The organism is Aliinostoc maniaoense (assembly GCF_058172895.1).
Map to the genome: position 1 here is coordinate 6,572,519 of NZ_CP187952.1, position 57,671 is coordinate 6,630,189.

Consider the following 57,671-nt stretch of genomic DNA (forward strand, 5'->3'; position numbering starts at 1 on the left):
AAGTTTCCAAAATTGGATAAACTTTCTCATTTAAGAAAGCTTGATATTCTTCTTTAGATTGTTCCTTGGGTTTGCGGAATTGCCACTGTCCAGCAATCAAAGCTTGTAAATCTAAATGCCAGAATATTTCCTCAATGGGAATATCACTAGGTTGTAAGAGTTTCGTTCCCCAGAATGGCGGTGTAGGACGTTTTATATCTACTGCTACTGCTTCCGAACGGCGGGTGTCTATGGGGGCTGGGGACTGGGGACTGGGGACTGGGGACTGGGAAGCGAGAGATTTTTCTTTAGTAGTCTCTGGTTCTTGAGTATCTACTTCATCCAAGAATCCTTGTAAGTCATCCCAGTTATGAGATGCTTTGGCTGGCATTAATTTATCCATGAAATGCAAGTCAGAGAAAGCATCTTTGCCATATACTACCTTCCCTTTGTAGGTATTTTGGCAATCTTGATTCACGAATTTGGGAGTTAACGCCGCACCACCTAAAATTACAGGTACGGTAATTCCTTTTTCGTTGAATACCTCCAAGTTTTCTTTCATGAAAGCGGTTGACTTCACCAACAAGCCACTCATGGCTATACAATCAGGTTTGTGTTGGTTGTAAGCTTCGATAATGTTTTCTACGGGTTGTTTAATTCCCAGATTAATCACCTTGTAACCGTTGTTAGACAAAATAATGTCTACTAAGTTTTTACCAATGTCGTGAACGTCACCTTTTACCGTGGCAATAATTACTGTTCCTTTGGCATTATTTCCCGCCTCGGATTTTTCCATGAAGGGTTCAAGATACGCTACAGCTGCTTTCATAGTTTCGGCCGACTGTAACACAAAGGGTAATTGCATTTGCCCTGAACCGAACAACTCACCCACAACTTTCATGCCATCTAGCAGGAAGGTGTTAATAATTTCTAGGGGGGGATATTGTTCTAAAGCTTTATTTAACTGTGCTTCTAAGCCGATGCGTTCACCGTCAATGATGTGGCGTTTGAGGCGTTCTTCTAGGGGTAGATTTTCATCAACACCTGTATTGCGTTTAGCTTTGACACCCTCAAATAATTTCGTTAATTCTCCTAGGGGATCGTAAACGCAAACATCACCTTCAAATTGACGCTCATCATAGATTAACTTGCGACAAACTTCTTGATGATGGGCTTCTATCTTCGACAGTGGTAAAATCTTGCTAGCACTAACGATCGCAGCATCCATCCCAACTGCCATTGCTTCATGCAGGAACATTGAGTTCAAAACAATTCGCGCGGCTGGACTTAAACCGAAAGATATATTAGACACACCCAAAATCACATGACATCCCGGCAATTCTTGGCGAATACGGCGAATTGATTCAATAGTTGCCTTGCCATTTTCTCGGTCTTCCTCAATCCCCGTAGAAATAGGTAGAGCCAGAGTATCAAAAAAGATTTCATGGGCAGCAATACCATATTCCACAGCTTGACGGTAAGCACGCTGGGCAATTTGAAACTTCTTCTCTGCTGTCCGCGCCATGCCGTCTTCGTCAATTGTGCCGATAACTACACCTGAACCATATTTCTTAGCTAATTCCAGCACCTTTAAAAAGCGCGGTTCACCATCTTCATAGTTGGTGGAGTTCAGTAAACACTTACCCCCAGCTACCTTTAAACCCGCCTCCATCTTTTCCCATTCGGTGGAGTCCAACATTAAAGGCAGTGTGACATTATTAACAATACGAGACACCAACTCGTGCATATCATGCACACCGTCGCGTCCCACATAATCAACGTTCACATCTAGGATATGCGCGCCTTCTTTCACTTGCGCCCTAGCCATTGACACTAGTCCGTCCCAGTCTTCCGCGTTTAATAAATCACGGCACTTTTTAGAACCACTGGCGTTGAGACGTTCACCGACAATCAAGAAAGAATTATCTTGCTCGTAGGGTTGAGTAGAATAAATTGATGCAGCCGCAGGTTCGAGACTTGGCTGTCTGACTTTTGGTTTTAGTTCTTTGGCAATTTCAGCCAATTGTTGAATGTGTTCTGGACGTGTCCCACAGCAACCCCCAATCACTTGGACACCCAAATCTTCAACAAAGTGCATCAACGCCATACGTAATTCTATCGGTGTTAAGCGGTAATGTGCTTGACCACCAACGTTTTCTGGTAAACCAGCATTAGGAACGCAAGAAACCACAAATGGCGAATGTTCCGATAAATATTTGATGTGTGGTTTCATCAAGTCTGGCCCGGTGGCACAGTTAAGACCGAGAATATCAATTGGGTAGGGTTCTAAAATCGTCAACACTGCGCTGATTTCTGAACCGACTAGCATTGTCCCCATGCTTTCCATTGTTACGGAAACCATTAGGGGTATCCGTTCCCCTTTTTTGGCAAAGACTTCTTCAATACCGTTCAACGCTGCTTTAATTTGCAGCACATCTTGGCAAGTTTCGACGATAAATAAATCAACTCCGCCATCAAATAATGCTTCAGCTTGTTCGGCAAACGAAGTTTTTAAGGTGTCAAAGTCAATATGTCCCAAGGTGGGTAGTTTGGTGGTGGGGCCGATAGAACCCGCTACAAATCGGGGTTTCTCTGGGGTGGAAAATTCCGCCGCCACACTTTTGGCTAGTTCGGCGGCGGTTTTGTTGAGGTAGTATGTTTGGTCAGCTAGGTCATATTCTGCCAATACAATTGATGTACCGCCGAAAGTATCGGTTTCGATGACATCTGCACCCACAGCGAGGAAGTCACGGTGAACTTTGGCAACGGCTTCGGGTTTGGTGTGGACTAGATATTCATTACAACCTTCGTATTGCGCGCCGCCAAAGTCTGCTGCTGTCAGGTTTTGGGTTTGTAGGTTAGTCCCCATTGCACCATCAAAGACGATAACTGGTCTATCTGGACTACGCAAGTGTTTGAGGAAAGGATGGGTCATATTTTCACAAGACGAAATGAGTAGACGAGGTGAGTGTTTTAATACTCAACTTGATCTATTATTTTCCACATTTGCCAGAGTTGCGTGAAAGTTTGGGTAAAGTGGGTATGGGAATATTATCGAAGCGATCGCAGATCATCACTATAGCGATTCTCAGTTAAGTGAGGTACAGATAATATTTTGAAACGCAGAGGAGCGCAGAGTAAAGCGCAGAGAGAAGTATGAGCGGCGGCTTCCGCCGATCATAACTTCGGTGGGTACGCAGAGATTTTTGCCTCAGCAGACTAGGAAACGCTATACGGCTTTGCTTATTCCTTTTTACCTATGTCTAACGCCAGATTATAAAACATAAATGTCTGCATTTAAATAAGTACATGGCAAGAAAAACTGATGATTTTTAGTCAGAGTTTGATTAAAATTAAGATATTGAAATATTTATTAACTATTTAGTAATCATAAAAAAAATGCAGTTTAGAGACTGGGCAACTAGGGTAATATTAATTTCTCTGGTATTTGTGGCTTTAAGTGTGACTTTATTAATAGGGGAAGTCAGAAAACTCAAAACCGAGACACCAACATCACAACCGGATGCGATCGCCTGGAGTCAATACCCCCCAGCACAGTTACAATCTAATAACATTACACTCCCACCATCACAAAATATCCTCAAATCTACCCCCAATCCACCCCAGATTTTAAATAGGTATCAAACAACACAAGCTTTTGCTCAATACAAACCCCGGTATTTAGTGGCGGCGGTAGACCCCAGCAACTACGGCGTAAGATTTACCAAAGATGTGAATGGTGTGCCTGTCAATCATCAACCAATTGTTGTGATTCACGAAACTAGTAATAGTGCATCGAGCGCAGTAAATTTCTTTCAAAGACCCCATACAGATGAAAATGTACAGGCGAGTTACCATGCCATTATCGCTTTAGATGGGACTGTGATTTATCTTGTCCCTCCTGCGTATCGCGCTTTTGGTGCAGGTAACTCTGTGTTTGTCGGTGCAAATGGGGAAGAAACTGTCCAGACTAACGCTAATTTCCCGCCATCAGTGAATAATTTTGCTTATCATGTTTCTTTAGAAACACCCCCAGACGGACGGGGAAATAATTTTTTAAAGTCTCATAGTGGTTACACTGAAGCACAATATCATTCTTTAGCTTGGTTAATTGCCCAAAGTCAAGTTCCAGGCGATCGCATCACCACCCACAAAGCCGTAGACCGTTCAGGACAACGAGTAGACCCCTTAAGTTTTGATTTTGATAAATTTATGGGTTTACTAGAAACCTATCGGCAGGTAATTCGTAATTCGTAATTCGTAATTTGTAATTCGTAATTCCTATAGGAATCGTACTTGATTATTGAACAGATACATAGTAGCGTGGCAAGCTACGTAATTCGTAATTCCTATGGTATAGCGTCAAAGGGTAATTCTAGTTGGGTGGAAGTTGAATATCTGGTGCAGCCAGGGTAGTTTCTGACCGAAATTAATGGGATACAAGCCCCGTCCTTCTAGGACGGCTTTGTTTGTGTTAGAATAAATGCCGTAGAAGTTTTCCACGTCAAATGATAGTTTTAGAGTTTAAGGCTAAAGGGAAAACAACTCAATATGCAGCTATAAATGAAGCAATAAAGACCGCTCAATTTGTCCGCAACAAGTGTATCCGTTTTTGGATGGATAACCGAGGTGTAGGGCAAAAAGAGCTATATCGCTACAACACTGCATTAAGGGCTGAATACTCCTTTGTAAAAGACTTAAACTCTCATGCAACTCAGGTAGCAGTAGAAAGAGCATATAGCTCTATAGCTAGGTTCTACGACAATTGTAAGAAGCGCAAAGGGGGAGATGTGGTTTCCTCCGATCCAAACTTTGTAAGAGAACAAATCCCTGGTCAAAAAGGATATCCCAAGTTTAAGAAAAATAACCGTTCGGTGGAATATAAAACCTCTGGGTGGAAACTATCACAAACGAGAAAACAGATAACCTTCACCGACAAAAAGGGAATTGGCAAACTTAATCTCAAAGGAACGTGGGATTTAAACTTCTACCCATTAGAACAGATAAAACGAGTTAGGTTAGTACGTCGTGCTGATGGTTACTATGTTCAGTTTTTAGTCAGTGTAGACAATAAAGTAGAAACACAACCAACAGGTAAAACCATTGGCTTAGATGTTGGCTTGAAGGAGTTTTACACAGACAGTAATGGACACAGTGAACCTAACCCAAGATTTTATCGCACAGGAGAAAAACGTCTCAAGTTTCGACAAAGACGTGTTCAAAGCAAAAAGAAAGGCTCTATCAACCGCAAGAAAGCCATTAATAAATTAGGGCGAGTACACCTCAAAATAAGTAGGCAACGTGAAGAACACGCTAAGAGAATAGCGCGTTGCGTCATCCAATCTCACGATTTGGTAGCCTATGAAAACTTGAGGATTAAGAATTTAGTGAAAAATCACTGTCTTGCCAAATCTATTAATGATGCTGGTTGGTATCAATTCAGAAAATGGTTAGAGTATTTCGGGGTGAAGTTTGGCAGGATAACTGTAGCAGTCAATCCTGCCTATACATCCCAAGAATGCTCTAACTGTGGAGCAGTAGTCAAAAAATCTCTATCCACAAGAACTCATGTTTGTGAATGTGGATTTGTGCTGGATAGAGATTGGAATGCTGCTATTAATATTCTGAAATTAGCCTTGAGTACGGTAGGGCATACCGGAACTTGGGTCATAGACCCGAACGCTTTAGGAGATTCGACCTCTACTCATGCTGGAGAAATCTTGTATGAGCAAGTTGGGTCTATGAATAAAGAATCTTCGCCCTTATAGGGCGGAGAGTGTCAAATAGCTTTTCACCTAGTAAAGTGTTGAAGATAGCGGTTATTTATTATGTTAATTAAAAGGCAAATCAGTAAAAAGAAAAGAGTTTTTACCTTTTGCCTTTTACCGTTTGATTACTCGCCAATTGTCTTAGTAAAACTATAAATTTTTTGTGTCTCCAAGCGATCGCCCATTGTAGACGGTAATTCTCCATTTGGTATTGTCTGCCGATCTAGCTGGACTTGCAAGTTAGTCAGAGGATCGCTGCCAGCAGAAATCAGAAATTCTAGTTTCTGGATGTAAGGTATGGCGGCTAAGTTATCTAGAATTTGCAAAATGGCTTGCAGGTAGGGATGACCAGCTTGTTGATACCAATCACTGGCGGCTACTGTTGGTTGGTCAAAACCTAAGTGTACAGTCAATGACGGCTCATCAAATAATGCGATCGCTAATGGACGGGCTTCTTCCTGCAACAATAGATCATAACCTCTGGCTAAGTGTCGCAGTTTCTCTAGGCGTTCATAGCGTTTTGTGACTAACTGGGGATCATCTTGCCAGTGAATTGCTACTGTCACCAAGTAGGTTTGTAACAGCATATGACCCAGCTTTTTCGCTTTAGTCGCCAAGTAATAAGAATTGTAATCGTTGCTTTCAATTAACAATGGCACACGATCAACTACTTCCAAGCCGTAACCTTTCACGCCAGCAATCTTCCGGGGATTATTGGTAATCAGGCGAATCTTTTTCACCCCCAAATCCATGAGAATTTGCGCCCCCATTCCATAGTCACGCAAATCGGCAGGGAATCCCAAACGCTCGTTTGCTTCGACTGTATCTAATCCCATATCCTGTAGGGAATAGGCTTTGAGCTTATTAATCAAGCCAATTCCGCGTCCTTCTTGACGCAGGTAAACCACTACACCTTGACCAGCTGTTTCAATCATGTTCAGTGCGGCTTGTAACTGCATCCGACAATCACAGCGCAAAGAACCCAACGCATCACCTGTGAGACATTCCGAGTGCATCCGCACCATCACCGGCTCATCTTGAAAGTTAGTGGGGTCGCCTTTGACAATGGCAACGTGTTCTGTGTTATCTAGGGTGTGACGATAGGCGTAAATGTCAAACTGACCGAATTGACTAGGTAGCTTAGTTACTACTTCTCGGTAGACTAAGCGATCGTGTTTCAGGCGATAACTAATTAAGTCAGCAATGCTAATAATTTTCAGATTATGGTGTTTGGCGTAGTCTATCAACTGCTGTAAACGCGCCATTGAACCATCGGGATTTTGAATTTCACAAATCACCCCAGCCGGGTATAGTCCTGCTAATCGTGCTAAATCCACAGATGCTTCCGTGTGTCCGGCGCGTTTGAGGACACCACCAGCCCTAGCCCGTAGGGGGAAAATATGCCCAGGACGACGTAAATCTGAAGGTTTGGTGGCGGGGTTAAGACTCACCTGGATAGTACGGGCGCGGTCTTCGGCGGAAATTCCCGTAGATACACCTAAATGGGGACTGGCATCAATACTAACTGTAAAAGCTGTTTGGTTAGGATCTGTAATGTTTGTCACCATCAATGGTAAATCAAGTTCATCGAGGCGATCGCCTGTCATTGCCAAACAGATCAAACCTCTGGCTTCTACTGCCATAAAATTGATCATGTCAGGCGTAGCAAATTGCGCCGCACAAATCAAATCGCCTTCATTTTCTCGATTTTCGTCATCTACCACGACAATGGCACGACCAGCCTTGAGGTCTGTCAAGGCAGCATCAATAGAATCAAACATAAAAAGTGAGTAGGGAGTAGCGAGTGGATGCAGTTGTTAGACTTTGCCTAGAAAACCATCGTTTTAGGGTGTAGGAGTTGATCTTGCTTCCTGTCAGGTTATGGTAGGAAAGAAATTAAGGGTGAGGGTTGAGATTAAGTTGTACACGTCATTAATGAGTAATCGTAAATTTTTTTTAATAATTTCTTATTGTAGATTGTAGCTCCTTTGTGCAGCAGAGATATAAACTAGCAATGTTTCGTTGACATAGTAGTGGGGGTGTAGGGGTTTAGGGGTTTAGGGGTGTAGGGGTTTAGGGGTTTAGGGGTGTAGGGGTTTAGGGGTTTAGGGGTTTAGGGGTTTAGGGGTGTAACTATTTAATTTTCAATGTTGAATTGCTTATGTGCTTGTGTTCTGTGGTATTTTGTCAGATTCGCCTCTGGTAGCTAGTAGTTCATAGATAACAACAGATCAACCAAAAGCGAATGAGGATTTGAGATCATGGGTAATTTTAGACGCGTACCCGTTGGGATTGTTGGCGCGTCAGGCTATGGTGGAGTGCAACTAGTACGGTTACTAATGGAGCATCCAGAAGTCGAACTAGTTTATTTAGGTGATGAAAACAGTATAGGTAAGCCTTTTACATCTGTTTACCCACATCTGATGAATATGGTGAAATTGCCTATTGAGGCAATAGATCCAGAAGTCATTGCCCGACGCTGTGAAGTTATATTTCTTTCTATGCCTAATGGTCTAGCTTGCCAATTTACACCAGCATTAATTGAAACAGGGTGTAAGGTACTAGATTTAAGTGCAGATTATCGATTTAGGAATTTGGCAACCTATACCAGTTGGTATGGTAATGAGCGCAGTGACCAGACTACAGCAGCTAATGCAGTGTATGGATTACCAGAACTTTACCGCGATCGCATTGCCGATGCTCAGTTAGTTGCTTGTCCCGGTGCTTATCCTACAGCCAGTCTTTTAGCACTTTTACCATTATTCAAACAAGGCTTAATCGTTCCTGAAACAGCCATTATTGATGCTAAATCCGGTGCATCCAGTGGTGGTAGGCAAGCTAAAACCCCCTTATTGTTAGCAGAGGCCGATAATTCCCTAACTGCTTATAGCGTAGCCCGTCACCGCCATACCCCAGAAATTGAGCAAATTTGTAGCGAACTCGCAGGGCATGAAGTCACAGTCCAGTTTACTCCCCACCTTGTGCCAATGGTGCGAGGCATCTTAGCAACCGCATACGCCACACTCCGCGATCCCGGCCTTGTTAGTGACGATCTGACAACAATTTATACAGCATTTTACCGTAATTCACCCTGGGTAAAAATTTGTGAAACCGGGATTTATCCGCAAACTAAATGGGCAAGTGGTAGCAACGTTTGTTACATAGGTGTAGAAGTTGACCCGCGAACTGGCCGAGTGATTGTGATGTCAGTCATCGACAACTTAATCAAAGGCCAGGCGGGTCAAGCCATTCAGTGTCTCAACATTATGATGGGTTGGGATGAGACATTGGGTTTGCCCAAATTAGGGTTTTATCCGTGATGGGGCATAACAATTCAAAATTCAAAATTAAAAATTCAAAATTAAAGAGCATGGGGCATTGAGCATGGGGCATGGGGCATGGGGCATGGGGCATTGGGCATTGGGCATTGGGATAAATATATTTCTCCCTTGTCTCCCTTGTCCCCCTGCTCCCTGCCCCCTGCTCCCTGCTCCCCTGCCCAGTCGCTACTTCGGCCCTAAACCTACAGCCCCAGCATACACGGCGCGATCGCCTAATTCATCTTCAATGCGGAGTAAGCGATTATATTTCGCTACCCGTTCACTGCGACATAGAGAACCGGTTTTGATTTGACCTGCACGGGTGGCAACGGCTAAATCAGCAATTGTTGTGTCTTCGGTTTCACCAGAACGATGGCTAATTACTGAGCGGAAACTGTTGCGAGTCGCCAAGTCTATTGTTTCCAAAGTCTCAGTCAGAGAACCGATTTGATTGAGTTTAATCAAAATCGCATTCCCGGCTTTGTCTTGGATGCCTTTTTGTAAGCGAGTAGCATTAGTTACAAACAAGTCATCCCCTACTAACTGCACCTTTGAACCAATTTTCTGGGTGAGTAATTGCCAATTCTGCCAATCTTCTTCGTGTAAACCATCCTCAATAGAGACAATGGGGTATTGGTCAACCAACTGCCCTAAATAATCAATAAACTCAGTGGGAGCATGAGGTTTACCATCATAGACATACTGCCCATCTTTGTAAAACTCACTAGCGGCTACGTCCAAAGCCAAAGCCACTTGTTCACCTGGCTTATAACCAGCTTTTTCAATTGCAGCCACCAACAATTCCAAAGCGATTTGATTTGATTCTAGGTTAGGTGCAAAACCACCCTCATCACCAACGCCAGTCAGCAAACCCTTATCATGCAAAACTTCGCTCAGGGTAGCAAACACTTCAGCACCCCAGCGCAAAGCTTCCCGGAATGATGATGCACCAATGGGGACAATCATAAACTCTTGAAAGTCCACATTATTAGCAGCGTGCGCCCCACCATTAATCACATTCATCAAAGGTACAGGTAGCAAATTCGCCAAAGGGCCACCCAAATAACGATACAGGGGAATACCTAAAGACTCAGCCCCAGCTTTAGCAGTAGCGAGAGACACCGCTAAAATGGCATTTGCCCCCAAATTAGACTTATTCGCCGAACCATCCAGCGCAATCATTGTACGATCTATCAGTTCTTGGTCGAGAGCATCTAAATCTAATAATTTGGGCGCAAATACTTCATTGACGTTTTGTACTGCCTTCAGAACCCCTTTACCACCGTAACGGCTCTTGTCTTTATCTCTGAGTTCATGGGCTTCAAAAGTACCTGTAGAAGCACCACTAGGAACTTGTGCCAGTCCCACAGCACCACTCAACAAATGCACTTCAGCCTCAACAGTTGGTCTACCGCGCGAGTCCAGAATTTCACGGGCTACAATTGCCTCAATGGCAGTATCTAAAATATTACTCATTAGTTTTGCTCCTTCTTACCGTTGATTGCACACAGTCTATTAGCTCAACCCCATCGCTAGCATATGCTGTCATACGAACTATAGGCTGAGATTAAATGAAGATTTCCATAACTTGGCTAAATCGATGTCGAATAGACGGACTTTGGATTTTGAATTATTTATTAGTCAATAGTCAAGTCGCTTTGCTCCAATTCAAAATTCAAAATTCAAAATTAAATACCCCTGCCCCCTGCTCCCCTGCCCCATGCCCCAATCACTCTGTACAATGTTGGCAGGTAAACACACTCACACCAAAAGGTTTATATGCGCTTACTACATACAATGCTACGGGTGGGAAACCTGGAAGAGTCTTTGAAATTTTACTGTGATGTCTTAGGGATGAAGTTACTACGCCAAAAAGATTATCCCAGTGGCGAATTTACCCTAGCTTTTATAGGTTACGGCGACGAAAGCGATAACACAGTTATAGAACTAACCTACAATTGGGGTGTAGACAAGTATGAATTAGGCAACGCTTACGGTCATATTGCTCTTGGTGTAGATGATATCTATGGAACTTGTGCGGAAATTAAAAATCGTGGCGGTAAAGTAGTCAGAGAACCAGGCCCTATGAAGCACGGTTCTACGGTGATTGCTTTTGTGGAAGATCCAGACGGATACAAAATAGAACTAATTCAACTAGGAACTCAAGGTGCAGCCCAAAAACAAGAATCCTCAGAACAACTAGTAACTCAGTAATTTTGGGCATTGGGCATTGGGGTAAAAATTTCTCCCTTGTCTCCCTTGTCTCCCCCTGCTCCCTGCCCCCTGCCCCCTCCTCCCTGCCCAGTCCCCAGTCCCCAGTCCCCAGTCCCCATCAAATTAACCAATTCTTACAGAAAAACTACAAACGCTGAAAGTTTCACATTCAAAATTGTAAAGATGCAGCCTACAGATCCTAATAAATTTACTGATAAAGTCTGGGAAGCAATTGTTAAATCTCAGGATATAGTCCGTGCATATCAACAACAGCAACTAGATGTTGAACATTTAATTCTCGCGTTATTAGAAGATCCCACAAGTTTAGCAATGCGGATTTTAGCTCGTGCAGAAATCGACCCCATCCGCTTACAGCAGCAATTAGAGGCTTTTACCCAACGTCAACCGAAGGTAGGTAAAAGTGATCAGCTTTACCTCGGTCGCAGTTTAGATACGATGTTTGACCGTGCTGAAGAAATTCGGGCGCGGATGAAAGATGGCTACATTTCTGTAGAACATATTTTGTTAGCCCTCACCGATGATGAGCGTGTGGGTAGGCGGGTGCTTAAAGGTTTTAATGTAGACAGTAGCAAAATAGAAACTAGTATTAAAGCTGTGCGCGGTAGCCAAAAGGTGACAGACCAAAATCCAGAATCCCGCTATGAAGCTTTGCAAAAATTCGGTCGGGATTTAACAGAACAGGCTAAATCTGGGAAATTAGACCCGGTAATTGGGCGGGATGATGAAATTCGTCGCGTGATTCAGGTGTTGTCTCGCCGGAGTAAGAATAACCCCGTGTTAATTGGTGAACCGGGTGTAGGAAAAACTGCGATCGCGGAAGCTCTAGCACAGCGCATAATTAATGGTGATGTCCCGGAATCTCTGAAAAATCGTCAACTCATCTCGTTAGATATCGGTAGTTTGATTGCGGGTGCAAAATACCGAGGTGAGTTTGAAGACCGCCTCAAAGCTGTTCTCAGAGAAGTTACGGAATCAAACGGTCAAATTGTTTTATTCATTGATGAACTGCATACCGTTGTCGGTACAGGCTCAAATCAACAAGGGGCAATGGATGCGGGTAATTTACTTAAACCCATGCTGGCGCGGGGTGAATTGCGGTGTATTGGGGCGACTACCCTAGATGAATACCGCAAGTTCATTGAGAAAGATGCAGCCCTAGAACGCCGGTTTCAGCAGGTATTTGTAGACCAGCCCAGTGTAGAAAATACCATATCAATTTTGCGGGGTCTAAAGGAACGCTACGAAGTTCACCACAATGTAAAAATCTCGGACTCAGCTTTAGTGGCGGCGGCGACTTTATCAGCACGTTACATTTCTGACCGCTTCCTACCAGATAAAGCCATCGACTTAGTAGATGAAGCCGCAGCCCAGTTAAAAATGGAGATTACCTCCAAACCAGCAGAATTAGAAACCATTGACCGCCGCTTGATGCAGCTAGAAATGGAGAAGCTGTCCTTAGCAGGGGAAGAGAAAGTCCCAGCGCAAACGCGAGAACGTTTGGAGCGAATTGAGCAGGAAATTGACAATTTAAAGCTCAAACAGCAGGAATTTAACGAGCAATGGCAAGGTGAAAAGCAGTTATTAGAAGCTATCAGTGCTTTAAAGAAAGAAGAAGAAGCCTTACGCGTGCAAATTGATCAGGCGGAACGCGCCTATGATTTGAATAAAGCGGCTCAGTTAAAGTATGGCAAATTAGAGGGAGTACAGCGCGATCGTGAGTCTAAAGAAACGAAGTTGTTAGAATTACAAAGCCAAGGCTCTACCCTGCTACGCGAACAAGTTACTGAGTCTGACATTGCGGAAATCGTCGCTAAGTGGACAGGTATCCCCGTAAATCGCCTCCTAGAGTCAGAACGCCAAAAATTACTGCAATTAGAAAGCCATTTACATCAACGTGTCATCGGTCAACAGGAAGCAGTAGAAGCCGTTTCCGCCGCCATTCGTCGCGCCCGTGCAGGGATGAAAGACCCCAACCGCCCCATCGGTTCATTTTTATTCATGGGGCCGACTGGGGTAGGTAAAACCGAACTCGCCCGCGCCTTAGCCCAGTTTCTCTTTGACTCTGATGATGCTTTGGTACGCTTAGATATGTCTGAGTACATGGAAAAACACTCAGTCTCAAGGTTAGTGGGTGCGCCTCCAGGTTATGTAGGCTACGAAGAAGGCGGTCAATTATCGGAAGCTATTCGCCGTCATCCTTATTCTGTAGTGCTTTTAGATGAAGTAGAGAAAGCCCATCCCGATGTGTTTAATATTTTATTACAGGTGTTAGATGATGGGAGAATTACTGATTCCCAGGGCAGAACTGTAGATTTCCGCAACACAGTAATTGTCATGACCAGTAACATCGGTAGTGAACATATATTAGACGTATCTGGCGATGATTCCCAGTATGAGACAATGCGAAATCGGGTAATGGATGCTTTGCGATCGCACTTCCGCCCCGAATTTCTCAACCGTGTTGATGATACAATTCTCTTCCACACCCTTAGCCGTTCTGAAATGCAGCATATCATCCGCATTCAACTTAAGCGCGTGGAAAATCTGCTGCGAGAACAAAAAATTTCCTTTGAAATCTCCCAAGCTGCTTGTGAGTTCTTAGTAGAGCGGGGTTATGATCCAGTTTACGGCGCACGTCCCCTGAAAAGATCCATTCAGCGAGAAATTGAAAACCCCATTGCTACCAAGTTATTAGAAAATACCTTTATTGCTGGTGACACCATTTACATTGATAAGGGTGAAAATAGTTTAACATTCAGTAACAAAGCACCTGTGAAAGTGTCAAAAGTTTCTAATAGCCTTCAGTTGATAGAGTCATCATCTGAAACTTGAATAATCCAGGTAGGGAAATCCGCATCTCGGTTTGGGGGCAAACAATCCTGTAGAGTGGGAGCGATCGCCTAAACTATGCCTTTAAAATCCTAATTGGTATAATTCCCTCTCGTATTCTCCAGTTTGACCCCTGAATACAGAGGGTTGGTATTTATTTACCGAAAACATAAATTCAGATACTTAAAATCGAAAATTGCCAATCATGCTAGAACAAGGAACTATCAGTATTCATACTGAGAATATTTTCCCTATCATCAAGAAATCTCTGTACTCAGATCATCAGATTTTCTTACGGGAACTGGTATCTAACGCTGTAGACGCAATTCAAAAGCTAAACATGGTATCCCGTGCTGGCGAATATGGGGGAGTTGTGGACGAGCCGGAAATTCAAATCACCATTGATAAAGACAAAAAAACCGTCTCCATTAGCGATAATGGTATCGGTATGACCGCCGAGGAAGTCAAGAAATATATCAACCAGGTAGCTTTCTCTAGTGCGGAAGAATTTATTCACAAATATCAAGGTAAAGCAGACCAACCAATTATCGGTCATTTTGGTTTAGGCTTTTACTCCTCCTTCATGGTGGCGCAGAAAGTAGAAATTGATACCCTTTCTTATAAAGAAGGCGCGCAAGCGGTTCACTGGACTTGTGATGGTTCACCACAATTCACCCTCGATGAGTCAACCCGCACAACTCGTGGTACTACTATTACTCTGACTCTATTACCTGACGAAGAAGAATATCTAGAAGCAGCACGAATTAAGAATCTTGTCAAGACTTACTGCGACTTCATGCCAGTTCCCATCAAATTGGATGGTGAAGTATTAAATCAACAAAAAGCACCTTGGCGGGAGTCTCCCAGTAATCTGACAAAAGAAGATTACCTAGAATTTTACCGTTATTTATATCCTTTCCAAGAAGAACCCTTACTGTGGGTACATTTAAATACTGACTATCCCTTCATTATCAACGGGATTTTGTACTTCCCCAAAATGCGTCCTGATGTTGATGTCGCTAAAGGACAGATCAAATTATTCTGTAACCAAGTTTTTGTCAGCGATAACTGCGAAGAAATTATTCCCCAATTTCTCGTACCCATGCGGGGTGTAATTGATAGCAGCGATATTCCATTAAATGTATCTCGTAGTGCCTTACAAGGCGATCGCACTGTCCGCAAAATCGGCGATTATATAGCTAAGAAAGTCGGCGACAGACTCAAGGAACTTTACCGCGAAGACCGGGAACAATACATCAGTGCATGGAAAGACTTAGGTACTTTCGTCAAGTTTGGCGTTCTCAACGACGAGAAATTTAAAAAACAAGTCGAAGACATTATTATTTTCCGCAGCACAGCCAAATTTGAAACATCAACTGCTGCAACTCCCGCAGTGGAAGTACAGACAGAAGAAGGCGACGTTTGGCAAGATGTCAAACCAGCTACCTCTGGTAGTCCTTACACTACCTTGAAAGAATATTTAGAACGCAACAAAGAACGCCACGAAAACCGCGTATTCTACAGCACCGATGAAGCAACCCAAGCAACATATATAGAACTGCACAAAAACCAAGGCTTAGAAGTCCTATTTATGGACTCCTTCATCGACACCCACTTTATCAACTTCCTAGAACGGGAATACAACGATGTCAAATTCACAAGGGTAGACTCAGATTTAGATAACACCCTACTAGATAAAGACAAATCAGGCGAAATCGTTGACCCCACCACCAATAAAACCAAGAGTGAAGTTATCAAAGAACTATTTGAAAAAGCACTCAACAAACCCAAAGTCAACATCCGCACCGAAGCTTTAAAATCTGATGATCCCCAAGGGACACCACCAGCAATGGTGTTATTACCAGAAATTCTCCGCCGCCTGCGGGAAATGAACGCCATGATGCAGCAACAGAACGCAGAGTTTCCCGAAGATCACATCTTACTAGTAAACACTTCCCATCCCCTGATTCAAAACCTAACTAATCTCAATCAAGGTAGTATCATTCAAGGTGATGGACAGTCCACAACCAATCCCTTAGTGAACCTCATCTGTCAACACGTTTATGATTTAGCACTCATGTCTCAAAAAGGATTTGACGCTGACGGCATGAAATCCTTTGTTGAAAGATCAAATGAAGTGCTGACTAAACTAACCGAACAAGCCAGCAAATAAAAGTTAGTAGTAAGGACTTTAGTCCTTAACATTCACAGGACTAAAGTCATTACTACAAACAAAGTAGTCTATTTTTTTGCAAGAATACAAAATATTCCAGCAACTTGAACCCCAATATTCGCCCCAGAGCTTCTAAAATAGAAAGGTTGTACTGAAATTCTCAATTTGGAGATACATCACTATGTCCCGTCGTTGTGAACTGACTGGTAAAAAGGCAAATAACGCCTTTGCGATTTCTCACTCTCACCGCCGCACCAAACGCCTTCAGCACGCTAATCTACAAAGCAAGCGTGTTTGGTGGCCAGGTGGAAACCGTTGGGTAAAACTCAAGCTATCTACTAAAGCCATCAAAACCCTAGAGAAGAAGGGAATAGAAGCAATGGCAAAAGAAGCTGGTCTTAACCTCAATCATTATTAATACCAGTTTGACCAAAGTTGTGAGGAACACTAAACCTCACAAACTCCTAATTTTATTAATAACTTGGTAGTTAAATACTTGAAAAAGCACTATTGCCAATAAAACTGGTATTAACTGCCAACATTAATCCTGGTCATTTACTTAGAAAAAGCACAATCACTTTGCAACCTCTCCATTATGGGGAGGTTTTCAATTTTAAAGGTACTTTATATAAGTTGGTATCGAAGTGATATGTTTTCTTGAGCAGATGGGTAATATAAGTTCAATCTATTCACAATATCTTTACAAACTCATCAGCTTATGAGACAAACTTCTGCCCAGTTGATTTAAATTTATGGTGTTGTTCTACTGAAATTGCTACCTAATCTACAAATTCAATAAAATCAGTATTTTCCGAATCAAGTAGTTAAATTATTCAATGATATAACTTGAACACATCATATTTTATGTTGCTACTAAGTTTAGTGTTGCTCACACAGAGTGACTATTTATAGAAGTTTTTCTGTTTATCATGCCCCAGTAATTAGTTAACAGGCATGATTAACCAATAGCAAAAGCATTGATCAATTCTTTGTAAAACACTTCACAGGAAAGTAGCTATGTCGCCAAAACGCCAGCTATTCAAAACAAAAAAACAGTATTTTAAAATAATAAAACGTCTGATAAAGCAGTATTTATTTGCTATTAAAAAGCGAATAATTTGGATATTACGGACTTTATTTCTGACTAAGAAACGGCGAAGTTCTACAAATGCTGGTTTTGTTTTGCCGACAGTAGCAATGGTAGCCATAGTAGTAGTGTTACTTACCACAGCCATTTTATTTCGGTCTTTTGAGCGAGCTAAAAATGCAAGTAATGTTCGTGTTAATGAAGTTGCTCTTAATGCTGCGACTCCTGCACTTGACCGCGCCAGGGCGAAAATAAACAAACTATTTCAAGACCCCAGACTACCACGCGCTACGCCAACAGATGACGCGCTGTATAGTACATTGACAACAAACATTGATGAGTATACTTTGGGCGATGAAACCCAATTAAAGCTAACTCAGGGTTCTAACGAACTTAAAACAGCATGGATGTATCCGATAGATACCGATAACAACGGTAAATTTGATAGTTATACCCTTTATGGAATTTACTTTAAAAATCCACCAGTTAGTGACGGAAAATATACTCGTGCCAGAAACCCTCTAGAGGCGAGAACTCCGCCGATGACTATTGGGACTGTCAGTAGCAGTTGTGGAGATGGTCAAGATACAAGTGCAGCCTTGGTAGGTAACACAGGCTGGTTTAGAAATGGTACTAAGTTAAAAAAAGCCTTTTTTGCTTACACTGCCAGTGTTCCTATTACTACAGAACCCACAGACACAGTTAATTATGAGAAGAAGAAAAGTAGTCAAGGCTTCTCGGCTTTAGAGCTTCAACAAGACCGAGTACAACTGCCTTTAGTTAATAACGCTGTTGTTTATGAAGATGACTTGGGAATAGCTCCTGGTCCTGCATTCAGACTGAATGGACGTATTTTTACTAATAGTAACCTGCTGGCTGGTTTACCTACAGGTGGTAATGGCATCAGACTATATCAGGTTAGTGGAAACGCATCCTGTTTTTACGATCCAGAAAACGCCAAGATAGTTGTTGGAGGCAATATTGGATCTGGAATAATTACAGAAGACAGTGATACCAATGGAGTATCAATTGACCTATATAAAGGCAAAACACCTGCTGCTGCCAATACTGCGCTGAGAAATTCATCAGTTAATAATAAATCAGTTTCTCATTCCCCAAGACAAATCGCTTACAATAGCCTAGCTTACACCCAACGTGTTAACCGTTTAGTTACTGCCCAAACAGCTAACGCTGAAAGCACTGACCCATCAGAAGTTACTCAAGGGATGCAAGATGTATTAACCAAGCAAGGTAGAAGCTTAACCGACTTAACGACTGCTGAAAGAGCTAGTTTACGCTTCAAGCAACTAGAGCTTTATTTTAGAAGACGTACCCGCAGAGTTCCTTATGCTGAAGTGGCTTTTGATGGTGATGCTTTAGGAGCTTACAAAGTTGGTGGTGCTAAGGAAAGTGAAGTATTACAAGGTGCTGATAATACTTTACGTCCCCCCGATCCTTGGATTTATCCTGTCGATCCTGCCGATGGCTTGACTGCAACTGGTTATACTGGGTTGAGTTTAAATGCAAATGGGACTGACAAACTCAGACCTTCTGCAACTGAGCCGAGTAAACTTTCAAGACAATTACAAGGTGTAGAAGGATACTTTGGCGATCGCGCTGTCGTTGGTAACAACCTACCTCAACTTTGGTGGGATCAAACTAAAGGAGCATTTGTAGGGCCAAATGCCGATGATACCCAAACTATCAGTAACTATAAATGGGATGATGGCGATGGCGATCGCACTCGTCGTAGTCGTGTAGAAACACTGAAAGATTTAGGTAGTACAGACAGGGATGGAGATTGGGAATTAGCAGCAGCCCAAGTACCAAATAGTCCAGAAGAACCCGTAGGTGGCTTGCGAGTAGTAACTGGTGCGGGAATTTATTTGCCTGATACTGTCACTGCTGCAAATTTGTCGTCAACTGCCTTTACTGGACTTAACAAGCAAATTTGGCCTGATCTTTCACCAGTTAAAACCAGTTCAGTACCTAGCCCAATCAAACCGTATAAAGATTATGGATTAGACGTTACTTATGAAGTAGGTCAACCAACAAATCAACCATATCTGCGGATGCGGGCGACAGCCGTCTATCACTACAAATCTGCTAGTTACAGTCAGACTAGTCCCACACCTATTGCTTGTGTTAGCAGCTATTATGACCCTACTAATAGCACTACTGCTCAAAATCCCCCATCAACTCCATCAACTTTTAATAATGGTGCTGGTGGTCTATCCAACAATGGCATAGTTTACGATTTTCCTACAACTAAGACTGAAAGCTCTTACAGCAGCGTCCTGAGTTATTTAGCAGATTTAACCTATCCCAATGGACGTTCAATTGATGATGGATTACTGAGAAGAGCTTTAAACAAAACAGATGCGACTAAACGCACTCTCTCAGAAAAATCTGCTGTGGATGCAGCAATTTGTGGTTTAGCAATTTTTGATGCTACTTTGAATACTCCTACAGATACAGTCATTGATCATGGCTCTATTTATGAAGTTGCCTTTCTAGACCCCAGACAAATTCAAGCAACTGATATTACGACTGGGAGTAGAGATTATGACCGATGGAGAAGAAACAGAAAACCTTTAGAAATTCGTGCCACTGTCTTAGATATTGATAAGCTGCGTAGAAAAACAATTGGTGCTACCACACCAGCACAGGAATATTTATTACCCAATAGCGGTATTATCTACGCTACTCGTGATGATGCACTACTAGATTTAAGTGCGGCAGCAGATCCAAATTCTCCCACTGAAAGTGAAAGGCTAGAAAGTGCTGTAGATTACAAACTTGATCCTAATCGTCGTCCTAATGCCATTATGCTCATTAACGGCCAAAAAATTGCCCGTAATGACAGCAACACCTATCGAGACGCAGAAAAGGGACTGATTTTAGCTAGTAATTTGCCTGCCTATATTAAGGGTGACTTTAATCTTCACACTCAACAGGAATTTAACACAGCACTGGCTGATGATTGGGACAATTTCTACAGCCGCACTAGCTTAAATACTAACTTTGCTTGTCGTCCAGGCGATCCTAGATTACCGCAGTGTACAACTGGCGATCAATGGCGTTCTGCTGCGGTATTAGCAGATTCTCTGACTGTAATTTCTAATAACTTTAGATTTGGCTTCCGCAACGAAGCAGACTATGATTGGCAGCTTATCCAAAGTACAGTTCCTACTAGTCCGATTAACTATGCAACTACCGGTATTTTCTCCACAGAAAACTCCTTCGCACCAATTGCTGATTGGTTTAATCGTGATGCTGACGGTAATGGTAATTTTCCCGCCTTTCCCAAAGATTTAGATACAACAACAACAGGATTCCAAGGAAGTTCCTATCTCAACAACTTTGTCACACCAATTGTGCGAAAAATCCGGGCTAAACAGCTATTACTGGAAGTTTGTTACGCTAGTACTTGCAATGATCCTAGAAACTGGACAATTAAAAATGCCTGCCCAACAACAGCTATAGGACAGAGTACATGGCGAGACAAAGATAGCAATGGTGTAGCAGATATTATTGGTAAACCAGCAACATCAATTAAAACAGGAGTCATTGGTGGTTCACCAATAGACTGTAATACTACTGATATTAACCCAAATAAACCGTCTAGAATCGCCTTTGTACGTAATCTGGATACTGGTGCAATAACAACTCCACTAAAAGTTTATGGTGTTGCTAGTGATGGCAAAATAGCAGAGTTTGACTGGCCTTTAACAGGGACAACACTACCAAAAGATGGGGTAGATACAAGCGGACAGCCATATTTCATACCTTGGCTTGAAGGAACTGCCTCTGGTAACAACGTTCGTTATGATTTTGTGTTCCAACACAACAAACCATTTGGTACTCCTGAAGTTCCAGATAGCGATATCGTCAAAGCTGGAAAGCATGGTAATTGGTTACAAGAAGCCACAGCAACGACTGTCAACGTAATTGCCGCAGTTGGAGACACCCCAGCCGCAGTTTCTAAAACAACTAGCCCAACTCGTCGGGCGGAAGATAATGGCGGTTTACATAACTTTGTACGCTTGATTGAAAATTGGAATACTGCTGCTACCGAAACGGCACTTAAAATCAACGGGGCTTTTTATCAAGTCAAACGTAGCACTTATGCTACTGCACCATTTATGCCTGTATTCTCAGGTAACGTTTATCAAATAGATAACTATGGCGCGGGCGTTAGGGGTACAGTTCCATACTACCTCGCTCCTCTAAGGCAATGGGGTTATGATGTGGCGTTACTATCTCAATCGCCTGACTTATTAGCCCAGAAATTAGTCACAATACCCGATGATTTGCCTGATGAGTTCTTTCGAGAAATTGGTAGAGACGATCCTTGGGTGAAAATTTTGTTATGTGCCAAGAAAGCGGCTGACAATACAAATGCTATAGATGCAGATCAACGTGGTTCTTGTTCGTAAGAATCAAATATTAAAAGTTGGTGATGGGCAATGATGAAACTTATAAAACAGCAACGAAAAACCTCTTGTGGTGATTCCGGTTTTACTATCATTGAGTCTTTGGTAGCACTGATTGTAGTGGCAATTTTATTAACAGCGATCGCACCCGTACTCGTGCTATCAACAGCTACCCGTGTTCAGGCAAGACGGGTAGAACTAGCAACACAAGCCGCTAGAACTTTCATTGATGGTGTGAGAACGGGAGCGATTACCGCACCAAGTCAAACCATTGAAGTTGCTGCTTCAACTGCAACTAATGCTAGAAGAATTGCCAACGTTACAGTTCCAACGACTGTAACAGGCAGACCAGGGGATTATTTAGTAAAAAGCACTACTGATGATAATGTAACTAAAATGGCACTCCCTACATCTGCAAGTGGCTTGTACTGCTTTACAAGATCCGGCAATATTACCACTACCGATTGTACCGAAAAGCCATTTGAGTATTACATTCAGGCTGCTCGACTGGCTGTTACAGGAAGTTCACCTAATGATGGCTATCGCTTGGCAATTCGAGTTTATAGGGCAGATGTTGATTTTACGAAAACTCGAACTGCTAGTACAGGTGAAACTAATAAGAAAACACAAAACCCCTTTGCTAGTGGTTTAGGCAATCGGCAAGCACCTCTGCTAGAAATGACAACTGACATAGCTAGTACTAGCACTTCTTTTAGTGCTTTATGTCAGCGTCTTGGTGTGGCAACAAATAAAGGTTGTAATTGATAAGCAACAACTGATTTATATCTATCCATCAATATCCAGTAAAGGGAAAACCAAAGTATGATGAGGGGATTAAAATTTCTACTTCAGAGTCAGTTGAAACGCTCCAAGGTCATAGACCCAATTGGTGGTTTTTCCTTGATTGAATTATTGGTAGCCATGATTCTGGCAGTCCTGGTCATTACACCCTTATTCGGCTTCATGATTAGCGTCATGAATACAGATAGACAGGAGCAAGCAAAAGTAACTTCAGAACAAGAAATTCAAGTGGCCTTAGATTACATTGCCCGCGACTTACAGCAGGCTATATATATCTATGATAGTGATGGTATTGATGCCATTAGGAATGAATTACCTAGTTCAAGCTCGACAGATAGAGTTCCTGTTTTAGTATTCTGGAAAAGAGAATTAATCGAACAAGCTATTACAGTGACAGGCACTGAAAAAGACGATACTTATGTATATTCATTAGTTGCCTACTATTTAATCAAAGACAGTAATACTACTTGGTCTAATGCTGCTCGTATCACCAGATGGCAAATGAAGGATGGTGTAGCTACAACGGCTAGTAGCGGAGTCTCATGTAATGGTTATACAGGCAAATATGTCAGCAATGATTATTGCCCTGATCCTGGTTTTGCTTTATTTAGTCTTGATGGAGCAGGCACAATACATGAAAAAATGAACGCCTGGAAAAGACTCAGCCAATATACTACTCAAGATGCTAGTGGAGCAGATGTGGTGAATGATGTCACTCCGGGAACGCCTGTAGTTTTAGTTGATTATATCGACCAGACAATACCAAACCCAACACTACAAATTACACCACCCCCAAAGATTACCTGTCCTACTGGCTCAACATTGGTAGCTCCCGATAAGACTAATTTTAATACCCGTGATACGTTTAAAATGACGAGTTTTTACGCTTGTGTTGATAAAGCTAACACCACAGCACAGATCTTTTTGAGAGGTAATGCGATCGCTCGCTTACAAAGCAATAACCTCAATTATGCCGATAACAAAAAAGCTTATTTTCCCAATGCAAGTATACGAATACAAGGGCGGGGATATTTATTTACTCAGTAAGTGTTGAAACAAATAGCATAATTTAAAGCATTGGATTATGAACAAAATACGTTTGAAGTTGCTCAAGATTGACACAAGAAATAACAAACCTAAGCTTTTATACTTGCCTAGTCGCTATGCTTTAACATTTGATCAACCAAATGCTGGTTTTAGCATGGTGGAATTGCTTGCTGTGGTCATGATGATAGGTATATTAGCAGCGATCGCACTACCTAGTTGGTCTGCTTTTGTCAATCGCCAAAGAATTAATAAAGTCAACGATGCTGTTTTAGCTTTAATACAACAAGCACAGCAGCAAGCTAAACGCCAAAAAATCAAGTATAGTGTTAGCTTTAAAGTAGAAAACCAAATTCCTAAAGCTGTCATTCATCCTGACTCTGAAACTCCTGCTTCTGATCGTTGGCAGCCTTTAGGCAAGGATATAGATATAAATCCCAGTCAAATCACACTCCTGACAAATCTCACCGCTAAGAATACAGCTGGTGCTTCTGTCAACTCCAGTCCTACTTATTTAAATACTCCACAAACTATTACTTTTGACTACATGGGTACTCTAGATTCTACCCAAACGGCTGGTTTCAAAATTGTTGTGTCTAGCAATAATCTGAAACGTTGCGTGATTGTCAAGACACTCTTAGGTGCAATATCCACCGATAAAGATAATGACTGTAGTTAAATTTTAAAGCAAAAAATAGTAAAAATACGGTACGAGAAACTGCTTCCTCAGCGCAAAATGGTCATATGGGGTACAGTTAGTTAGTGATTTTATATTGCCATTAAGTATTTCCTCACAAGCAATTGCTATTTAAACTAAAATCCTATCGACTAATTATTTACCAATTTATCAACCTCTAAAAACAGCAATTTAATTCAACTAAAACCTGCAAAAAATGAATGGTAGCTTAGACTTTAGTATTGTTATTCCAACTTACAATGGCGCAAATCGTTTGCCTGAACTATTAGATAGGCTACAAAATCAAGTTAACACTGAAAATATTACTTGGGAAATTATTGTTTTAGATAATAACAGTACCGATAATACAGCCGAAGTTGTACAGCAATACCAAGGCAATTGGCAATGTTCTCACCCTTTAAAATACTACTTTGAAGCTAAACAGGGCGCGGCATATGCCAGAAAAAAAGGTGTTGAAGTTGCTTTAGGTAAATTGATAGGTTTTTTAGATGATGACAATTACCCCACGCCAACTTGGGTAGCAGCAGCTTATGCTTTTGCTCAAAAATATCCTCAAGCTGGTGCATATGGTAGTCAAATTCATCCTAGCTGGGAGGTAGAACCACCAGCAGGTTTTCAGCGTATCAGTGCTTTCCTGGCAATTACAGAACGTGGAAATCAGCCATTATTTTATGAGCCGAGCAAAAAATTATTACCTCCTTCTGCTGGCTTGGTTGTACGTCGAGACGCATGGCTGAAAAGTGTACCAGAAAACCCCCTTCTTACTGGTAGAGTTACTGGTAATATGCTCACTGGTGAAGATTTAGAAATGCTGTGTCATTTCCAAAAATCTGGTTGGGAAGTTTGGTACAACCCAGAAATGGAAATTTATCATCAAATACCCGCATCTCGACTAAAAAGAGAATATTTAATTCCATTTTTTAGAGGTATTGGTCTTAGTCGTTATGTTACAAGAATGGCTAATGTTAAACCCTATCTCAAACCATTTATCATAATTGCTTATATGCTAAATGACTCTAAAAAAATCATCCTACAAATACTTAAGTATAGAAGCAAGATAAAAACTGATTTGGTCATAGCTTGCGAAACAGAGCTATTTGTAAGCAGTCTAGTGAGTCCGTTTTATCTCTGGAAAAACGGATATTTGCGTAAAGGTACACAAGTTAATCATTAATTTTATTGTATGCAGATTAAAATACCAGAAATACATGAAAATCTAGATTTTACCGTTGCAATCCCAACATGGAACGGTGCGGAACGTTTACCACAAGTTTTGGAGAGGCTATTAACTCAGACGGGAGTAGAAAATCTCAATTGGGAAGTCATTATTATTGATAATAATAGTAGCGATCGCACAGCCGATGTAGTCAAAAATTACCAAAACAAATTTAGTCAATTTCCTTTAAAATATGTTTTGGAAAGCAAACAAGGATTAGCATTTGCTAGATTAAGGGCTGTCAATGAAGCTAAAGGTGAATTTATTGCTTTTTTAGATGATGACAATTTACCGACACATGATTGGGTTACACAATCTTATCAATTTGGTAAAGCAAATCCTCGTGCTGGTGCATGGAGTGGTCAAATACATGGAGATTTTGAAGTCAAACCCCCAGAGAATTTTTCGCGTATTCAGGCTTTTTTAGCGATTCGAGAACATGGTCAACAAGCATATATATTCGATGCTGGTAATTTAAATCTTCCACCAGGTGCAGCACTTGTTATTCGTAAACAAGCTTGGTTAGCAAGTGTACCTGAGCAGTTAGTTTTGAAAGGCAGAATTGGCAAGCTAATGGTAGCTGGAGAGGATACAGAAGTCCTCTTATATATATATAAAGCAGGTTGGGAAATATGGTACAACCCTGCAATGCAAATTTATCATCAAATTCCACCCTGGCGGTTAGAGAAAAATTACTTACTTAAAATAGCTCGTGGTTGTGGTCTATGTATTTTCCAACTCAGACTCATAAACGCCAAGAAATGGCATTCACCAATAATTTTAATGAGAACCATTTTTGGAAATATTCGCAGACTGTTACACCATATTATCAAATATAAATATACCTTAAATAGTGATATGGTTGCACTTTTTGAACTGAATTTCTATTTGGGTAGTTTGTTAAGCCCTTTGTATTCATTAATATTCTATACAAACAACTTATTTAACAAAAGTCCAAATTTAAATCATGAATGATTTCCCAACTAGTAAACCACTAATTTCAGTAATTATACCTGCTTACAATTGCGAAAAAACTATTACAGAAACAATCAATTCAGTTTTACAGCAAACTTACAGTAATTTTGAATTAATTGTAATTAACGATGGTTCACAAGATGCAACTCTAGATATTGTTTCTAAAATAAAAGATTCACGTCTTCGGGTATTTTCTTTTGATAATGCGGGTGGAAATGTTAGCCGTAATCGTGGTTTACATCTTGCACAAGGAGAATTTATTAGTTTTTTAGACGCAGATGATATTTGGACATCTGAAAAGTTAGATTCACAACTAGAAGCATTACACAAAAGTGTTAATGCTCATGTAGCTTATAGTTGGACTGATTACATTGATGAAGCAGGTAATTTTTTATTATCAGGTGCGCGGATTACAGCTAGTGGAGATGTTTATGAAAAGTTATTAATCAATAATTTTTTAGAAAATGGTTCTAACCCTTTGATTCGCAAGGAAGCTTTAATTCAGTTAGGTGGATTTGATGAAGCCTTACAGGCTGCTCAAGATTGGGATATGTGGTTAAGATTAGCAGCTAAATATTCTTTCGTAGCTGTACCAGTTGTACAAATTTTATATCGAGTTAGCAGTAATTCTTTATCTTCTAATTTAAAAAGACAAGAAAAATATTGTTTACAAGTTCTTGATAATGTTTATAAAATAAGACCAGTAAGCAATATAAAGATTTTAAATCTAAGTAAAAAAAACATATATAAATATCTAACCTGCAAGGCTTTACAAGAACCTTTAAATAGGCAAAAAGGTATAACAGCCTTGGCGTTCTTAATTAGATATATTATTTATAATAATCAGAATTTAAAAAACATTAATTTTACAATTAAATTATTTTTGAAAATTCTTTTAATAATTACATTTTCTCAATATATTTCTTACAATTTACTGACTAAAATTAAAGCAGAAACCAAAAACAAGGTTTTTCATCTTTAGCTACTCAATAAAAATTCTTGCCAAGTGAGAATGCCTATCCCGGTGCATCTGTTATTTTTAGTGAAAAAAAACAATTACTTAAATCGTCATTCTAGTAGTGGTTTCACATTACTAGAAGTATTAGTAATAGTTGTATCTATAGGTATATTAGCAACTTTGGGATTACCTAACTGGTTAACTTTTGTCGAAACCCAATCTCTCAAGAAAGCCCAAAACGAAGTTTATAGTGCAATGCGACAAGCTCAAAGTCAAGCTAGCAAGGAAAAATTGACTTGGCAAGCCAGCTTTCGCCAACACGATGGTATAGTTCAATGGGCAGTTCATCCTGCTACCACTAGCCCCACTCTTGCTACTTGGAATAACCTGGACTCTACTATCCGACTAGATGACGAAACAACTTTACAGCAGTCAAATGGTGTCAGACGCATTCAATTTAATTATTTAGGGAGTGTGAGACAACCCCCTTTAGGTAGAATTACTTTATCTACTAAGTCTGGGGGTAAAATTAAGCGTTGTGTGTATGTTTCTACTATCTTAGGTGCTGTGCGAACTGCAAAGGAGAATACTAAAGCTAATAGTAGTGGTGATTATTGCTACTAAAATGGATTTATGGTTTTTGGATTTCTAAAAAAGGTTTATGTAATTATTAGGAATATTTAGTATTTTGTGAAATCATTGAGTATTTTAAAACAGCACCTAATTATATTTACTCGCTATCCAGAAGCGGGGAAGACGAAAACCCGACTGATACCTGTCTTGGGTAGTGCTGGTGCGGCTAATTTGCAAAGGCAGATGACTGAGTACACTTTATCTCAGGCGCAAGCATTGCAAAATACCGTATCTATGGAAGTGCGGTTTGTAGGTGGTGATTTGCAACTGATGCAAGAGTGGTTGGGTTCTAGCTTATTATACCAGTGTCAAGGAGAAGGGGACTTGGGGGCAAGGATGGCGCGATCGCTCTTTGATGCCTTGGAACAAAATGCGGCAGCAGTCGTTATCATCGGTACTGATTGCCCCGAAGCTAATACCCTGATTCTTGCTCAAGCCTTTACACAACTGCAAACTGTTGATTTAATTTTAGGCCCAGCAGCTGACGGAGGTTATTACTTAATTGGTTTGCGTCGTTTCATCCCCGAACTGTTCATGAATATTAACTGGGGAACTGCTGAAGTTTTACAACAAACTCTAGATGTTGCTAAAAAACTTAACATTTCCTATGTTTGTTTACCTACGTTGTCTGATATAGATCGTCCAGAAGATTTACTGATTTGGCAAAGAATATTAGATCAGCTATCACACATCTAACTTGCACTTTTTTTGTGTTGACTGTTAACTATTAAAAGTTAACATTTCACAATACTCATAACTAACTGTGTAATTTAAAAGCTGAAAACTGAGAGACGCTAAGATTGACAAAGGTAATAGATTATCAATTACCGTTGTATCTTACAATACCCTATTTTTAATAGGACACCATAGATAACAAATGCTACTGTAGTGTAGTTTGCCACAAAATTCTATCTGCTTCATCTTAATTATATGCAGGCAGATTCAGATGACAAACAACATTATGGGAACAATCTTCCAGTAACTTTAAATAGGATGATCATTTCTGAGTTGAATAAAAGTTTGCACAACTATGGTTAATCGTTTTAATTCCGCCAATGCTGCTCTCACCCTTAAAGTGGTGGGAATAATATTAATTGTGTCCTTTTTACTGGACTTTTTGATTTTGTTGTTTCCGTTCCAACCCACGAATAGGATATGGCAAATCAATGTTGTTACTCAAGTAGTTGACCGAGGTATTGTCCCCTTAGTGGGTGTGGGAGCTTTATTTACTGGTTATTGGATGCAGGAAGCTAGTGATAACCCCAAAGGTTTTGACTTCAGATTTCCTGTGCTAATACTGTCTAGCATTTTAGGTTTAATGTTCTTGCTGTTTTTCCCCTTGCACCTTAACAATGTGCGACAAGCTAGCACCCAAACCGTAAATCAAATCAACCAAGATGCACAACAGGCAGAAAACCAACTCCAAAATCAGTTATCCCAATTTCAAGCCCAAATCAACAACGAACAAGGCAAAGCGCAGTTAGAACAATTACGCGCCCAAGCCAAAGCTCAGTTTACTGAATTACTGCAAGATGAGCAAAAATATCAAGCGGCACTAAAGAATCCCCAAATTCCAGCCGCGCAAAAAGAATTGCTCAAGAAGTTTAAAACTAATCCCAAAGAACTTGATCAGTTTATTGCCCAGCAAACAGATCCTCAAGGGTTAGCGAATCAAAGATTAACTCAAATTCGCCAGCGCAGGGATGATGCTTCTAAACAAGCTAGAGATAATGCTTGGAAATCTGGCATCAGAATTGGCATTAGCAGCTTACTCTTGTCTATTGGTTACATCATCATTGGTTGGACAGGTTTAAGAGGTATGGGTGCTTTTCAAGGTGGCAAACCCAAAGGTAAAGTCCCAGCCCGTTAATTTACAATTCACTTAGGCAGTATAAAATATTAAATAATTTTTCATAGTTTATACTGCCTTTTACTAAATATTGATCTGATAATAAAAACATACTTAGGATTTAGTAAAATTACTATACATTTAGAAAATGTTCTCCATTTACATACTCACATATAACGAAGAATTAGATATTGCTGCTTGTATCGAGTCGGCGATGCTCTCCGATGACATTATTGTTGTAGACTCATGCAGTAGCGATCGCACTGTAGAAATCGCCAGTCGCTATCCAGTGCGGGTTGTGCAACACGCCTTTGAGAGTCACGGACGACAACGGACTTGGATGTTAGAGACTCTCGCCCCCAAACATGAGTGGGTATATATCCTCGAAGCCGATGAACGGATGACACCGGAACTATTTGCTGAATGTGAACAAGCAAAGCAAAACCCAGACTATATTGGCTACTACGTTGCTGAACGGGTGATTTTCCTCAATCAATGGATTCGCCGCAGCACTCAATACCCCCGGTATCAAATGCGGCTTTTCCGTCATGGGAAAGTTTGGTTTACAGACTATGGGCATACTGAACGGGAAGTGTGTGATGGCGCAACCAGTTTCTTAAAGGAAACCTATCCTCACTACACTTGCAGTAAAGGTTTGAGCCGTTGGATAGAAAAACATAACCGTTATTCTACTGATGAAGCCAGGGAAACTTTGTATCAATTAGAAAAAGGTCAAGTCAACTGGGGAGATTTAATTTTTGGCAAGTCGGAGGTTGAGAGACGACGGGCATTAAAAGATTTGTCTTTGCGTCTACCCGCTAGACCTTTACTGCGCTTTTTATATATGTACTTTATTTTGGGTGGTTGCTTAGATGGCAGGGCTGGGTTAGCTTGGTGTACCTTACAGGCTTTTTATGAATATCTCATCCTGTTGAAAGCCTGGGAGATGAAACACATTCCCACACCTACCCTAGCTGCACCTGTAGCAACAGAGCAAAAAAGCTCATTGGAAGTAAGTTAGACAATTTCCGAAGCACCTTAATAGGGGATTGGGCATTGGGCATAAAAAAGTCAAAATATTTAGAAGAATGCCTGCAATTTGTTCGTGAAACTCGCTCCAAAGCTCAATTTTAATGACTTTATTAGAATCCAGCAAGCTCAATCTTTCCAGCTAGAATCTTGGCTGTAGCTGTGTATTTGCTGCACAAGAGCCTACACAACTATTGATGATTTTTTGAGTTGGCAGTCCCTGATCAACTGATTGATAATTGATGATTGCCATTTCTTAATGTTGAATTTGGAATTGGGAATTTTGCATGGGGATGAGACTCAGCTACTGAGATTTCCTAACTGTCTGAGTAACTCAATTCAGGCTGAGTTTATTTAGTTGTTATGATAAGTTAAAATTTTTAAATACCATTCTCAGAAAAATTACCTTTCCTTGGTTGTAAATTAGGAGCAAAAACTGTGCTAATTACTGCACCTTGCTGGTTCTGCCGGCATTAGCAGCTTTTCCATCAGCGCGATAGGATAATTAATATCTCCGATATTTGCAACAATCGTTTACAACTCCTACAAAGAAAAGTAACAACCTCACAAACCAACTGGCTATATTCCTAGTTGGGATGTGCCTATTTGCACTTGTGCAAGCAAACACCTAGTTTCCTAGTAAATAGGGCATTTTGTCATGGCAAAGACTCAACTACTCGTCATTGTAGGCAGTAACTTGCGGTAAAAAATACCACAGGGGATGTCGGAATCATTGGACAAATCTAATGTCATGAATACGAAGAAAGAAATTTCCACTATTCTAAAGAAGGAGAATAGGGGCTTGGGAATTGACCGTCTAAAACAGGACTTGAAAAATGACTTAATTGCCGGGTTGTTGGTAGTGATTCCACTAGCGACGACTATCTGGCTAACGATTACCATTGCTAATTGGGTAATCAACTTTCTGACTCAAGTTCCTAAACAACTAAATCCCTTTGATGGGTTAAACCCAATTCTAGTAAATTTACTGAACTTGGCAGTAGGGCTAGCAGTACCATTACTCAGTATTTTATTGATTGGGTTGATGGCGCGCAATATTGCTGGGCGGTGGTTATTAGATTTTGGTGAGCAATTTCTACAAGCTATTCCCTTGGCTGGCCAGGTATATAAAACCTTAAAACAGCTGCTGGAGACACTACTGAAAGACTCCAATAACAAATTCCGTCGAGTCGTGTTAGTAGAGTATCCCCGGAAAGGGATGTGGGCGATCGCCTTTGTGACAGGTGTGATTGGGAATGAAATTCAAGCCCAAATGCCACGCCCAATGTTAAGTATTTTTATCCCCACTACTCCTAACCCCACCACAGGATGGTACGCCGTAGTTCCAGAAGATGATGTTGTCAACCTGTCCATGTCGGTGGAAGATGCCTTTAAAGTGATAGTCTCTGGAGGGATTGTCACCCCAAATACACCCTTACCGCCACTAGTGATTACCAAAGAACAAAAACTAGAAAAATCAACTAGTGACCGCCAGCATCCCATTATCCCTATCGAAGAAACTTAAATAACAGTGCTGGGTGAACAGTTATCAAGGCGTTCGCGCGAGTGTTTCACCAACGATAAACACATCACTCTTGACTGATAACGGATAACTGTTAACTGATAACTGTTAAAAACAATCCGGTAAATTTGTAGCCAAACAGAATAATATGGTTGTTTGGCTCAATTAAAATTGATAGATTTGTAACTCTGAAATTAAATTACTACTGAAACAGTTAAAATTTTATGCAAGACCGTAAACCACAACAAATAGCCCGTGAACTGGCACTTTTAAGCCTGAGCCAGTTACCAGTCAATCCCAAAAAATTGACTGAAGAACAATTACCCAAGCTAGTTTTAGCTACAGTCCGTACCCTCAGATCCGAAGTACAAGATACCTTAGATAACGCCTCTGGGGAGTTACAACGCAGTCATGATCGCCTGTTAACTAGTGAAACTCGCGCCTCCGATTTGAATATGGCTCGGACTATGCTCAAAGAAGCGATCGCCTCTACTCAAACCGCCATCAATCAGTTAGGCGCAGCTCTAGAGTTCCCCGAATTAATTCAGCTAGCCAATCAAGATCGGGAAGTTGGGAAATACGCCATCAAACTGATCCAAACCATTAGTGAACATCGCACAATCATTGATGAACATATTTCTTCAGCTTTGGTAGATTGGCAAGTTACCCGTTTAGCCCAAATTGATCGGGATTTACTGCGAATTGCTGTGGCAGAAATGCTATTCTTCCAACTTCCAGATCGAGTAGCAATTAATGAAGCTGTAGAACTAGCAAAACGCTACAGTGGAGATGAAGGCCATCGGTTTATTAACGGTGTTCTGCGCCGATTCACAGAACAAAAACAACCTGCATAGTTTTGATTTGTCGGTACTGTACACAGCCGACAAACCTAATTTGATCACCATGTGGTAAGTTTTGAGTTGGCAGTGAGGAGGAAGAGCAGGTGCGGATAACCCGCAGGTTTTCACACCAGATTAGAGTCAGAAGTTAAATTAAAATCATAAACTTCTTAACTCGTAAAGCCTTAACTTCTCTCTCACAGAAAAACTCACACCGCTAGCTGCAATGGTTTTTAATTGGTTCAATCGTCAAGATAAAAACTCCCCCAATACACAAGCCGGAGAAACACCTCCCACCCCAGAACCCCAACCAGAGTCAGCCGCAACGTCACCAACAACAGCCGACGCTGCACCCGACTCAACGGCCGACTTGTTGGCGTTTGCTAAAGCCGCTTATAAAAATATTCAAGAAAAACAACAGCCTCAACCAGACTCAGCCGAGGCCACACCTGAAGTTACAGAAACTACCCCAGAGCCAGAAAAAGTTACGGCAGAGTCTCCAGAAGCAATTGTGACTACTTCAGAAGTTGTAGAAGACTCTGTTACCGTTGTTGACACACCACCAGAACCAGAAATTGCTCCAGAAACCCCAACCCCTGCCAATTTATCCTTTTTAGAAAGGGCAGCAGCCGAACAAGCAGCCAAGCAAGAACGACTGATTGCCAGTGCGATTGAAGTACCTGAACCCGAAGTAGTGCAGCCAGAAACAACTGCACCAGAAGCAGGAGAAACAATTCCTGGGCTGGATTTTGATGAAGGATTTGTGTGGTCGGCCGAAGTATTAGCATCACAAGGCAGACGACCAGAAGATATTTCTATTGAAGAAATTACCTGGCTGAAAAAACTGCGGGAAGGATTAGATAAAACCCGTCGTAGTATCCTCAATCAACTGAAAGCAATTGTGGGGCAAGGGCCACTCAACCAAGCGGCTGTGGCAGAAATTGAGGCCTTACTGCTGCAAGCCGATGTAGGTGTAGAGGCAACAGATTATATTATTAATGCCCTTCAGGAAAAACTGCGGTCAGAAGTTACACCACCAGAACAAGCGATCGCATATTTAAAACAAATCTTGCGGGATATGCTCGAAGCACCCCTCAAGACTACCCATACAGCCAGCTTTGCCCCCGAAAAAGATACTCTGAATATTTGGTTAATGACTGGGGTGAATGGTGCAGGTAAAACTACCACCATCGGTAAAATTTCTCACCTAGCCAAAAAATCTGGCTATCGCTGCTTAATTGGTGCAGCCGATACTTTCCGGGCTGCCGCAGTAGAACAGGTAAAAGTTTGGGGTACAAGAACTGGTGTAGAAGTTATTTCCAATCCTGGTAAAAATACTGACCCCGCAGCCGTGGTATTTGATGCGATCGCAGCTGCTCAAGCCAGAAACACCGAACTCCTATTAGTGGATACCGCCGGCAGATTGCAAAATAAGAAAAACTTAATGGATGAACTCAGTAAAATCCGGCGCATCATCGACAAAAAAGCCCCTGATGCCAAAATTGAATCTCTGTTAGTTTTAGATGCCACCTTGGGTCAAAATGGATTGCGACAAGCTGAAGTCTTCTCCCAAGCAGCCCAACTGAGCGGCGTAGTCTTAACTAAGCTAGATGGAACTGCTAAGGGAGGTGTTGCCCTGGCAGTAGTACAACAGCTAGGCTTACCCATCCGTTTTATTGGTGCGGGGGAAGGCATGGAAGATTTACGACCTTTCTCTAGTTATGAATTTGTTGAAGCTCTTTTGAGTGGCTAAGAGTGCTGGGTAAGAGGCAGGGGGCATATCAATTCAAAATTCAAAATTCAAAATTCAAAATTGAGGAATATTAGGGTAGGGGTGTAAGGGTAGGCTGTTGACTTTGTTGAAATTTGGGCGGTTTTTAGTAATTTGGTACGCGATGTTTAATTTGTGCCTCAAAGCCTTCTCAAAACACAGTTTCAGCCATCGTAACTACGCACATTTTTTGCATGGACAAAATCCCAAAAAAGGTACAGAGTCAACAGCCTAGTGTAAGGGTGTAGGGGTTAGTAAAACTGGCAAAAAACCTACACCTGTCAGGCAGGGGGCAGGGGGAGGAAAAAATCAGTGAGAACTTTTACAACTGTCAACTGCTATTTTTGCTCAAACTCATCACTAATAATCCACTTTGCTGTGGGATAATGTGTTTTTTTGGCATTTATGTGTTATCAACATCTATAGTTCTTTTTTTAGTTGAGCAAAAACCCTCTAGATAGTTCGGAATTTCGGTGTCTGAAGATGTATGATTTGCTAGTTAAGATATGCAAGTGTTAAGGCTTTACTCACACAGAAGGAAAATTACGGATTTTTACGGTCAAAGTTCTGCCGAAAAATACATTTATTAATATTCTTCTGTTGAGATATAACTTTGATCACCGAATGTCATACTTATATCGAGTTATGTCTTACGTCTTTTTACTCTTGCTAAAGTGACAAATCTTGACTCAATATGGTTTAGCAATTTGAAGGCAAAAATTGTATAAGTAATCTAATGTCTATTTTTCCAGTGCGATAGTAACTTTAACTGTGTCTCAAGTGCCATTTCAACCTACTGAAAACAATCATAGTGCTACTACAGCCGATGTCACACCAGTTGTAGCACTCAAAGAACTTGTGGCCAGGTTGCACCGAGAACAGAATAAAATTCAAGATTTGCTCAGTTCCTTGGGATTTGCCCTCAGAAGCTTTAATAATTTGAATCAGTTTTTGGAACTGATTCCGTTAATGGCCACAAGAGTTACTGACGCTGATGGCAGTGCATTGTTTCTTTATAAGCCTAATGGTCAAATTAGATTAGAGCAGTTGCATTGGCAGGATAGTCGCCAGCGCAAAAACATCCGTAAAGCTTTAGAAACTGCTAGTAGTCAAGTTTCCCTGGCCGCTAATAGCGCACCTCTAGCCACAGCAACCGGGATTTTAGACGCGCAGATGCACCACCACCTGGGGCCAGATGTGCAGATTTTCGGCACAGCAATTTTAGTTAAGCACACAGAACGGGGATGGTTATATGTACTGAGCCGCGACCCGGAATATAGTTGGACAGAAACTAGACAAAAGTTAGTCAGGCTAGTAGCAGACCAAACGGCGGTAGCAATTGAAAATGATGAATTAGCGGTAGAACTGAGAAAAAAAGAACGTTTAGACCAAGAATTAGAAATTGGTGCGGAGATTCAAAGGCGACTGCTACCCCGTCAATGTCCTGCTATTCCTGGTGCTGTGTTGGCAGCACGGTGTAAACCTGCTAATCGTGTAGGTGGAGACTACTATGATTTTATTCCCACTAATCACAATCAAATGTATCCTCACATCATTACCAGTAGTCAGAATGGGGGACGTTGGGGTTTAGTAATTGGGGATGTAATGGGTAAAGGTGTGCCTGCTGGTTTGATTATGACGATGATGCGGGGAATGCTACGAGGTGAAGTTTTGCATGGTAATTCCCCTGGGGGAGTGTTGCAAAACTTGAATCGAGTCATGTATGCGGATTTGGAAAATTCCCACCGCTTTATCACCTTATTTTACTCGGAGTATAATCCCCAAAACCGTGTTTTATCTTATAGCAACGCCGCACACAACCCTCCTTTATGGTGGCACGCAGCGACAAAAACGATTACTCGCTTAGATACTTTGGGAATGTTAATTGGCTTGGATGCCAATAGTCAGTATGAAGATGCCCAAGCACAGTTAGAGCCTGGGGATACCATTATTTATTATACAGATGGTTTGACGGATGCGGCGGCGGCTAGTGGCGATCGCTTCGACGAAGAAAACTTTATTGCTGCCTTCCATACGGCTTGTAGATACTGTACTAGCCCCCAGGAAATTGTGGATTACTTATTTGATCAAGTACAGCAATTTATTGGCCCTGATAGACAAAATAATGATGATATGACTCTTGTGGTTTTGCAAATTCAATAATGGGCATGGGGCATTGGGCATTGGGCATGGGAAGATATTTATGCAAGAGGTCTAATAAGTTGCATATTGGGTTAGTGAACTTTTTGGTGTTCGCTAACGATAAACTGAGAAAATAACCCAGTTGTGCGCCAAAACATAGTTGAGATGGTTTCTAGCTTTCCTACTCCGGCTTCCCTTGACTTATCCCGTGTGCGTTTAGCAATTCGCGCATTACAACCACAGTTGGTAGAATGGCGACGGCGATTACATCAACAACCAGAGTTAGGTTTTCAAGAACGGCTAACGGCTGAGTTTATTGCTGATAAGTTACAAACTTGGGGAATTGAGCATCAAACTGGCATCGCTAAAACGGGTATAGTAGCAACGATTACAGGGACAAAATCCCCCAGTCCAGATTCCCCAGTGTTGGCAATTCGCGCAGATATGGATGCTTTGCCAATTCAAGAACTGAATGAAGTACCTTATTGTTCCCAACATGATGGTATCATGCACGCCTGCGGACATGATGGACATACTGCGATCGCTCTGGGAACAGCTTATTATTTACAAGAGCATCGCCAGGATTTTGCGGGTACAGTAAAAATTATCTTCCAGCCTGCCGAAGAAAGTCCAGGGGGCGCAAAGCCAATGATTGAGGCTGGAGTGTTGAAAAACCCTGATGTTGATGCAATTATCGGGTTGCACCTGTGGAATAATTTACCCTTGGGAACGGTGGGAGTCCGCAGTGGCGCATTGATGGCGGCAGTAGAGTTATTTGACTGTCAAATTTGGGGTAAAGGTGGACATGGTGCAATACCTCATCAAACCGTTGACTCTGTGGTAGTGGCTGCCCAAATTGTCAACGCTTTACAGACGATTGTGGCACGGAATGTCAACCCCATTGATTCTGCTGTGGTGACTGTGGGCGCACTCCACGCCGGGACAACTTACAATGTGATTGCGGATACAGCTACGATGAAAGGAACAGTGAGGTATTTTAACCCCGCTTTCCAAGGCTTTTTTCATCAACGCATTGAACAAATTATTGCCGGGATTTGTCAAAGTCACGGGGCAAAGTATGATTTACAATATTGGTCACTGTATCCCCCTGTAATTAATAATACGAGGATTGCGGAATTAGTGCGATCGGTTGCCGAGGAAGTTGTTGAGACACCTATGGGGATAGTCCCAGAATGCCAAACTATGGGCGGTGAGGATATGTCATTTTTTTTACAAGAAGTTCCTGGTTGTTATTTCTTTGTGGGTTCTGCTAACCCAGAAAAAGATTTAGCCTATCCCCATCATCATCCCCGGTTTGATTTTGATGAAACTGCCTTGGGAATAGGTGTAGAGATATTTATTCGATGCGTAGAGAAGTTTTTTAGTTAATTTGACTGTGAATGTTTTTTATATTACTCGTATCTACAACCAAAGACATAATTGATAGAAATATGCCGGAAATTTGTTGCTTGATACTTGATTTTAAAGACTTAATTGCTAACAATACAAGAGGGATTTAAGAATCTCATAGTCAATTTCGATCATTTGACCCTTCTACCCTAGTCCGCTCAAGCGGGCTTTTTTTATGGATAATGATTTACTAGCTTTTTTTGCAGGTGTTGGTTTATTAATTGCGTATCTCATTTTTTCAGCCTTAACGGAAATGGGTACAAAATTTCCTTGGAAGAAGTAAAAAAATGTAGAAAAGGTTCGTAGTAAGGACTTTAGTCCTGATTTTCTCTGTACTAAAGTGCTGATACCGTTTCTTGATGTAGCTTGCCTGGCGTAGCCATAGATGCACTTTATTTTGTACTGTAGAGACGTTGCATGCAACGTCTCTACATCATTTATTTAGAGCAACTTCATAGAGAATTGGTATGACTACAAACCATCATATCTGACTAACGCAAGGATTCAAAAATTACGGTGACTGCAACTAAACAAAAAACTATGATTCCCAAGGGTACAAATAAATGTTGTAAAACATAAATCAGTAGGGGAATGATGTGTAACACGCCTAAAGCATTAGACAGAGCATAGACAATAGAAAACCCAAGGAACATTAACAAAAAGTACTTTAACGACCTAGAAGCAACACGAAATAGCATGGTATCTTGATTGGTATTCATACTGCACTCCTGAAAATAATGGGAGAAAAATGTTTGAGAGAGGTGACAGAGAAAAAGGCATGATAATTTTCTTCCCTGACACCCTTACACCCTTATACCCCTACACCCTTTTTTCCTAACTACTCGCTGATAATTTCTGACTGTTGCATTTCTTGTTGCTGATTGGGATAGTTTTGTCTTTCTATAGCAATGATGAGTTGAAATGCTGCAAATAACATTAACAACAGCAGGAAAAAAGAACCAAAACCAGAGTATTTATTGATTTCTCGCTCAACACCACATTTAAGACAAACGTACCGATTTGGGTTCTTGCTATCTTGAGCAAATGGACAATAACTGTGATTACAATCGTGACGACAATCTTGATTTAACATTGTTGAAACTCCTGTAGAGTGGAAATTTACATACTATTTATCAACACTCTCTACAGAATCCAGTTAGTTAATATTTATTGCCTATTTAGTATCTGCTACTGTTATTCAGTTTTGCTAGAAAATATGGGTTATTCAGTTATGATTGCTCAATATTTAATTAAAAGTAGTAGCAGTTTATATCTTTCCTCAACCACATTCACTTGGCAATTAACCTAACTTGCCTGTATTGATTACAAGAATAATACAGTTTGATTTAGTTTGCAGTCGGATTCAGTAAGTTAAGTATTTTCCACTTGGTAGGAAAAAGTAGTTTGTGGTATGGGAATAAGGCGAGAATTGGTGAAAATATGAGTATAATAAACCAACAAGGATACAGACTATTGATCGATGGGTGCAGAAGAAGCTTTAGAGCTTTTGGATAAGTTGGTGTTTGATCACACAGGGAAACGTCTTGATACAGTTCAGAGGATCATCTTACGTTCTGCGTGGGAGGATAAAAAACAGACGTATCAAGATATGGCTGACAATTGCGGCTACACGGAAGCACATTTGAAAGCAGTAGGAGCGGAACTGTGGCATATACTTTCAGATACAGTGGGGGAAAAAGTCTCGAAGTTGACTTTTCACGCAGTTGTGGAGAGATTCTGGAGATCCCAAGTATCTATAAGACCGACACCTATTTTAAATCCACCGTTCAACAATAGCAACCCACAAGCACCAGATTATAACTTTGTGGGACGCGATCGTGAAATTGTTGAACTTAATTCCCTAGTCAATCATGGGGCAAAAATTATTCTGATTCAAGGGAAAGGTGGTGTTGGGAAAACTACCTTAGCGCGTAAGTATCTCAAAACTCAGGGTTTTTATCTGCTGGAATTATGGATGGCGAAGGAAAGCCAAAATATTGTTTCCGTGGAAAGTGTCGTTGAGGAATGGTTGCGGGGATACTTCAACGAAGAACCAGGTAAGGAATTTGGTATCAATCTTGACCGACTGCGGCGCAAACTCCGGGATGAAACCAGAAAAACAGGAATATTAATTGATAATCTGGAATCAGCTTTAGATAAACACGGTTGTATTATTCCTGAGCGTCGTTCCTATATAGAATTATTAAGAGTTTTAGCAGATCCTACAGTTCAATCAGTCACATTAATTACCAGTCGAGAACGCCTCTATGAATCTGGAGTTGATGTCAATTTTTATGCTCTCAAAGGGTTGGAAGAGTCGGCTTGGCAACAATTCTTTACAATTCGTCAGATCAAGGGAAGTGTAACTGCATTGAGCCAAATGTGGCAAGCCTTTGGTGGTAATGCGAAGGCGATGCAAATTATCAGTGGTGTAATTGTGACGGATTTTGATGGCAATGCAGATGTTTATTGGCGAGAAAATTGGGATGATTTATTAATTGAAAGAGAGTTAGAACATTTAGTTTCGAGTCAATTTGAGCGACTAGAACAAATGGACAAGGAAGCTTATAAACTTCTGTGTCGGTTGGGTTGCTATCGTTATCAAGATATAAATCATGTCGTTTTACAAGGACTCCAATGTTTATTGTGGGATGTACCAGAACTGCAATCAAAAAGAGTTATCAAATCTTTATTTGACCGTTTATTGATAGAATATCGGAAAGGGAAATATTGGCTACATCCGGTGATTTGTACGGAGGCGATCGCTAGATTAAAGCAATGCGGAGAATGGGAAATTGCTAACCGTAAAGCTGCTGAGTTTTGGAATACTAGTGTTACGAAAATTGAAGACCATCAAAATGCGCTGACTGCCCTAGAAGCTTATCATCACTATATAGAAATTGGTGATTTTGAGCAAGCTGCCAATGTGATTATTCAAGGTAGGCAAAATAAATGGGATGATGTTCTATCTTTAGGAGTATTATTTACTAGGCTTGGTCTATTAGAAACATTGATTGCTGTGATCAATCCTTTAATTGAGAACTTACAATCAGAATGTCATTTGAGCATATTGTATAACATCTTAGGACGAGCCTATCACCAAATTGGTAACATTTCTGTGGCGATGGATTGTCACCATAGAGCCAGCGAGATATCTACACAATGTGATTTTTTTCAAGAGAAAGTATCAAGTATTTTTAACTTGGGTTTGTGTGATATAGATTTATGGGAAGTGGAACGAGCTAAGTATATTTTAGAGTCAGTAAAAAAATTGGTAGCTAATCAGAAAAATTATTATCAATATGTTGTATATTCTTTATGTTGTTTAGCTTATTTAGAATCTTCCATTGGTGATCATGATCATGTAACTTCTATGTTAGAAGAAATACATAAAGGATTATTAAACCATAGATTAACCTCGTGGGGTCGAGGAGTGAGTTTATTATTTATCAGCTTAACCTACAAAAATTTAGGACAAATAGAAACGGCTTTAGAAAATTGTAACCAAGCAATTACCCATTGCCAAAACAATGGTTTTTCTTTTTTAGAAGCCAGAGGTATATCTTGTTTAGCCTCTTTGTATCGAGAACAGGGAGAGTTTGCAGTGGCGATAAATAAACATCAAGAAGCTATTAATAGCATGATCAAAGTCTCTGATAAATGTAACTTAGCTAAAGCATACTATCAGTTAGGTTTAACTTATCAAAGAATTGGTGATATCAAACAGAGTGAGGATAATTTTAACAGAGCGATCGCACATTTTCATGAGATGCCAGCACCTAAACAAGTTGAGAAAGTGAGAAGGGCAATGTCAAAGTAATCAATAGTCAATAGTTTTTCTAACCTAAACTCCTAAAAAAATGACTAAACCACCAGATAACCACATTAAAATTGATCCGGGAACTCTAGTTCTCATCGTTTTTGCTTTAATACTTTTACCATTGCTATTTTCTGGTTTTTTCTGGCAATAAATTAACTCAGCAAAAAAAATCTTCACACAACTCCAAAGCCTCCTGTAGAGAGGTGATGAATTGCGTCTAATTATCACCTCTTATCCACACCAATATGCGTCAGACACCAAAAATCTGTTTACTTCCACCATTTAATAAGTCTGACGCACCCTACAATAATACAATACATATTGAATGTCACACTTACGTAAGTCCTAATAATAGTATTCTCATCGAGTTTGTTATCAGGACTAAAGTCCTTACTACGAACTTGGAATTATTTTTACTACTCTACGAATTTAGCCAAAAAATTTCCTGACAAATCGCAGAGAGGCGATAATTACATCTATTCGGCGTTGGGTTTGAGATGCAGTTTGCACTTCATGTAAGATTTTCTGCATTTCAGTTAAATTTTCTTGATTAATGCCAATGATAGTTGAACGCAGAATAGCAGCATTGACACTATCAAGAGCTTTTCTACATTCCTTTTCTGCTTCCCTTAACTTCTTTGCTTGCTCCCAATTACTATCCATACGTGCATTGATTAATTCAAATTGCAACTGTGGCAAAATAGTTTCTAAATCTGATACGGTTTGATGAAGTTGTTCTATATCTATTTCTGAGTTGGGAGTAATATTAAATTGAGAAACTATAGCTTGTAGTTTATTTATAATTTCATCATTATTTGACATAAAAAGTTCCTCAATTCTTATATATCTTATGAATTTACAAATTATTGCCTATATTCTACAGGAATTGTTAACAGTTAAGAATAAAAAATCAACAAGTTTTTAACTGCGTAGATAACAATGTCAGAACTTACGCAAGTGTCACAATTGATGGTTGGTGCGTGACGCTATAACTCTCATCACTACGTTCAAATTCTTTCACAGCGTCACACACCCTACATAAAAAATATGCCAGTCAGTTGCGTAAGTCCTAAATATAATTTTATATTTGTTGACATAATTTTGGTTGTGATGTTTGGGGACGGCGACTTTTAAAAGATACTTCTCGAATAAAGTCTCGCAAAGTCGGATCTTCATTAATTGCAGTTTCTAAAGTTTTCATTTTTGTCAAGACTGAAGTATAATCTCTGCCAGTTACACTAGATGTAACTCCCAGAATTTGAGTAACTCTAGTAGCGATTACTTCAAAATTCAAATTTCCATAATCATCAATCAATTTTGATAGTTTGCGTCCCGTATCGGCAGCTATCACTAGTTTATATATAGATTCATCTATGATTTGTTTCTCAGCAGCATTCACCGCTAACCATTCGTCTATTTGTTCTGTAACTTGGCGTTTAATTTCTTCTTGATTTGCTTGAGGAGATAGTTCTGGGTTATTGTATTGTTTCTGGAGTTGGTTTAACCTTAAACTAATAATTACCCGTTGTGGATTTTTTGGTTTTGGTGGTCTAGATTCAATCTGCTTTGCTAATAGTAGCATTTTCACAGTTAAGCATCTTGCAGGCTGTGCAGTTTGAGCAACTATTTTAGAACTCCCATAATCGATATTTTCAATATTTTGAAATATCTCTAATGCTGTGTCATATTCTGCTGTTAAATTCTCTAATTCACGCTCAAATTCCGATGGTGGCTTATCTGTTTCGTCATCTTGGGTAATAATTTTATTGACTTCGCTAATATTGCTAAAATCTATAGTAGTATCTGTTAATAATTGGCGGGCAATTAAATCACGAGATATGGAGGATTCTATGGGTACATTAGTCAGGGTATAAATTTGCTTAACTGATGTCATTGCATCCAGAACTTGATCATGAAATTTCTCGGCAGTTATTCGCAACATTGCTCGTCTTTGAGGTGTGCAACTGCTAAGAGCCAAACTAATAGTTATAGTTACAGTTAATGTACATATTTTGAATAAAGATTTTTGCTTAAGTTTAGTTTTATTCATAAATAATATTCGGCTTTTAGAGCTTATTTATAAAGTAAATATTAAATGGGGTATGTTACAGATGTGTAAAGATGTAAGCGTGTGAGCCAGTAATATATAGCCGTAATACCGTTTCTTGATGTAGCTTGCCTGGCGTAGCCATAGATGCACTTTATTCTGTACTGTAGAGACGTTGCATGCAACGTCTCTACATCATTTATTGGGCGCAACTTCATAGATAATTGGTATAACGCATCACTATCATACGGTGCGTTACGCGTTGCTTTAACGCACCCTACAAATTTAATTAGATGTATTACGTATTCTTGTCAATCTCTTGAGGCAATAACTTAGTAATTTGTAATTATTCGTAGATTTAAAGTAAATATCTCCAAATTTCTTTTTTTTGTTATATCAGACGCAAATTATCACATTTCTACAAGATAAATTAACGCCGTGTGTAACTTTCTCTCAACCTGCACACGGCGTTAGATATTTGTAGGGGCGGGTTCACCGAGATCAAAAGTTAATCATTAACGATGTTTGTTAACCAGCCTCTACTATTTATCGGATAGGCGGTTTTCGTAATTCACATCAGGGGTAAATAGCCTCTGATAGTGAAAATTTTAGTTTTGTGTGGCGATCGCAATGCAACTATAATCAACACTAAAGTCCTAACTACGAACGGCTACTTATACCGTTTCTGGATGTAGCTTGCCTGGCGTAGCCATAGATGCACTTTATTCTGCACTGTAGAGACGTTGCATGCAACGTCTCTACATCATTTATTGGGCGCAACTTCATAGAGAATTGGTATTAGTTACATAAATTCTATTCTGGAATTGGTGGTTTTGATAGTGTGGTCATACATAGACTTTAAATTCAAGGTATATTGCACTTATCTATCCGCGATTAGGAAAAACACCTGTGTTTCCACTCTACGATGACAACCCGACCCGCATCACCCCATATTTTACTTACGGTATAATTGGGATGAACGTTATAATTTTTCTACATGAATTGAGTTTATCTGATACTCAATTGAACTTGTTCTTTAATCAGTATGCAGTAGTACCAGAACAATTAACCACTAATTTAGCTGTGGAGTGGACAACTTTATTTACTTCCCAATTTTTACACGGTGGTTGGTGGCACTTAATTTCTAATATGGTCTTTCTTTGGGTATTTGGTAATAATATTGAAGACCGTTTGGGTCATGCTAAATATCTAATTTTCTATTTGACCTGTGGTGCTTTAGCTGCGGCGTGTCAGTGGTTTATTGCCATGTATTCAACTATTCCTTCCTTGGGGGCTAGCGGTGCAATTTCCGGTGTTTTGGGTGCATATTTGATCCGCTTTCCCTATGCTAGAGTCACAACTTTAATTTTCTTAGGTATTTTTGTCACTACAATCAGTATTCCAGCGATGGTATTAATTGGTGTATTCTTTGTTCAAAATGTGATCTCTGGTCTAGCAAGTCTACAAACTGCTGCCAATATGAGTGTTGAAACTGGGGGAGTAGCTTATTGGGCGCATATTGGGGGCTTTGTATTTGGAATGATTCTTGCTCCTATATTTGGTCTATTTAAAAGTGAATAATACAATACGCAAAAGGGCATGGGGCATGGGGCATGGGGCATGGGGCATTGGTAATATCTTCCCATGCAGGATGCCCTATTACAGCACTTTTGAACTAAGTAAGGTACATCATTCATGAGTAATGAGTAAATTTCTTACTCATTACTCATTACTTACTACTCATTACTTTTTTCAATTAGTTGCTCCACCTCAGCAATGAGGCAACTATCCCTCCTGATATCTACAGACGCACTGCTATAAGGCTTTAAGGTAGATATGTTAGAATTGAGCAGTTAAAAATTTTTGGCGTTGTAGTTGGCGATCGCAAGGTAAATTTTTACTTCAGCGAAGCGATAACGCCCGGTTTAACTGATAAAGATATGAAAAAAGTCGTCGTTGGTCTTTCGGGTGGCGTTGATAGTTCCACCGCCGCCGCTATTCTCCACCATCAGGGCTATGAAGTGATTGGTTTAACCCTTTGGCTAATGAAAGGCAAGGGGCAATGTTGCTCTGAAGGAATGATCGACGCGGCTTATATTTGTGAACAATTGGGCATTCCTCATCAAGTTGTCGATATGCGGGATGTCTTTCAAAACCAAATTGTTGATTATCTGGTGAGTGGTTACAGCGTGGGCATTACCCCCTTACCTTGCTCCCAGTGCAATAAAACCGTGAAGTTCGGCCCAATGGTACAATATGCCCGTGAACAATTGGGATGCGATCGCATTGCCACCGGTCATTATGCCCGCATTAACTATAATCAAGTCACGGGTCGTTACGAATTATTAAGAGCTATTGACAGGAATAAAGACCAATCCTACTTTCTGTATGATTTGTCTCAAGATTTACTAGCAGCATCCTTATTTCCTCTAGGGGAAATGCAAAAAGCCGACACCCGCCGGATAGCTGCGGAACACGGGTTAAAGACTGCTGACAAGCCAGAAAGTCAAGACCTATGCTTAGTAGAAAGCAACGGCTCAATGCGGTCATTTTTAGATAAATATCTTGCACCCAAAACAGGTGATATTGTCGATATCACAGGCAAAGTTTTGGGGCAACATGATGGTGTCCATCATTACACAATCGGTCAACGCAAAGGTTTAGGAATTGCGGCGGCTGAACCGTTGTATGTGATTGAATTAGACGCAGCAAATAATAGAGTAGTAGTAGGCGATCGCACCAAAGCAACTCAACCAGAATGTACAGTCAGCCGAGTAAATTGGGTATCTATGGCTGAACCCACTTCCCCCATTCGTGCAGAAGTACAAATTCGCTATCGTTCCACACCTGAACCGGTGACAGTGATACCCTTAGAAAACTCCCGCGTGCGTTTAGTGTTTAACGAACCCCAATTCAGCATCACCCCCGGACAAGCGGCTGTCTGGTACGACGGCGAAAAAGTTCTCGGCGGGGGAATTATTGAACAGATGGCGGTTTAGGAGGGTAGGGGGAGTAGGGAGCAGGGAGCAGGGAGCAGGGAGACAAGGGAGACAAGGGAGACAAGGGAGACAAGGGAGACAAGGGAGGGAAGGGAGACAAGGGAGCAGGGCAGCAGGGGGAGTAAAACTCTTCAATTTTGAATTTTGAATTGATATGCCCAATGCCCAATGCCCAATGCCCAATGCCCCATGCCCAATGCCCAATGCCCAATGCCCATCACTAATTCGCCACTTCAGCTATTTCAATAATCCGCCCTTCGTAGTCTTTAACTAGAAAATTTAGGGGTTTTTGATTGCGAATCTTAAATTTTAAGCCCCGTGTTTCTACTCTTAATAAAATCATTTCTAAGCAATCACGATCAAAACAAACGTGACGTTGCTGATTTTTAGTACCTAAACTTGCACCACTAATAACGTGCAGTTGGGTGTTTTTCTTTAATTGATACCATAATCCATCATTACCGTTGTTGATAGTTTTACCAGACCAACTCGGACTGGTGGACATATACAAAGGATCTATCCCCGTCGCGCCTATGGTTTGTTCGTAGTTGTAGTAATAGTGTAATGGTACTTCTGCGGCTGGCAAATCAAGAAGACCCTCATATAATTGTCGGGCAATCTCTAAATCAGACACCATCACAGTATGCACTTTGGGCGCGCTGGTGAGGAATAGCCACATAGCACCTGCGTAGGCTGCTAGTAACATCACCATGATGCCCTGGGTGGAAAACAAGCTATCTAGGGGTAGGGAGGGCAAGAAAGAGCCTAAAGTCAAAGGCGTGAGCAGAAACGATATCACACTAGCTGCTATAACCATGAACAAATTAGAAATTATATAAAGTTAGCCGCTTTTATTATTGTCGATCAAGACGTAAAAGAGGTCTTTATCTAGTGTACCAAGACTAAACTTGATTAACCTACGGTTAATGTTGTCAGAAAAGCGTTTCCTTTTTGACCGGGCTATCATTCCGCTACCGACCTTACCCTTTGCTACGCAACACTACCGCGAACAGGAACACTTCGTCAACAGGTTCAGTGGGGAACTGCCCTCCCGAATCAGTTAAAACCTTGGAGTTACCCGTTGCTTTCCATAAATAAGTTTAATTTAAGGACAAAAATAAAGACAATAATGTAGACAAATCGACTCTTTACTGTAGAATCAAAACCAACTTCTAACTTATAAAATTAAGTGTTTATTTTGGAGGTAGTATTATTAATCCTTCTAGCAGCCTACCAGATGCTAAACCTGTTGTTGAAGTAGACTCCTCAGTCTTGCAAATATGGGGTGGGCATCCTTTACGGGGTCATGTAACAATTAGTGGGGCGAAAAACTCAGCCTTGGTCATCATGGCTGGAGCTTTGTTATGTTCAGGAGATTGTCGCATTCGTAACGTTCCCTTATTGGCAGACGTAGAACGAATGGCTGAGGTAATCTCAGCATTAGGTGTACGTCTAACTAGAGACGCGGATATTTTAGATATCAATGCCAGCGACATCGCCACATCCAAAGCACCTTATGAACTTGTTACCCAATTGCGGGCTAGTTTCTTTGCCATTGGCCCGATTTTAGCCCGTCTCGGAGTCGCACAAATGCCATTACCTGGGGGTTGTGCCATTGGTGCTAGACCAGTTGACCTGCACGTCCGAGGACTGCAAGCAATGGGAGCAGAGGTACAAATAGAACATGGTATTTGTAATGCTTATGTTCCCAGTACTAATGGGAGATTAAAAGGTGCAAAAATCTATCTTGATACTCCCAGTGTGGGCGCAACCGAAACCTTGATGATGGCTGCGACTCTAGCCGATGGCGAAACCATTATTGAAAATGCGGCACGCGAGCCGGAAGTAGTTGATTTAGCTAATTTCTGTAATGCAATGGGAGCAAAAATACAGGGTGCTGGTACTAGCACTATCACTGTAGTTGGCGTTGCCAAATTGCATTCTATCGACTATTCAATTATTCCCGATCGCATCGAAGCTGGTACATTTTTAGTAGCGGGAGCTATCACGCGCTCAGACATCAGCCTTTCCCCAGTCGTCCCAGACCATTTAATTCCAGTCATTGCCAAGCTGCGGGATATTGGTGCAACTATCATTGAAGAAGCACCAAACTGCTTACGCATTCTACCGGCGCAAACCCTGAAGGCCACGGACATTGAAACCTTGCCCCATCCAGGCTTTCCCACCGATATGCAAGCACCGTTCATGGCTTTACTTACCTTAGCAGAAGGCGACAGCATCATTAATGAAGCTGTATTTGAAAATCGCCTTCGTCATGCTTCTGAACTCAATCGCTTGGGTGCAGACATCCGGGTAAAAGGTAATACCGCCTTTGTGCGGGGTGTACCAATACTTTCTGGTGCGCCAGTCATTGGGACTGACTTAAGAGCATCAGCCGCCTTAGTCTTAGCCGGACTAGCCGCCGAAGGACAAACCACAATTCAGGGATTACATCACCTTGATCGGGGCTACGATCAAATTGATGTCAAATTGCAAAAATTAGGTGCGAAAATCCTCCGAATTGGTGACGTGTCAGCAGATACAGAAGCTGTAACGAATTAATGGGGACTGGAAGGTAGACAAGGTAGACAAGGTAGACAAGGTAGACAAGGTAGACAAGGTAGACAAGGGGAAAGTCCTCCCCCTGCCCCCTGCCCCCTGCCTCCTACCCCTACCCTAAATCGTTATACTAACTGTGGGAGGCTGTTGATATTTTGTTTTTCCAGTCGTCTAAATCATGTCTGTGCTTAAATCTTCGCTCATCGGTTTAAAAGCTGACTCGTTTCGTCATCCATTGGACTTGGAAGCTACGAAAACTCTCAAGCAGATACCAGGTTTGGATATGATAGTGCGAAACTTGCTAGGGCCAATGGCAGAGCAGGTTTTTTATGTCGAAAATATTGCTTCTAGTGTTTTGGTAGGTGAAAAGCAACTACCTGAGTTACACAACCTGTTAATAGAAGCTTGCAAGATTTTAGATATTGAACCGCCGCAATTATATGTTAGGCAACATCCTGCACCTAACGCCTATACTTTTGCCATGCGGGGTAAGCAGCCTTTTGTGGTGCTGCACACTTCTTTAATTGATATCCTAACTCCAGAGGAAATCCAGGCAGTAATTGCCCATGAGTTAGGACATCTCAAGTGTGACCACAGTGTTTATTTAACACCTGTCAATTTGTTAGTCTTAGCAGCAGCTATATTACCTAACGTTGGGGCTGTGATTGCCCAAAGTATACAAACACAACTTTTAGAATGGGTACGCTGTGCTGAGTTTACCTGCGATCGCGCCGCATTACTAGCCACCCAAAATCCCCAGGTGGTAATGTCCGTATTAATGAAATTAGCCGGCGGTTCACCCACCCTCGCCCCCAAACTCAATCTTGATGCCTTCATTGCCCAAGCTCGTGCCTATGATGATATTAGTAAAACTGAGCTAGGGGAAATGGTGAAATTAGCCCGTACAGCCGAATTAACCCACCCTGTACCAGTTCTCAGAGCTAGAGAAATTGATCGTTGGGCTAGTAGTCAAGAATATCAAACCTTATTACAAAATCACGGGCAAACATACACCAGTGAACTATCACCCAAAGGCGGTTGGCGCAACTGGTAAGCTGTGATTGACTCAATTCAAAATTACCCCCCTGCTCCCTGCCCAATGCCCCATGCCCCATGCCCACAATTCTTTAATTTTGAATTTTGAATTTTGAATTTTGAATTGATATGCCCCTACAACTTCCCTAAAATCTCCGGTAGCAAATGTCCAGGCACTTTAGATAGTGCCAAATTTTGTCCTTGAATACCTAATTCATTGTGAAACGCTCGGACTGTTTTCACGACATAAGCAAAAGTTGTTTGATAAGCTTCCGGTTGTTTGCTTAAACCATTTAAGGCTAGCAAATGATTATCTAATGCGGCTTCTAAATGTTGCGATCGCAATGTTTTATCACCATTAAAGGTATTATCTGTAACTAACTGATAATGAGCTAGTCCTAAATTATTGTAAGTTGCAAATAAATCAAAGCTCAACGACCCACTACCGAGGGAATTAGCTAATGCCACCGCTTCTTCATAGGCATGAATAGATAGTTGCAGTAACTTTTGTCGTGCTTGTTTAGGAGTTTGAGGCAAGTTTGCTAAATGCCAATAAGCTGTACCCAAATTATTTTGTGTCGCCGCACAAGCACTAGGAACATGAGCCGGAGTCCGATACTTTAAAGCTTCAGAGTACACATCAATTGCAGACTGGAGATTTGAGCCTGGTTGTTCATACTGTGCTAAGTTCCAATAAGCTGTACCGATATTATTTTGAATCATCCCATACTTAAGCGGTTCTGTTTGGGGATTGTAGTAAGCTAATGCTTGTTGATAAGCTGCGATCGCTTTCTTTAAATGTACGACCGGCTGATTATATTGCGCTAAATGCCAGTAAGCAGTCCCTAAATTATTTTGGCAAGCCGCATACTTTAAAGGATCTGATTCTACTGTCCTATAACCCAATGCTTCCCCATAGGCAAAAACCGCCTGTTGCCAATTCTCCGCCGGACTGGTAAATCGTGCTAAATCACCATAGGCTGTCCCCAAATTATTTTGCACCCGTGCATAAGTATCTAAATGCGTCTCTGGGGAAATCATTTTTAACGCCAATTTATAAAACTCAATCCCCTGTTCTATATAACTTTGCCCTTCTTCTACATTGGGTGGTGTGCGATACAACATCCAATAGAGTGTACCTAAGTCATTTAAAGTATCTGGTAGTTGGGGTGATTTTTCATCGTAAGTAATTGCTTCCTGATAAGCAATAATTGCCACCATTAAATTTTCTAAATTTGACTGTCCCTGCTCAATTTGTAGACGATAGAGATTACCCAATTGGTGATAAGCAACCGCTAAAATTTCCCCAGCAGCTTTTTGTGCGTGTAGTCTCTCAATCTCTAACAGTAGTTCTTGTGGTTGCCACTCATCTTCACTTTCTGTATGTTTGATGGTGTTAATTGTTGCCAACACCAGGTCTACCAATTCTTGACTCACATGAGTCAAGGTAGACAAGGATAATTTTTCAACTTCACTAGACCTAATATCGCCTGGTTTTTGTTGATTAGTAGATTCTTGAGCAAGTGACTCTAAAGACTCCTGTTGTGAATTAGTGTAATTAACTAATGTTTGTCCTGGGAAGTTGAGGCCTTCCCTAAACTCAAGTTCTGTATTGGCTGTAGTTCTAACTTCTGTTTCCATACCAGAATCATCTAACAAACTCTGGGAACTAGGAAACCTTTCTGGATGGGATGTATTTTGGGTTGCGGGTGTGGGTTCTCCCGCAAATACAAACACACCAGTACGCCAACGCCAAAACTGTGGTGCAGACTGCTGAATAGCCAATAACCAGGGACGCGACACCCACAACAGCACACTAGATTCTAGAAAACGGCTCGATTCCTGAGATAAAAAGTATTGTTCGCTTAAGCGTAAATAATGCAAAAATAACCGTTGACTGGCCACTGATTGTTTAGTCAACTGTTCCACACCCACAATTTGAAAGGTTGGTATTGGTAAGGGTCGGCCTGGTGTATCCTTTGATGCACCTACTACTGGTGGAGGATAATCATTGAGCCATTGATTAATTTGTTCTATAGGATTTGGCTCATTTAGATTTAACCGCAAAGTCACTAATCGGGGATAAGCTGGTGTACTAGTTTCCTGTCCATTAGCTGGCTGATACAGCACTTGTCCCACAGGATAAGCCAATGTAGAGTGCAGTCTAGCAGCAACTTGATTTCTTAAGTGTAAATCATCACATACAGCCAAAAAAATCTGTCGCCGTAAACCAAGACTCAAGGCAAGTTTTAGGCGATGATATACTTGCCGATTCCAAGCAGAATTATCGGAGTGTGGGGTATCATTCACGCTCATGAAAGCTCAACGGCCAAAGTACAACCACAATTAGTTTAAACTTTCTACAAGGTGCATCCAAGCAATATTAATGTCTAAACTATGACTATGAACAAGTGGTTATTACTATAATCAGGATAAATCTATACGAAATTTCCTACTGTTTATCTTGATTTGTTAAGTTTTTATGAAAACACTTGTATCAAATATTCTTTTAGGATATAAAAATTAATCTTAACAAAAAATAAAGAAACAGGTTTCTAGAGCAAGGAAACCTGAATCAACTTGAAAGACAAGATTAGAAAAGTTTGTGTTTTCAGCTGAGGTTAGAAACAGAGAAGGCGACAAAAATTAAACCACCCACTAAAGTCGCAGCAGCAACTCCTAAAATGACATAATTTCGCTTCTGTGTAGCGGTAGGAGGTTCTGCTTGGTAAATCTTTGGTTCTTTAGCAAAATTATTTAAAAGTCCGCCTTCTTCGCTGGTATAGGGCATGAATTATTTCCTTACGCTTAATCTTTTATCTCATTTTATCGAAAAACTGGGTCTAAAACCCCGTCCACTTCGGCAACCTCAGTGCATCGCTTTTAGGACGGCTTTTGATACAATTATGAAGATGTGGAAGGGTAATTAACCACTTGAAAAACCCATTTGCTGCCTAAAACGCAGACGCTGCACCTTGACAACTGAATTTAGAGGGTTCTACTTCGTAGTTTTAGTATCACCTGGAAGTAGGTAAAAGATTCACAGGTACTAGACGAACAGCATTGTACGGGCATATAGCAATATGCCCCTAACAAACAAATTTTGCATGGCAGTGAGGGAGTCGGGAAACCCGCCCAACGCACTGCCTCAGTAATGCAAGTACGGTAGGGCATACCGGAACTTAACGCTTGGGGAGAGAACCACCTCTGGCTTAGATACCGCAAGGGGTCTAGGTTAAGTGGACTCATTGAACCAAGAATCTCCGCCCTAAAAGTGCGGAGAGTGTCAAAAAGATATATCTTGAGTCCTCACCATAATAGATACAAATCCTTACATTCCTCAATAATCCTTAACTGTAAATATAAAAACTCTGACATGAAAATCTTAAAGGCCATCTTCTAGCTCTTCTATCTCATGGAGTGTCAAAGGTGCTTGGGCATGATGGCGAACATATAATACATAAACTGTGTCATCTCGAAGCGTAAAAAGCACTCGATATATATTTTTATATTTCCCATAAAGAAATTGTCGTACTTCTTCTGGAAAAATCTCATGTTCGATTGCTAAAGGACAACGCTGAGGTTTTTCCTGTAGAGTAGCAATAGCATTCATTAAGCCTCGAAACCAACGATCAGCAAATTCAGGATTACGCTCTCGGTACCAGCGATAGGATTGTTCAATTTGATTTGCCGCAATATTAGTAATTTCAACTTGAAATGCCATATTTTTGCTGCATTTCTTGAATAAAGTCCCCAATTGGACGAGTTTGACCAGAGTTTAATTCTTCTAAACCTTGCTGAATCCCTTGTATAGTCTCCAACTGGTCTATGAGTTGGCGTAGTTTCACAGGGTCAATTTTGCTAGGATCAAGAAAAGTTACAAGAACTTGAGAGCGATCGCTAATATCCTGTGGTATCTCGGTGAGCTGAATTTGCCCATCCTGATAGATGCCTTCAATGGTTTTTAGCATAAGTTACTGTCAGGTTGGTATTTCCTTTCATTTTACTAACTGACCTGAAAAGATTGTGTTGGAAGGTTAACTAACTAATCGTACCAGTGAGAGGAGAACTAGCACTGGCGTAGGTTTTGATGGGCATTCTTCCAGCTAAATAGGCAAGACGACCGGCTTGTGCGGCTAAATTCATAGCACGCGCCATTGCTGGGGGATTTTGAGCTAATGCGATCGCACTATTAATTAATAGCGCATCTGCACCTAATTCCATTGCTTGCGCCGCTTCGGAAGGTGCGCCAATACCAGCATCTACAACTACAGGTATTTTGGCATTTTCAATAATGATCTGAATATTCGCTGTTGTTTTTAACCCTTGTCCCGAACCAATGGGAGATGCTAAAGGCATGACTGTAGCACACCCCACTTCTTCTAAACGTTTGGCTAGCATAGGATCAGCATTAATATAAGGCAACACCGCAAAACCTTCTTTTACCAGTTGTTCGGCAGCTTGCAGTGTGCCAATGGGATCAGGAAGTAAATATTTAGGATCTGGTATAACTTCTAACTTGACAAAGTTATTATCTTCCTGTCCCAATAGTTTCGCCATTTCTCGTCCCAAACGTGCCACCCGAATCGCCTCTTCTGCGGTTTGACAACCTGCGGTATTGGGCAACATCCAAATTTTTGACCAATCTAAAGCTTCCGCTAAACCTTCATGTCCTGGTGCTTTAGTTTGCACCCGTCGCACCGCTACCGTGACAATTTGACAACCACTAGCCTCTACACTTTGCTGCATATCTTCGATGCTGCGATATTTGCCTGTACCAGTCATCAAGCGGGAATGAAAGTTTTTACCAGCGATAATTAGGGGAGTGTCGGGACTGGGGATTGGGGATTGGAGACTGGGGACTGGGGAATGTATGAGCATGGGGGTAGATGGCTGTTTTTGAAAGCGGGAATAGTGAAAATGGGAGAGGAGAGGGTCTGATTTTTGTTCCCAAACTAAATCAGCGATCAGTTTAGCAGTTACGGGTGCAAGTAAGATCCCATTGCGGTAATGACCTGTAGCTAAGGTGAGGTTTGGACAGTGGCTAGTGCCTAAAATGGGCAATTCATCAGGAGTACCAGGGCGAAATCCCCACCAAAATTCTGCAATGGGATAATGCTGTAATTGGGGATATAAGCGAATTGCTCCTTGAAGTAAAGTTTGAATGCCATCTGGGGTGTTGTGGGGAGTAAAGCCCACATCTTCACTAGTTGCCCCAATAATAATAGAACCGTTACGCCTGGGTACAATGTAAATATTGTCTCCAAATAACACCCGCTTTAAAGGCAGTTCCGGCAGAGATTCGGGAACTCGGAGACTTAACATTTGCCCTTTACGGGGAAATACAGGAATTGGCAGTAATTGATTTGACCAAGCACCCGTAGCCAAAACATAATGGTCAGCCCGAATGATTCCCATGTTGGTTTGGACACCGAGAACCTGTCCTTGTTGTTGTAAGAAAGCTTCCACTGTGATACCATCCTTGAGTTCCACACCCAAAGACTCAGCCGCCGTCCACAACACATGAACTAAAGCCCGATTATCAACTTGGGCATCCTCTGGATACCACCAACCGCCAACCACATCTGCCCCCAACCCTGGCTGATATTGATGAATAGCTGTTTTATCCAACCAGTAAGCAGGCGATTCTCCCTTGTCCCCCTTGTCTACCTTGTCTCCCTTGTCTACCTTGTCTCCCCCCTCATAAACAGGTGCTAAAATCCCACAAGCCCAGTAACCAGTATTTAAGCCTGTTAAATCTTGTAGTTTTTGCGTCCAGTCTGGATATAATGAGCGCGATCGCCAACACAAAGATTTCATCGCCCCATCGGTGATTTGCTCCGCATCTGGGGCTAACATCCCGGCGGCGGCGTGGGAAGCAGCACCCTGAAAATCACGACAAAGCACGGTGACATTTGCCCCGCGCCACTTCAATTCAACGGCGATCGCCAAACCAATAACGCCGCCACCAATAATTACAATCTCACCAGTCATTAGTTAGTAGTCATGAGTCATGAGTCATTAGTCATTAGTGAACAACTAATAACCTATAAATTGTAACCAACAACTAGTCACACGAGGGAACAAGCACAGCAACACAGGAGCTAAATCCGTAAACAGTTATCAAGTGAGTGATAACTGTTCACTGATAACTGTTTACTGAAATCATGCCCCATACCCAATTACCACAAAGCCCGAATTGGTTCTCGATTTGTGGTACTCGGTGAAGTAGTGGTTGACTGTACTTCCGTTGCTGTGTCGGACGTATTGTTATTGTCAGAGGATGAAAATGATTCGTTGTTAGGGTTATTTTGAGCTACGTTTGTCCGGCTTGTAGATCGGCGATCCTCTTGAGTAACATTACCTCTGTCTTCATTACTAGTATCACTAGCGTTATCATTTGTGTTGAAATCTTCTTGAGTTACATTATTTCTATTGCCAGAGGTATTAGCATTACTTCTAGTGTTACCGGGTGTGGAACTATTAACATTAATGTTC

At 41.1% G+C, this 57,671-nt stretch carries 45 protein-coding genes (2 of these 45 running past the window's edge); 30 read left to right on the plus strand and 15 right to left on the minus strand.

Features of this window, described 5'->3' with window-relative positions; translation table 11 throughout:
• Nucleotides 1-2,914 carry the 5' portion of a methionine synthase gene (metH, locus tag ACPZ3T_RS28840; protein WP_490272841.1) on the minus strand. It extends 617 nt beyond the left edge of the window, so 2,914 of the gene's 3,531 nt are visible here — the first part of the coding sequence; the start codon lies at nt 2,912-2,914; its stop codon lies off the left edge, out of view.
• Nucleotides 2,915-2,943: 29 nt separating this feature from the next.
• Here metH and ACPZ3T_RS28845 point away from each other — a divergent pair, with 29 nt between their 5' ends.
• The 3 genes from ACPZ3T_RS28845 (at nt 2,944) to ACPZ3T_RS28855 (ending at nt 5,747) form a co-directional block, all read left to right on the plus strand.
• Nucleotides 2,944-3,075, plus strand: coding sequence for a hypothetical protein (locus tag ACPZ3T_RS28845; RefSeq protein WP_490272842.1), 132 nt, complete (start codon nt 2,944-2,946; stop codon nt 3,073-3,075).
• A gap of 303 nt (nt 3,076-3,378) precedes the next feature.
• On the plus strand, nt 3,379-4,236 hold the full coding sequence (locus ACPZ3T_RS28850; RefSeq protein ID WP_490272844.1) for a peptidoglycan recognition protein family protein: 858 nt from the start codon (nt 3,379-3,381) through the stop codon (nt 4,234-4,236).
• 251 nt (nt 4,237-4,487) lie between these two features.
• Entirely contained in the window at nt 4,488-5,747 is a 1,260-nt protein-coding gene (locus ACPZ3T_RS28855) for an RNA-guided endonuclease InsQ/TnpB family protein (RefSeq protein ID WP_490272846.1), read from the plus strand.
• Between the two features lie 125 nt (nt 5,748-5,872).
• Here ACPZ3T_RS28855 and ribBA read toward each other — a convergent pair whose 3' ends face one another.
• The gene (ribBA, locus tag ACPZ3T_RS28860; RefSeq protein ID WP_490272847.1) at nt 5,873-7,528 is read right to left on the minus strand and encodes a bifunctional 3,4-dihydroxy-2-butanone-4-phosphate synthase/GTP cyclohydrolase II; all 1,656 of its coding nucleotides are present in this window, start codon (nt 7,526-7,528) and stop codon (nt 5,873-5,875) included.
• A gap of 480 nt (nt 7,529-8,008) precedes the next feature.
• Between ribBA and argC the strand changes: the two genes are divergently transcribed.
• A complete protein-coding gene (gene argC, locus ACPZ3T_RS28865; protein WP_490272848.1) occupies nt 8,009-9,067 on the plus strand; it encodes an N-acetyl-gamma-glutamyl-phosphate reductase in 1,059 nt (352 codons plus the stop codon).
• A 186-nt stretch (nt 9,068-9,253) separates the two neighbouring features.
• Here the strand turns inward: argC and eno are convergent, their stop codons facing one another.
• Entirely contained in the window at nt 9,254-10,543 is a 1,290-nt protein-coding gene (gene eno / locus ACPZ3T_RS28870; protein ID WP_490272849.1) for a phosphopyruvate hydratase, read from the minus strand.
• Between the two features lie 303 nt (nt 10,544-10,846).
• On the opposite strand from eno, the gene gloA reads away from it, so the two are divergent.
• The gene (gene gloA, locus ACPZ3T_RS28875) at nt 10,847-11,281 is read left to right on the plus strand and encodes a lactoylglutathione lyase (RefSeq protein ID WP_490272851.1); all 435 of its coding nucleotides are present in this window, start codon (nt 10,847-10,849) and stop codon (nt 11,279-11,281) included.
• Here gloA and ACPZ3T_RS28880 read toward each other — a convergent pair.
• Complete coding sequence (locus tag ACPZ3T_RS28880; protein WP_490272852.1) at nt 11,275-11,400, minus strand: hypothetical protein; 126 nt, start codon at nt 11,398-11,400, stop codon at nt 11,275-11,277. The two genes, gloA and ACPZ3T_RS28880, sit on opposite strands and share 7 nt — an antisense overlap.
• A gap of 64 nt (nt 11,401-11,464) precedes the next feature.
• Between ACPZ3T_RS28880 and clpB the strand changes: the two genes are divergently transcribed.
• The 19 genes from clpB (at nt 11,465) to ACPZ3T_RS28975 (ending at nt 38,692) form a co-directional block, all read left to right on the plus strand.
• The gene (gene clpB, locus ACPZ3T_RS28885) at nt 11,465-14,134 is read left to right on the plus strand and encodes an ATP-dependent chaperone ClpB (RefSeq protein ID WP_490272854.1); all 2,670 of its coding nucleotides are present in this window, start codon (nt 11,465-11,467) and stop codon (nt 14,132-14,134) included.
• A 202-nt stretch (nt 14,135-14,336) separates the two neighbouring features.
• Complete coding sequence (htpG, locus tag ACPZ3T_RS28890; RefSeq protein WP_490272856.1) at nt 14,337-16,304, plus strand: molecular chaperone HtpG; 1,968 nt, start codon at nt 14,337-14,339, stop codon at nt 16,302-16,304.
• 181 nt (nt 16,305-16,485) lie between these two features.
• A complete protein-coding gene (gene rpmB / locus ACPZ3T_RS28895; protein WP_490272858.1) occupies nt 16,486-16,722 on the plus strand; it encodes a 50S ribosomal protein L28 in 237 nt (78 codons plus the stop codon).
• A 599-nt stretch (nt 16,723-17,321) separates the two neighbouring features.
• Nucleotides 17,322-21,830, plus strand: coding sequence for a hormogonium polysaccharide biosynthesis protein HpsA (gene hpsA / locus ACPZ3T_RS28900; protein ID WP_490272860.1), 4,509 nt, complete (start codon nt 17,322-17,324; stop codon nt 21,828-21,830).
• 30 nt (nt 21,831-21,860) lie between these two features.
• On the plus strand, nt 21,861-22,592 hold the full coding sequence (gene hpsB / locus ACPZ3T_RS28905) for a hormogonium polysaccharide secretion pseudopilin HpsB (RefSeq protein WP_490272862.1): 732 nt from the start codon (nt 21,861-21,863) through the stop codon (nt 22,590-22,592).
• A gap of 57 nt (nt 22,593-22,649) precedes the next feature.
• Nucleotides 22,650-23,675 carry a hormogonium polysaccharide secretion pseudopilin HpsC gene (gene hpsC, locus ACPZ3T_RS28910; protein ID WP_490272864.1) on the plus strand — a complete coding sequence of 342 codons (1,026 nt, stop codon included), beginning with the start codon at nt 22,650-22,652 and terminating at the stop codon, nt 23,673-23,675.
• A gap of 37 nt (nt 23,676-23,712) precedes the next feature.
• On the plus strand, nt 23,713-24,351 hold the full coding sequence (locus ACPZ3T_RS28915) for a pilus assembly FimT family protein (protein ID WP_490272866.1): 639 nt from the start codon (nt 23,713-23,715) through the stop codon (nt 24,349-24,351).
• A gap of 214 nt (nt 24,352-24,565) precedes the next feature.
• Nucleotides 24,566-25,543 (plus strand): hormogonium polysaccharide biosynthesis glycosyltransferase HpsE, encoded by a 978-nt coding sequence (gene hpsE / locus ACPZ3T_RS28920; RefSeq protein WP_490272868.1) that lies wholly within the window; start codon nt 24,566-24,568, stop codon nt 25,541-25,543.
• A 9-nt stretch (nt 25,544-25,552) separates the two neighbouring features.
• Nucleotides 25,553-26,560: a hormogonium polysaccharide biosynthesis glycosyltransferase HpsE gene (gene hpsE, locus ACPZ3T_RS28925; protein ID WP_490272870.1), complete on the plus strand. Its 1,008-nt coding sequence runs from the start codon at nt 25,553-25,555 to the stop codon at nt 26,558-26,560.
• Nucleotides 26,553-27,542, plus strand: coding sequence for a glycosyltransferase (locus tag ACPZ3T_RS28930; RefSeq protein ID WP_490272871.1), 990 nt, complete (start codon nt 26,553-26,555; stop codon nt 27,540-27,542). Before hpsE (ACPZ3T_RS28925) ends, ACPZ3T_RS28930 begins: the two co-directional genes overlap by 8 nt.
• Nucleotides 27,543-27,572: 30 nt before the next feature.
• Nucleotides 27,573-28,142, plus strand: coding sequence for a GspH/FimT family pseudopilin (locus ACPZ3T_RS28935; RefSeq protein ID WP_490272872.1), 570 nt, complete (start codon nt 27,573-27,575; stop codon nt 28,140-28,142).
• A 66-nt stretch (nt 28,143-28,208) separates the two neighbouring features.
• Nucleotides 28,209-28,847 carry a TIGR04282 family arsenosugar biosynthesis glycosyltransferase gene (locus tag ACPZ3T_RS28940; protein ID WP_490272873.1) on the plus strand — a complete coding sequence of 213 codons (639 nt, stop codon included), beginning with the start codon at nt 28,209-28,211 and terminating at the stop codon, nt 28,845-28,847.
• Between the two features lie 334 nt (nt 28,848-29,181).
• Nucleotides 29,182-30,021, plus strand: coding sequence for a hormogonium polysaccharide biosynthesis protein HpsJ (gene hpsJ-B, locus ACPZ3T_RS28945; RefSeq protein WP_490272874.1), 840 nt, complete (start codon nt 29,182-29,184; stop codon nt 30,019-30,021).
• A gap of 127 nt (nt 30,022-30,148) precedes the next feature.
• Complete coding sequence (locus ACPZ3T_RS28950; protein WP_490272875.1) at nt 30,149-31,021, plus strand: glycosyltransferase family 2 protein; 873 nt, start codon at nt 30,149-30,151, stop codon at nt 31,019-31,021.
• Nucleotides 31,022-31,780: 759 nt separating this feature from the next.
• Nucleotides 31,781-32,554 (plus strand): DUF502 domain-containing protein, encoded by a 774-nt coding sequence (locus ACPZ3T_RS28955; protein ID WP_490272876.1) that lies wholly within the window; start codon nt 31,781-31,783, stop codon nt 32,552-32,554.
• Between the two features lie 221 nt (nt 32,555-32,775).
• On the plus strand, nt 32,776-33,405 hold the full coding sequence (gene nusB / locus ACPZ3T_RS28960; RefSeq protein WP_490272877.1) for a transcription antitermination factor NusB: 630 nt from the start codon (nt 32,776-32,778) through the stop codon (nt 33,403-33,405).
• Nucleotides 33,406-33,616: 211 nt separating this feature from the next.
• Nucleotides 33,617-35,143 (plus strand): signal recognition particle-docking protein FtsY, encoded by a 1,527-nt coding sequence (gene ftsY, locus ACPZ3T_RS28965; RefSeq protein WP_490272878.1) that lies wholly within the window; start codon nt 33,617-33,619, stop codon nt 35,141-35,143.
• A 789-nt stretch (nt 35,144-35,932) separates the two neighbouring features.
• Entirely contained in the window at nt 35,933-37,324 is a 1,392-nt protein-coding gene (locus ACPZ3T_RS28970; protein WP_490272879.1) for a PP2C family protein-serine/threonine phosphatase, read from the plus strand.
• Nucleotides 37,325-37,468: 144 nt separating this feature from the next.
• Nucleotides 37,469-38,692: a M20 family metallopeptidase gene (locus ACPZ3T_RS28975; protein ID WP_490277407.1), complete on the plus strand. Its 1,224-nt coding sequence runs from the start codon at nt 37,469-37,471 to the stop codon at nt 38,690-38,692.
• A gap of 512 nt (nt 38,693-39,204) precedes the next feature.
• Here ACPZ3T_RS28975 and ACPZ3T_RS28980 read toward each other — a convergent pair.
• Both ACPZ3T_RS28980 and ACPZ3T_RS28985 read right to left on the minus strand, forming a co-directional pair.
• On the minus strand, nt 39,205-39,432 hold the full coding sequence (locus tag ACPZ3T_RS28980) for a hypothetical protein (protein ID WP_490272880.1): 228 nt from the start codon (nt 39,430-39,432) through the stop codon (nt 39,205-39,207).
• 119 nt (nt 39,433-39,551) lie between these two features.
• The gene (locus ACPZ3T_RS28985; protein WP_490272881.1) at nt 39,552-39,806 is read right to left on the minus strand and encodes a hypothetical protein; all 255 of its coding nucleotides are present in this window, start codon (nt 39,804-39,806) and stop codon (nt 39,552-39,554) included.
• A 387-nt stretch (nt 39,807-40,193) separates the two neighbouring features.
• Between ACPZ3T_RS28985 and ACPZ3T_RS28990 the strand changes: the two genes are divergently transcribed.
• Complete coding sequence (locus tag ACPZ3T_RS28990) at nt 40,194-42,533, plus strand: tetratricopeptide repeat protein (protein ID WP_490272882.1); 2,340 nt, start codon at nt 40,194-40,196, stop codon at nt 42,531-42,533.
• Nucleotides 42,534-42,962: 429 nt separating this feature from the next.
• Here the strand turns inward: ACPZ3T_RS28990 and ACPZ3T_RS28995 are convergent, their stop codons facing one another.
• Together ACPZ3T_RS28995 and ACPZ3T_RS29000 are read right to left on the minus strand one after the other, a co-directional pair.
• Nucleotides 42,963-43,355: a hypothetical protein gene (locus ACPZ3T_RS28995; protein WP_490272883.1), complete on the minus strand. Its 393-nt coding sequence runs from the start codon at nt 43,353-43,355 to the stop codon at nt 42,963-42,965.
• Nucleotides 43,356-43,614: 259 nt separating this feature from the next.
• Nucleotides 43,615-44,583: a hypothetical protein gene (locus ACPZ3T_RS29000; RefSeq protein WP_490272884.1), complete on the minus strand. Its 969-nt coding sequence runs from the start codon at nt 44,581-44,583 to the stop codon at nt 43,615-43,617.
• 906 nt (nt 44,584-45,489) lie between these two features.
• On the opposite strand from ACPZ3T_RS29000, the gene ACPZ3T_RS29005 reads away from it, so the two are divergent.
• The 3 genes from ACPZ3T_RS29005 to ACPZ3T_RS29015 all read left to right on the plus strand — a co-directional run bounded on the left by ACPZ3T_RS29005 (nt 45,490) and on the right by ACPZ3T_RS29015 (nt 47,727).
• A complete protein-coding gene (locus ACPZ3T_RS29005; protein WP_490272885.1) occupies nt 45,490-46,161 on the plus strand; it encodes a rhomboid family intramembrane serine protease in 672 nt (223 codons plus the stop codon).
• 359 nt (nt 46,162-46,520) lie between these two features.
• Nucleotides 46,521-47,579 (plus strand): tRNA 2-thiouridine(34) synthase MnmA, encoded by a 1,059-nt coding sequence (gene mnmA, locus ACPZ3T_RS29010; protein WP_490272886.1) that lies wholly within the window; start codon nt 46,521-46,523, stop codon nt 47,577-47,579.
• Nucleotides 47,560-47,727 carry a hypothetical protein gene (locus tag ACPZ3T_RS29015; RefSeq protein WP_490272887.1) on the plus strand — a complete coding sequence of 56 codons (168 nt, stop codon included), beginning with the start codon at nt 47,560-47,562 and terminating at the stop codon, nt 47,725-47,727. The genes mnmA and ACPZ3T_RS29015 overlap by 20 nt, the downstream gene beginning before the upstream one ends.
• A 72-nt stretch (nt 47,728-47,799) precedes the next feature.
• Here the strand turns inward: ACPZ3T_RS29015 and ACPZ3T_RS29020 are convergent, their stop codons facing one another.
• The gene (locus ACPZ3T_RS29020; RefSeq protein WP_490272888.1) at nt 47,800-48,396 is read right to left on the minus strand and encodes a glyoxalase-like domain protein; all 597 of its coding nucleotides are present in this window, start codon (nt 48,394-48,396) and stop codon (nt 47,800-47,802) included.
• Nucleotides 48,397-48,791: 395 nt separating this feature from the next.
• On the opposite strand from ACPZ3T_RS29020, the gene murA reads away from it, so the two are divergent.
• Nucleotides 48,792-50,141 carry a UDP-N-acetylglucosamine 1-carboxyvinyltransferase gene (gene murA, locus ACPZ3T_RS29025; RefSeq protein WP_490277408.1) on the plus strand — a complete coding sequence of 450 codons (1,350 nt, stop codon included), beginning with the start codon at nt 48,792-48,794 and terminating at the stop codon, nt 50,139-50,141.
• Between the two features lie 175 nt (nt 50,142-50,316).
• The gene (locus tag ACPZ3T_RS29030; RefSeq protein ID WP_490272889.1) at nt 50,317-51,192 is read left to right on the plus strand and encodes a M48 family metallopeptidase; all 876 of its coding nucleotides are present in this window, start codon (nt 50,317-50,319) and stop codon (nt 51,190-51,192) included.
• A 116-nt stretch (nt 51,193-51,308) separates the two neighbouring features.
• On the opposite strand, the gene ACPZ3T_RS29035 is transcribed toward ACPZ3T_RS29030, so the two are convergent.
• The 6 genes from ACPZ3T_RS29035 to ACPZ3T_RS29060 form a co-directional block, all read right to left on the minus strand.
• Nucleotides 51,309-53,489: a tetratricopeptide repeat protein gene (locus tag ACPZ3T_RS29035; RefSeq protein ID WP_490272890.1), complete on the minus strand. Its 2,181-nt coding sequence runs from the start codon at nt 53,487-53,489 to the stop codon at nt 51,309-51,311.
• Nucleotides 53,490-53,784: 295 nt separating this feature from the next.
• Nucleotides 53,785-53,964, minus strand: coding sequence for a photosystem II assembly protein Psb34 (gene psb34 / locus ACPZ3T_RS29040; protein ID WP_490272891.1), 180 nt, complete (start codon nt 53,962-53,964; stop codon nt 53,785-53,787).
• Between the two features lie 594 nt (nt 53,965-54,558).
• Nucleotides 54,559-54,897 (minus strand): type II toxin-antitoxin system RelE/ParE family toxin, encoded by a 339-nt coding sequence (locus ACPZ3T_RS29045; RefSeq protein WP_490272892.1) that lies wholly within the window; start codon nt 54,895-54,897, stop codon nt 54,559-54,561.
• Entirely contained in the window at nt 54,881-55,144 is a 264-nt protein-coding gene (locus tag ACPZ3T_RS29050) for a hypothetical protein (RefSeq protein WP_490272893.1), read from the minus strand. The genes ACPZ3T_RS29045 and ACPZ3T_RS29050 overlap by 17 nt, the downstream gene beginning before the upstream one ends.
• A gap of 70 nt (nt 55,145-55,214) precedes the next feature.
• Entirely contained in the window at nt 55,215-57,167 is a 1,953-nt protein-coding gene (thiO, locus tag ACPZ3T_RS29055) for a glycine oxidase ThiO (protein WP_490272894.1), read from the minus strand.
• Between the two features lie 188 nt (nt 57,168-57,355).
• Nucleotides 57,356-57,671, minus strand: partial view of a hypothetical protein gene (locus ACPZ3T_RS29060; protein ID WP_490272895.1) — the 3' portion only. The gene runs 146 nt beyond the window's last position; the window shows 316 of its 462 coding nt (coding positions 147-462); its start codon lies beyond the right edge, outside the window — the gene reads right to left on this strand; its stop codon occupies nt 57,356-57,358.

Bases quoted from the DNA above. Each gene is read 5' to 3' on its own strand.
- ACPZ3T_RS28850 (WP_490272844.1), top strand. From the start codon at position 3,379: ATGCAGTTTAGAGACTGGGCAACTAGGGTAATATTAATTTCTCTGGTA.
- ACPZ3T_RS28855 (WP_490272846.1), top strand. From the start codon at position 4,488: ATGATAGTTTTAGAGTTTAAGGCTAAAGGGAAAACAACTCAATATGCA.
- ribBA (WP_490272847.1), bottom strand. From the start codon at position 7,528: ATGTTTGATTCTATTGATGCTGCCTTGACAGACCTCAAGGCTGGTCGT.
- argC (WP_490272848.1), top strand. From the start codon at position 8,009: ATGGGTAATTTTAGACGCGTACCCGTTGGGATTGTTGGCGCGTCAGGC.
- eno (WP_490272849.1), bottom strand. From the start codon at position 10,543: ATGAGTAATATTTTAGATACTGCCATTGAGGCAATTGTAGCCCGTGAA.
- gloA (WP_490272851.1), top strand. From the start codon at position 10,847: ATGCGCTTACTACATACAATGCTACGGGTGGGAAACCTGGAAGAGTCT.
- ACPZ3T_RS28880 (WP_490272852.1), bottom strand. From the start codon at position 11,400: ATGGGGACTGGGGACTGGGGACTGGGGACTGGGCAGGGAGGAGGGGGC.
- clpB (WP_490272854.1), top strand. From the start codon at position 11,465: ATGCAGCCTACAGATCCTAATAAATTTACTGATAAAGTCTGGGAAGCA.
- htpG (WP_490272856.1), top strand. From the start codon at position 14,337: ATGCTAGAACAAGGAACTATCAGTATTCATACTGAGAATATTTTCCCT.
- rpmB (WP_490272858.1), top strand. From the start codon at position 16,486: ATGTCCCGTCGTTGTGAACTGACTGGTAAAAAGGCAAATAACGCCTTT.
- hpsA (WP_490272860.1), top strand. From the start codon at position 17,322: ATGTCGCCAAAACGCCAGCTATTCAAAACAAAAAAACAGTATTTTAAA.
- hpsB (WP_490272862.1), top strand. From the start codon at position 21,861: ATGATGAAACTTATAAAACAGCAACGAAAAACCTCTTGTGGTGATTCC.
- hpsC (WP_490272864.1), top strand. From the start codon at position 22,650: ATGATGAGGGGATTAAAATTTCTACTTCAGAGTCAGTTGAAACGCTCC.
- ACPZ3T_RS28915 (WP_490272866.1), top strand. From the start codon at position 23,713: ATGAACAAAATACGTTTGAAGTTGCTCAAGATTGACACAAGAAATAAC.
- hpsE (WP_490272868.1), top strand. From the start codon at position 24,566: ATGAATGGTAGCTTAGACTTTAGTATTGTTATTCCAACTTACAATGGC.
- hpsE (WP_490272870.1), top strand. From the start codon at position 25,553: ATGCAGATTAAAATACCAGAAATACATGAAAATCTAGATTTTACCGTT.
- ACPZ3T_RS28930 (WP_490272871.1), top strand. From the start codon at position 26,553: ATGAATGATTTCCCAACTAGTAAACCACTAATTTCAGTAATTATACCT.
- ACPZ3T_RS28935 (WP_490272872.1), top strand. From the start codon at position 27,573: ATGCCTATCCCGGTGCATCTGTTATTTTTAGTGAAAAAAAACAATTAC.
- hpsJ-B (WP_490272874.1), top strand. From the start codon at position 29,182: ATGGTTAATCGTTTTAATTCCGCCAATGCTGCTCTCACCCTTAAAGTG.
- ACPZ3T_RS28950 (WP_490272875.1), top strand. From the start codon at position 30,149: ATGTTCTCCATTTACATACTCACATATAACGAAGAATTAGATATTGCT.
- ACPZ3T_RS28955 (WP_490272876.1), top strand. From the start codon at position 31,781: ATGAATACGAAGAAAGAAATTTCCACTATTCTAAAGAAGGAGAATAGG.
- nusB (WP_490272877.1), top strand. From the start codon at position 32,776: ATGCAAGACCGTAAACCACAACAAATAGCCCGTGAACTGGCACTTTTA.
- ftsY (WP_490272878.1), top strand. From the start codon at position 33,617: ATGGTTTTTAATTGGTTCAATCGTCAAGATAAAAACTCCCCCAATACA.
- ACPZ3T_RS28975 (WP_490277407.1), top strand. From the start codon at position 37,469: ATGGTTTCTAGCTTTCCTACTCCGGCTTCCCTTGACTTATCCCGTGTG.
- ACPZ3T_RS28980 (WP_490272880.1), bottom strand. From the start codon at position 39,432: ATGAATACCAATCAAGATACCATGCTATTTCGTGTTGCTTCTAGGTCG.
- ACPZ3T_RS28985 (WP_490272881.1), bottom strand. From the start codon at position 39,806: ATGTTAAATCAAGATTGTCGTCACGATTGTAATCACAGTTATTGTCCA.
- ACPZ3T_RS28990 (WP_490272882.1), top strand. From the start codon at position 40,194: ATGGGTGCAGAAGAAGCTTTAGAGCTTTTGGATAAGTTGGTGTTTGAT.
- ACPZ3T_RS28995 (WP_490272883.1), bottom strand. From the start codon at position 43,355: ATGTCAAATAATGATGAAATTATAAATAAACTACAAGCTATAGTTTCT.
- ACPZ3T_RS29000 (WP_490272884.1), bottom strand. From the start codon at position 44,583: ATGAATAAAACTAAACTTAAGCAAAAATCTTTATTCAAAATATGTACA.
- mnmA (WP_490272886.1), top strand. From the start codon at position 46,521: ATGAAAAAAGTCGTCGTTGGTCTTTCGGGTGGCGTTGATAGTTCCACC.
- ACPZ3T_RS29020 (WP_490272888.1), bottom strand. From the start codon at position 48,396: ATGGTTATAGCAGCTAGTGTGATATCGTTTCTGCTCACGCCTTTGACT.
- ACPZ3T_RS29030 (WP_490272889.1), top strand. From the start codon at position 50,317: ATGTCTGTGCTTAAATCTTCGCTCATCGGTTTAAAAGCTGACTCGTTT.
- ACPZ3T_RS29035 (WP_490272890.1), bottom strand. From the start codon at position 53,489: ATGAGCGTGAATGATACCCCACACTCCGATAATTCTGCTTGGAATCGG.
- psb34 (WP_490272891.1), bottom strand. From the start codon at position 53,964: ATGCCCTATACCAGCGAAGAAGGCGGACTTTTAAATAATTTTGCTAAA.
- ACPZ3T_RS29045 (WP_490272892.1), bottom strand. From the start codon at position 54,897: ATGGCATTTCAAGTTGAAATTACTAATATTGCGGCAAATCAAATTGAA.
- ACPZ3T_RS29050 (WP_490272893.1), bottom strand. From the start codon at position 55,144: ATGCTAAAAACCATTGAAGGCATCTATCAGGATGGGCAAATTCAGCTC.
- thiO (WP_490272894.1), bottom strand. From the start codon at position 57,167: ATGACTGGTGAGATTGTAATTATTGGTGGCGGCGTTATTGGTTTGGCG.